Source organism: Microbacterium oxydans (assembly GCF_000956405.1).
Classification (GTDB): domain Bacteria; phylum Actinomycetota; class Actinomycetes; order Actinomycetales; family Microbacteriaceae; genus Microbacterium; species Microbacterium oxydans_C.
In genome coordinates this window covers 1-55717 of sequence record NZ_JYIV01000019.1, presented here as the reverse complement: position 1 = coordinate 55717, position 55717 = coordinate 1, and the positions used below count along the sequence as shown (strand labels likewise).

The window sequence follows — 55717 nt, the reverse complement described above, 5'->3', positions numbered from 1 at the left end:
ACTCGCCGGCGTCGAAGTAGCTGATCCAGAAGCGTCCGGGAGCGGTGTCGCCGTAGGGGACCACCATCTCCGGAACGCTCGCCCTGCTCAACACGGATCGTCCCTGGAACGTGACGTCGTGGAGCACGAGGCCTTCGCGCGCGTTGAAGTCGACGCGCATCGACCAGCCCTCCCACTCCACGAGCGACCCGGTGACGGAGAAGCTGGGGCCCTCCGGCTGGGTGATCTCGATCGGCTTCAGGGTGGTGCGCGCCTCGCCCTGCACCTCGGGGTAGTAGTTGCCGTGTCCGGCCGGTACCGGCACGTCGCCGTGATCCTCGACGCGGATCACACTGTTGGAGGTGAGATCGATGTGCACGATGAGGCCCTCGACCGGGTGCGCCCACGGGGAGTCGTGCTCGTCGTACTTGAGGAACGTCAGTGAGCGGATCACCCGGCGACCCACCTCATCCGTGCGGCCGGTGTAGCCGGGAGCGAGGGGGCCGCAGAAGGCGAGCGCCATGTGCTCCTCGAGCCCCCGACGCGTCATCGCAGCCTGCCATTCCGGCGAAGCCTTGGCGATGCTCTCCGCCCGCTCGTACTCCTCGAACAGATACTGCGGCTGCCCGTAGGGCGGGGCGTCGTTCGGCACCCGGTGCGCGCGCAGCACCTCGCGACGGGTGATCGAGACCACGACCTCGGTGGCGATCCCGGTGGCGATGTCGAGCAGCGTCACGTCGACGCGACGGTCGTGGGGGGAGCCCGCAGCCCACGCCGCGAGCTCGTCCTTCGTCGGCTCATCCGGGAGCAGCATCGGCACGCGCGTGGTCGCCGTCATCAGGCCCGCGGCGTCGAGCACCTCTCGGGCGGCAGCGATCTCGGCTCCGGTGAGGGGGTCGTGCGGGTGCGGAGCGGAGAGCTTCCCGATCGACACGGGCTGCGGAGCATGGTGGGACATCATCGACCTCACTATTTTCGAGCGAACGCTCAATAAACGGGTTGGCTCGATGATAGGGCGGACGGCCCATCCTTCGCAACGGGGCATCACGCGCCGGGGCGTGCGGAGAGGAGGCTCAGGCGCGCCAGGGGGCGAGCGCACCCTCGAGCACGGCGAGGTGCGCGGAGGGGGCCTGCGGCTCCGTGACCTCCACGATCTGCTGCCCGTACGTGATGGAGCGCAGCAGTGTCACGATCGTCTCGGTCGGCGTGTCGGGGCGCAGTTCGCCGTCCTCGACCGCTTCGCGCAGCGCGAGTCGTGTGCTGTCCTGCCAGGTCGCGAGTGTCGGCACTGCCGCATCCGGTGCGGGCGCGAGCGTCGCGAGTCGCCCCCAGAAACCGACCACGACGTGCGCCTCGGTGCGGGTGCGCTCATCGACGGGCAGCACCTCGCGCATGAGGGCGAACAGGCGCGAGAGTCCTCGCAGTCCTGTGGTGGCCGCGGCGATGCGTTCTTCGGTGCGGCGGGTCACCTCGGCGGCAGCCGCGCGCACGACCTCGTCGAAGCCGTCGAAGTAGTGCCAGAGCGCGCCCGTCGCGACGCCGAGCTCCTTCGCGACGGCCCGCGACGACACGCTCTCGTGTCCGTCACGAGTGGCGACGGCGAGCAGCGCCTCGGCGATCTGCCTGCGGCGTTCATCGTGGTCGACGATGCGGGGCATGTGTCCATCCTGTCGCATGGCGTCGAGACCCGTGGCATTGAGGCCTAGCGTTATTGAGCGATTGATCAATACACTGCGGCTGTGGACCACCTCCTCCCTGCAGCGCCGTGGCTGATGGCCGCGGCTGCGATCGTCTCGGCCGCCGCGACCGCGGCGCTGTGGCGCGCCGTGCCCTGGCAGGGGAGGCAGGCGTCGCTCATGATGGCGGCAGCCATGCTCGTGCTCGCGGCGACCGACGGTCGAAACCCGCTGGTCGGGCTCATCCTGGGCGCGGTGCTGCTGGTGTCGGCCATGGTCGGCACGATGGGGGTGCGGGGCACGGCAGCAGCGGCGAGCTGCTGTCATCGTGCGCTGGTCTCGCTCGTGATGGCGATGTGCGCGTTCGACGGAGCGGTGGCGGCAGATCCGGTCGGCGCGAGTGTCTCGACATCCGTGTCCTCCGGTCATAGCGGGCACGGACTGTCGGGAGTGCTGTCTGTGCTCGTGCTGGTCGGGGTCGTCGGCGTCGTGCTGTGGACGGTCGTCGCGGAGTGGTTCACCGCTCCCGTGCACCGCGGCCGCACGGCACGCCTCTTCACCGTCGAGTCGTGGGCGATGGCCGCCGGCGTCGCGGTCATGTGCCTCGGGTTCTGATCCGATCTCTCACATCCGCTCTCGTCCGACCGCGGCGGGGCGTACGAAGAGCCACGCGGCGATCGCGGCGACGGCGGACGCCACGGTCATCGTCACCGCCATCGTGATCGCGCTCGTGCCGCCGACTCCCGCAGCGATGGGCGCGAGCACCGGACCGAACAGGAACGTCGACATGCCCAGCAACGCGGAAGCCGTGCCCGCCCGCGCGCTGTGGTGGGCGAGGGCGAGGGTCTGGCCGTTGGGACCGCCCAGCCCCGAGCACAGCATGAAGCCGATCAACGCGGCGACGATACCCGCGACGCCGACGCCGGAGAGCGCGAGAATCAGGAATGACACCGTCGCGACCAGCGTGGCTGAGATGCCGCCGAGGTATACGCGCAGCGGGCCCCATCTGCCGACCACGAGACGGCTGAGCTGGCTGCCGGCGATGCTGGCCAGCGCTCCGGCGGCGAAAGCGAGGCTGAACGATTGCGGGCTCAGGCCGAATTCGTCCTGCAGCACGAACGACGACATTGACAGGTAGGTGAAGAAGGCGACACCGCCTCCTGCTGCGGCGCACAGCACGGCCACGAACAGACGATCGCGGACGACGGCCCCGGCATGGAGTCCGAGCGTGCGCAGACCTCCGCCGTGACGGGCGGCGGCAGGCAGGGTCTCCGGCAGGGCGAGCACGACGACCAGGAGCAGCACGACACCCACCGCGCTGAGCACGCCGAAGATGCCTCGCCAATCGATGATCAGCGCGAGCTGGCCGCCGACCACGGGCGCGACGATCGGCGCGGTGCCCGAGACCAGGAACAGCAGCGACAGCATGCGCGACAGCTCGACGCCCTCGAACTGGTCGCGGGCGATGGCGAGGCAGATCACGATGCCGGCCGACCCCGCGAGACCCTGCAGGAAACGGACCACCAGCAGCACCTCGATCGTCGGGGCGAGAGCACACAGGAAAGAGAGCACAGCGAAGGCCGAGACGCCGACCATGAGCGGGAGCCGCCTGCCGAGACGGTCGCTGAGCGGCCCGGCGACGAGCTGGCCGAGGCCGAGACCGATCATGCAGGCCGACATCGTCGCCTGAGCGAGCGCCTCGGTGGTGTCGAGAGACGCGGCGAGCTGCGGCAGCTGCGGCAGATACAGATCCATCGACAGCGGACCGAACGCCTCCAGCATGCCGAGCACGAGCATGGCCCGCAGCGTGCCCATCCGCGGGCGCGGGGTCGGTCCGGACGTGGGGATGCTCATCCGTCCAGGCGCAGGGTGCGTCGCAGCCAGCTGTCGCGAGCGGCGACGGCCGCCCGTGAGACCTCCGCTTCGGGGGAGAAGCCGGAGAACCCGTGATAGCCGCCGGCCCAGACGTGCAGCTCCGCGCGGCCTCCCGTCGCCCAGATGCGCAGGGCGTAGTCGACCGCCTCGTCTCGGAACGTCTCGGCCGCTCCGACCTCGATGAACGCGGGCGCGAGGCCGGACAGGTCATCGGCGCGCGCGGGCGAGGTGTACGGAGAGACCCGGTCGGTGCCGCGGTCGGATCCGGTGATCGCGCTCCAGGCCGTGTCGTTGTTGTGGCGATCCCAGGCGCCGAACCCGTCGTACTGGCGACTGGAGACGGTGTCGTTGCGGTCGTCGAGCATCGGGCAGCCGAGCAGCTGTCCCGCCAGGCGTGGGCCGCCGCGGTCGCGCGCCATCAGGGCGACGGCGGCGGAGAGCCCGCCGCCCGCGCTCATCCCGGAGGCGACGATGCGGTCAGGGTCGATGCCGAGCTCCTCGGCGTGCGCGGCCATCCACTCCAGGGCTTCGTAGCAGTCCTCCGCCTGTGCGGGACCGCGATGCTCGGGAGCCAGGCGGTATTCGACGGCGACGCCGATCACGCCGTGGCGTTCCGCGAGGTCGATGAGCTCGCCCGTGCCGAAGAACCGGGTGCCGAGGACCATGCCGCCGCCGTGGATCGACAGCACGGCCGGCGCCGGTGCGTTCGCAGGTGCTGAGGGGCGGACGATCGTGATCTCGATGTCGGGGGCGCCGTCGGGGCCGGGGATGATCCGATCCTCCCAGGTGACAGCCCGCCCGTCGGCCTGTGTCGCCATGGGCGGGATGATGGTCGCGAAGTGGTCGCGGTTGGCGTGGATCGTCTCGGCGCGCAGCGGGATCACCTCGACGAGGTCGACGAACGCCGTCAGGCCCGGGACGAGCGCGGGGTCGTACGGCACCGGCACGGGGGCGGTCATCGCGCTGCCTGCCAGATCCGGCGCAGCCAGGAGGCGCGGGCGGCGAGGGCCGCGCGCGAGATCTCGGCATCCGGCATGTACATGTCGAAGCCGTGCGCGCCACCTCCCCATACGTGCAACTCCGCCTGACCGCCGGTGGCCCAGATGCGCAGGGCGTACTCGGTGTCCTCGTCGCGGAAGGCCTCCGCCTCGCCGACCTCGATGAAGGCGGGCGGGAGCGAGGAGACGTCCTTCGCGCGGCTCGGAGCGGCGTATGCCGGGGCTTCCGGGCTGAAGGCGAGGTCGTCGCCGAGCACACACGACCAGGCGAGGAGGTTCATCTCCCGCTGCCAGGTGCCGATGCCGTCGTACTGGCGGCTCGCGACGCTCGTGTTCGTGTTGTCGATCATCGGGCACAGCAGCAGCTGCCCTGCCATGACCGGTCCGCGCCGGTCGCGGGCCATCAGCGCGACGGCCGCAGTGAGGCCGCCCCCTGCGCTGCCGCCTCCGACCACGATGCGATCGGGGTCGATCCCGAGCTCGGCGGCGTGGGCGTGCACCCAGAGGAAGGCGGCGTAGCAGTCCTCGACACCGGCGGGGAAAGGGTCCTCCGGCGCGAGGCGGTATTCGACGTTCACCGCGACGACGCGGTGCTCGGCGACGATGTCGACCACGCGGCCGGTCTCCCAGGAGCGGTGTCCGACGATCATGCCCCCACCGTGGATGTTGACGAAGCCGGAGAGCACCTCGTGCGCGGTGTCAGTCGGACGGAACACCGTGATCTCGAGGTCAGGGGCGCCGGCGGGGCCGGGGATGATCCGGTCCTCCCACTCGATCGCACGTCCGGCGATCACGGTGTCGTTGTCGGGGAACATGCGGTCGGTGCCCTCCCGCGGGAGGGTGTCGCGGGTCAGCGCCGGCTGCGGGTTCCTGTCGAGCTCATCGAGCACGGCCTGCACCTCGGGGTCGAAGGGCACGGGGGTGAGGGTGGGGCGTCCGGCAGCGGTGGCGGTGGGGGTCGTCATGGGTCTCCTTACGAGGCTTCGGGCGGGCACGGTCGCGGGCGGGGGTCAGGGGCCCTCGGGGTCGACGACGTCGCGGTCGGCCCAGAACGGTTCGACGAGTTCGCGGAGCGTCGTGGCGCCGACGCGCTCGACCAGTGCGGCGGCGTCGAGGTTCGCCCGCAGCTGCGCGACGCTCGATGCGCCGAAGAGCGTGGTCGTGAGGGCGGGATGCGTGAGGGTGAACGCCAGGCCGAGCTGTGCGGGCGAGGCGTCGAGGGATTCCGCGAGCGCCGTGAACGCGGGCACGTCGGCGATGATCCGCGCGCGGATGTCTCCGGGATCACGGCCGATCTGCCGGTCGCCGTTCACCTTCCCGGCGAGTACGCCACCTTCCAGGCAGTCCGACGCCTGCAGGGTGAGGCCCTGCTCCCACAGGCGCGCGAACGGAGCGCCGTCGGGGATCGAGCGTCGCGACACGCTGTACTTCAGCTGTGCGATCTGCGGTCCGGCGACCCCCTCTCGTGCGGCGAGGTCGATCAGGGTCTGGATGCTCGAGGTGGACCAGTTGTTCACGCCCCACGCGCGGATGAGTCCGGCGTCTGCGAGCCGGGCGAGATCGATCACGAGGTCGCGCAGGTCGAGGTCGTCGCGCCGCAGGTCGCCCAGGATCACGAGGTCCGCGTGCTCGACGCCCACCCGCATCAGGGCGTTCTCGAGCTGCGGGCGGAAGCCGTCCGCGTCGAAGGCCTCGAGCCACAGCTTCGACGACAGCAGCCAGTCCTCACGGGCGAGACCGGCGGCGCGGACCATGGCGGAGAAGATGACATCCGTGAACACGGGCGGGGCGCCGGGCGCGGAGTACACGCCGACGTCGAAGAGGTTGACACCGCGCTCCACGGCTTCCCGCAGCATGGCGACCGCATCGGCGAAATCCATGCGGTCGTAGGTGTGCCAGGAGCCGAGGGAGAACAGCGAGGCGTCGATGCCGCTGCGACCGATCTCGCGGCGGGGGACGGTGCGGAGGGGAGTGGTCATCTGAGGCTCACATTCTCGGGTCGATGACGGCCTTGACCTCATCGAGGTGGTGCATGCGGGCGATCTTGTCCGAGGCGTCGGCGAGACCGACGGGGGCGCTGAACAGGGCGTCCCACGGGTAGCGGTCGGCGAAGGCGGCGAAGAAGTCGATGGCCCTGACGTAGTCCGAGATGTCGCCGTTCAGCGAGCCGACCACTGTGAGCTCCTTGCCCATGATCGTGCTGAGGGCGAAGCCGTCGCCCGCCGGTCCGGTGGAGCCGACGATCGCGATCGTGCCGCGCTGCGCGGCCATGCCGACGGCGTCGGGGCCGACGCTCGGCGCCCCGGCGAAGTCGAAGACGTGGTCGGCGCCGAGGCCGCCGGTGAGCTGAAGGACCTGATCCACGACGGGTCCGTCGCGGAAGTCGACGACGGCATCGGCGCCGAAGCGCGCGGCGAGCTCGAGGCGGGCGGCGGGAGCGCCGACCGTGATGACGCGACCCGCACCGGCGATCTTCGCGACGGCGGTGGCGAAGATGCCGAGGGCTCCGGACCCCTGGACCACGACGGTCGCGCCTGGGCGGATGCGGCCCGCTCGCTCGAAGGCGCGCAGCACGGTCTTCGCCGCGCACCCCGCCATCGATGCCCACGTGTCCTTGACGGTCGACGGCAGCAGCAGCTTGGCTGCACCGGGCGTGACGTAGGCGTACTCGGCGAGCCCTGCAGTGGCGAAGGGGTGCACGTCGGCGCGCTGCAGGAATCCGTAGCCGCGACGGGAGCAGGCGACGGGCTCGCGCAGGACGACGCAGCCGTGGCATTCCCCGCAGGTCGACTCCGACCAGCCGATGCGATCGCCGGGGGAGAGCGGACGACCCAGCGCATCGCGGGTGTCCTGGCCGACGGCGACGATCTCGCCGACCATCTCGTGCCCGAGGACCATGGGCAGCATGCCGGGGAACGTCATCCTCCCCTCCCAGATCTCGATATCGGTGCCGCAGAGCGTGGTGCAGGCGATGCGCACGAGCGCGGCGCCCGGTTCGATCTCGCTCGGGAGCGGGAGCTCCTGCAGCGTGAGGGGTTCGCTGTGGGCGGTGAGCACGGCGGCGCGGGTGAGGGTGGGGATCGTCATGGGGGTCCTCTCAGACCAGGAGCTGGCCGCCGTCGACCGCGACGGAGACTCCGGTGATGTGGCTGGCGGCGTCGCTCGCGAGGAACAGCACGAGCGGCGTGATCTGGTCGACCTCGGCGATGCTCCCGAGCGGGATGCGTGACTCCCAGGCGGCTCGGGCGTCGGGGTCGGAGGCGAAGCCGGCCGTCAGCGGGGTGAGGACCGGGCCCGGTGCGACGGCGTTCACGCGCACTCCCGAGGCGGAGAGCTCGAGCGCCGCGGTGCGGGTGAAGGCATCGACCGCAGCCTTGGTCGCCTCGTAGTGTCCGAGGCCCGCAGTGGGCTGGCGGGCGCCGATCGAGGAGATGTTGACGATCGACCCGTGTCCCGCCTCGGCGAGCAGCGCGCCGAAGACCTGGAGCATGAGGAACGTGCCGCGCACGTTGACGCGGAGGACGGCATCCACCACATCCACCGGCACCTCCTGCAGCGTGCCGCCACTCGCGACGATGCCGGCGTTGTTGACCAGCACGTCGATGCCGCCGGACTCTCTGACCCGCTCGGCCGCCGCTCGCACCGACGCTTCGTCGCCGATGTCGAGGGGGAGCGGGGTGGCGCCGATCTCGGCGGCGACGGCAGCGGCCGCATCGGCGTCCACGTCGCCGATGAGCACCTCGTCGCCGGCCGTGCGGAAGGCGGTGGCGATGCCGCGGCCAAGCCCGGATGCCCCTCCGGTGACCAGGATGCGGCGGGGGGAAGTGGTCATGTTCGTCCTCACTGACGGGTGTTCTGACGGGGTGAGTCCGTTATATTCTACAAACATAGAAAAACACAACCCCGTGCCCCGAGACGGCGAAGGAGCCTTCATGCCCGATCCGACATATCCCCGCAAGTCCCTGTCCTCGGGCGGTACGACGGTGCCGCCGCTCGCCCTGGGGTCGTGGAACACCTGGGATCGCATGGAGCGGGATGAAGCGGTCGCCCTCATCCGGCGCGCGGTCGAGCTCGATGCGGGATTCTTCGACGTCGCGTATTACAACATGGGTCCGCACGCCGAGAACTCCCGCACCGACATCGTGTTCGGCGAGGCCCTGCGGGCGAGTGGCGTCGACCGGGCGGACATCGTGCTGTGCGGGAAGCTCTGGCTGTGGGACTGGCCGAACCAGGGGTTCCGTGTACAGCTCGTGGAGTCACTGCAGCGGGCCGGCCTCGACCGGTTCGACACCCTCGTGGTGGGCGACTACCTCGATGCTCCCGACTTGCCGCGGCTCGTGGCCGACGTGAACGCGCTGATCGACGAAGGGCTCGTCGGTTCCTGGGGCATCAACAACTGGCGCATCGAGCACACGCGGCAGGCGCTCGCGGAATCCGAGGCTCAGGGAGTGGCCGGCCCTGTTTTCGCGCAGCTGAAGTACGGCATCGCTCGTCGCTCGATGGCGGAGGGCGAGGCGTACGGGCCGCTGTTCGCCGACGGCACGCTCACCCTCCAAGCGTCTGACGTGTTCGAGGGAGGGATCCTCGCCACCGGACGGATGCCGGAGCGGAAGATCGGTGCCGACGTCGGTGGGATCCGGGAGCAGATCGCGGCTGTCTTCCCCGAGGTCGCGCGGGTCGCCGAGGGGTTCGGCGTGACGCCGGCAGCACTCGGCATCGCCTTCTGCCTGTCCAACCCCGCAACGGCGAACGTGCTGTTCGGCGCCTCACGCGTCGCACAGCTCGAGCTCAACCACGCTGCCCTCGCCCTGGCGCGTGACCACGGTGACGAGGTGCGCACCGCCCTCGCCGACTGCTGGGTCGACCGTGAGGTGCGGGCGGACGGAGCCTGGTGAGTGGTGGGGGAGTGCGGGTCGTGCTTACGACTCGCGCTCGCGGGCGAGTGAAACGGCACGATCGAAGGTCGACACGATGACCTGTCGCCGCTCGATGCGATAGTCGTCGTCGGGTTCGAGTTCGTCGATGTACTCGTCCCACACGCGGACGTATCGATCCCGCCACTCTTCGAGCGTGCTGCGGGAGGGGAAGGTCGCCCCCACGCGACCTGCGGACGCGATGTCGGTGAGGATCTCGAGCCACGCGGGGGCCATGGATCCTCCCCACTCGTCCGGCTGCAGCTCGGTGTCGTCGTCCTCGTCCGCGAACACCTCCGCGATCTTCGCGATCAGGTCGTCGGTGATCGCGCTCAGTCCGTCCGCGACGGTGTCGTCGTCGAAGTTCCCCGGTCCCCAGGTGCCCACGTCGTCCTCTTCTCGTCGTCCGGTTCCTTGTCGTCCGGTTCTCTGTCGTCCGGTTCTCTGTCATCCGGTGCGGTTGCTCCAGAGAACCATGCGAGCATGATGCGCATGGCGGGGTATGAGGACAGAGCGTCTGTCGAGCTGCACCTGACGGCTGCCGAAGCGCTGGTGCTCTTCGAATGGCTGGCTTCTGTCAACGAGAGTGGTGCGCTCGTGGTCGATGAGGCGGAGCGGCGTGTGCTCTGGGATCTGGAGTCGCAGCTCGAGACGAAGCTCGTCGAGCCGTTCCTGCCCGGGTATCGTGCGCTCGTCGATGAGGCTAAGCGCGTGGTGCGGGGTGCGAACTGACGGTCGGGCTGCCTCGTGGTGTTGCGGGCGGTGGTCAGGCGGCAGAATGCCGGAATGGAATCGAACATATCTTCGAAACTCGGGTGCTTGTTCGGTGAAATCGAGGCATGTCCCAGTTAGCCGAGTTGCACGAGGCGATGTCCCGCCTCGATGCGGCATGGGCCGGCGCAGAGAGTTCGGGAGATCTCTCGCGTGAACAGTTGATCGCGGTGAGCGCGTCGATCGGCGTGCTGCAACGCCGGCTGGACGCGGTGCACATCGAGGTCGCCGCATGCATCTCGCGGGAGTCGCGTCCGGAGCTGGGGGCGGAGAGCCTTGCGAAGCAGCAGGGCTTCCGTAATCCGGCGACCTTGATCGCGGCTCACGTCGGGGTGTCGCGCGGTGAGGCGCATCGGCTGGTGAAGGTCGGAGAGGCGGTCGCACCACGCGCCGATCTCCTCGGTGTGCCGCTGCCGGCGAGGTATCCGCTGGTTCGAGAGGCGATCGACGCGGGCGCACTCAGCGCTCAGGCGGCAGCGGTGATCATCGCGCTGCTCGACCGGAGCCGCGTGGCCGTCGGTGTCGAGCGAGTCGCAGAAGCGGAGCGTGTGCTGGTCGAGAAGTCGGCAGGGCTCGCGCTCGACGACGTGCGGAAGCTGGTCGTGCGGGCGGAAGCCTGGTTGGACCCGGCTGGGGTGGAGTCGCGTCTGGAGGAGCAGCGTTCCCGGCGATCCCTGACCATCCACGAGCGCGGCGGGATGGTGCATCTGAATGCCGTCCTCGACGCGGAGACCGCCGCGCCCGTCGTGACCGCCATCCGCGGCTACGTGAGCGCCGCATTCGCCGCCCGGAAGGACGCGACGGCCCCCGATGCACCCGATGTCGACCGTCGCACCGTGCCGATGATCCAGGCCGATGCGCTCGCGGTGTTCGCCGGGCATGTGCTCGACTGCGAGGCTCGCGTGCCGTTGGCGGGCGCGACCGTCATCGTGCGGGTGGATCTCGACGCGCTGGAAGCGGGTGCGGGAGCGACTGAGATCGACGGAATCGAGCAGCCCGTCAGCATCGGAGGTGCGCGGCGGATGGCTGCGGGTGGGGGAGTGATCCCGTGCGTACTCGGTACCGCGAGCGAGGTGCTCGACTGGGGGCGGGAGAAGCGCCTCTTCACGCGGTGGCAACGACTGGCCCTCGTGGAGAGGGACGGTGGCTGTGCCATGTGCGGACTCCCACCGGAGATGACGAAGGCGCACCACATCCGCTGGTGGAGACGTGACCGCGGGCCGACCGACCTCTCGAACGGCGTGCTGCTGTGCGAGACCTGTCATCACCGCATCCACGACAACGGGTGGGATATCCGCATCGGTGGCGGTGGCGGTGGCGGTGGCGGTGGCGGTGGCGGAAGTGCTGGCGGTGGTCGCGAGAGGGTGTGGTTCCTGCCGCCCGCCTCGGTCGATCCGGCGCGCACTCCGCGGCTGGGTGGGCGAGCACGCTTCGATGTCGCTGCCTGAGGATGGCGCTGCCTGAGGATGGCGCTGCCTGAGAGGGGTGTCGGCTGAGCGGGGTATCGATCTGCCGCTATGCCTGCGCGCTCGGACAAGCCCGGTGCGCCCGCGGACATGGAGCGGCGCATCCGCAGCAACAATCGCCCTTGCGCTCTTTTTCCACACCTGTAGACTAACCACCGCGGCACATCGAGGTGACGCCGGATCCGGCCTCCGGCCAGCGGCACTCCGAGCCTTCTTCACCACCCTTGCACCCGAGAGAAGGAACCATGAAACGAATGCCCCTCGCGCTCGCCGCAGCCGTGGCCGCGACCCTCGCGCTCACCAGCTGCAGCGGCGGCGCAACGCCCTCCCCGTCCGACGGCAGCGCTGCCGAAGGCCCCGACGCTCTGAACATCGGCAACTTCCTCGACGTCACATCCTGGGACCCGTCGCTCGCCGACATCGGCTTCGACGGTCCGTACCTCTCCGCGGTCTATGACGCCCTGATCGCCCTCGACGCCGACGGCCAGCCCGTCCCGTCGCTGGCGACCGAGTGGACGGTCGCCGACGACGACCTGAGCATCGACCTCGACATCCGCACCGACGCCGTGTTCAGCGACGGCACCCCGGTGGACGTCGACGCGGTCATCGCCAGCCTCGAGTACCTCAAGGCGGGAGCACGCTCCGGGGAGGCCTACCTCAACGTGTCCTCCTTCGAGAAGGTGGACGACGACACCGTGCGTATCGTGCTCACGCAGCGCGATGACACGATCCTCTACTTCATGGGCCTCGGCCGCAGCTACATCGTCTCTCCGGCGTCGATCGAGGCGGGGACCCTGGGCAGCGATCCGATCGGTTCCGGCCCGTACGTCCTGGACAGCGCGACGAGCGTCGCCGGGGCGGAGTACCACTTCACCAAGACCCCCGACTACTGGGACGCCGAGACCTATCCGTTCTCCGAGCTCGCGATCTACCCGATCACCGATGCCACCGCTCGGCACAACGCGATGCTCAGTGGCCAGATCAACGTGCAGTACGGCGACGTCGCCAACCTCGAACAGGCGAAGCAGCAGGGCTGGAACACTGCCGAGCGCGTCTCCGGCTGGGCCGGACTCGTCATCACCGACCACACCGGCGCGAAGAGCGAGCCCCTCGGCAAGCTCGAGGTGCGCCAGGCCCTGAACTACGCGTTCGACGGCGCCGCGATCCTCGCAGCAGTCGGCAGCGGTGCCGGCGTCGCCACGAACCAGGTGTTCCCCGACGGCGGCACGGTCAACGACCCCGCCCTCAACGAGACCTACGCCTACAACATCGACAAGGCCAAGAAGCTGCTCGCCGACGCCGGCTACCCCGACGGCTTCGCGATCTCGATGCCCATGTCGCCGATCTTCGAGATGTGGAAGCCCTCCGCGGAGCAGGCACTCAACGAACTGGGCGTCACGGTCACCTGGGACAACATGCAGATGCCCGACTACCAGCTGAACGCGCCCAACTACCCGATGTTCATCTCGTTCCTGGCGATGGACGGCAACGATGTCGCGACGGTGGCCCGCCAGGTCACCAGCGTGCAGTGGTTCAACCCCGAACCCGACTATGCCCAGAACGAGGTCATCGCACCGCTCGTCGACAAGGTGCAGACCGAACGCGGCGACGCGCAGACCGATGCCATCAAGGAGCTCAACGAAGCCCTCGTCGATCAGGCGTGGTGGTCGGTCTGGTATCAGGCCAACAACATCTACTACACGGCACCCGGCATCCAGCTGCAGCCCGTCGTCGGGATGATGTTCCCCACCCTGCGCTACATCACCCGGGGCTGATGCCCTCCGGGGGCGGCCACGCCACGGCCGCCCCCGGACCCTTCCCCCTCCGACCCTCCAGAGGTTCTCATGCTTGTGTTCACGGCGAAGCGGGTGCTGTCCGGCATCCTCCTGCTCGTCGCGGTCTCGATCGGCACGTTCTTCCTGGCGCACCTCGCCATCAGCGACCCGACCGCATCCCTGCTCGGCACCACGGCGAGCCCCGCGCAGCAGGCGGCGTTGGCCGAGAAGATCGGCCTCGACCGTCCGCTCCTCGTGCAGTTCTGGGACTGGCTCTCACACGCCGTGCTGCTCGACTTCGGTGTCTCCTGGCGCAACTTCCAGCCGGTGAGCGCGCAGCTCGCGATCAAGGTCCCGGTGACGCTGAGCGTGGTGACCTTCGCGACGCTCATCACCGCGATCGTCGGCACCGCCTTCGGCATGATCACCGGACTCCGACCCGGCACGTGGTTCGACCGCATCATCAAGGGCATCTCCGTCGTGCTGTTCGCCCTCCCCGGATTCTGGGTCAGCCTCGTGCTGGTGATGTGGCTCGCCGTGCAGCTGAAGTGGTTCCCGGCCGTGGGCTACGTGCCCCCGACGCAATCCGTCGACGGCTGGCTGCGCTCCATCACCCTTCCGGCGATCTCTCTCGCGCTGGGCGGCATCGTCGCCGTGTCGGAGCAGCTGCGCAATGCCGTCATCGCGCAGAGCCGACAGGACTGGGTGCGCACGCTTCGCAGCCGAGGGCTCTCCGCCGCCCGCGTCAACCTGCACATCCTGCGCAACGCCTCTCCGGCGGCCCTCACCGTGATCGCGCTCATGTTCGTGGGACTGCTCTCCGGTGCGATCGTGGTCGAGCAGATCTTCAGCCTCCCGGGTCTCGGCCAGCTCACGAACCAGTCATCGCAGAACGGCGACATCCCCATGCTGCTCGGCATCACGGTCGTCTCCGTCGTCTTCGTCGTCCTCATCAACCTCCTGCTCGACCTCGTGCTCGGCTGGATCAATCCGAAGGTGCGCGTCGCATGACCACGACAGACATCAGGGTCGCATTCGACCGTGCAGCGCAGAAGCGGAGGTCGAGCCTGTTCCGGCGGTTCCTCCGTCACCCCGGCGGGTACATCCCGCTCGCGATCTTCGTGCTCATCGTGCTGGTGGGTGTCCTCGCCCCGCTGCTCGCACCCATGGACCCCAACTTCGTCGATCTGTCCGCCGCGAAGGCCGCACCGGGACCGGAGCATCTGCTCGGTGGCGACTCGACGGGTCGGGACATCCTCAGCCGCCTCATCTACGGCACCCGCACGACGCTGTGGGGTGCACTCATCACGATCGTCACCGCCCTCCTGATCGGTGTGCCCTCCGGTGTCGCGGCCGGCTATTTCGGGGGAGCGTTCGACCGGGTCTCCACCTGGATCAGCGATGCCCTGCAGTCGATCCCCGGCATGATCATCCTGCTCGTCGTGGCCGCAGGATCCCGTAACAACTTCGAGCTCCTGATGGCCACCGTCGGCGTCTTCATGGTGCCCGGATACTTCCGCATCGCCCGCTCGCAGACACTCGCCGTGCGCGGAGAGCAGTACATCGACGCCGCGAAGGTTTCCGGGCTGTCCGACGCGCGGATCATCTTCCGTCACGTGGTCAAGGCCGTCTACCCGTCCGTGATCATCCAGACGGCACTCACCGCCGGCATCGCGATGGGCATGCAGGCCGGCCTCCAGTTCCTCGGCATCGGCGACTCCAACGTCCCGAGCTGGGGAGCCATGATGCTGGAGGGCTTCCGCCTCATGCTCACCTATCCGCTCATGCTGCTGTGGCCGTCGGCAGCTCTCGGGCTCACGATCGCGGTGCTCGCGATCATGGGGTCGACGCTCGCCGAGCTGGTGCAGGTGCGCACGCCGCGGGTGCCCCGTCGTCGGAAGCACGACGCCGTCCCCGGTGACGTCCCGGCCATGACCGCGCCGACGGGCACCACGCATCACACCGCGGAGGCCTCGGCTCTGCGCGTGGAGAACCTCAGGGTCGTGCACGCCACCCCGAACGGCGAGACCGAGGTGGTGCACGGGGTGACCCTCGACGTCGCCCCCGGCGAGGTCGTCGGCATCGTCGGCGAGTCGGGATCCGGCAAGTCGCAGACGGTCTTCTCGGTGCTCGACCTGCTTCCGGCCACCGGCCGGGCGACCGCCGACGCGATCTGGGTCGGCGGTGTCGACGTCACGCGGGCGACACCCGCGCAGCGTCATGCCCTGCTGGGGCGCTCCATCGGCTACGTGCCGCAGGAGCCGATGAGCAACCTCGACCCCTCGTATACGATCGGCCATCAGCTGGTCGAGCCGCTGCGCCGCACGCACGGGCTCAGCAAGGCCGCGGCGAAGGAGCGGGCGAGGGCGATGCTCGTGCGAGTGGGCCTCACCGACCCCGGCCGGGTGATGCGCAGCTACCCGCATCAGGTGTCCGGAGGCATGGCGCAGCGGGTGCTGATCGCGGGGGCGATCGCCGGCAAGCCGTCGCTCCTCGTCGCCGACGAACCGACGACCGCGCTCGACGTCACGGTGCAGGCCGAGGTCCTGGAGCTGCTGCGCGAGCTGCAGGCGGAGTACGGGATGGCGTTGCTCATCGTCACGCACAACTTCGGCGTCGTGGCGGACATCTGCGATCGGGTGATCGTGATGCGCGGCGGCGACATCGTGGAGTCCGGCCCGGTCGACGACCTCTTCGCCGCCCCCACCGTCGACTACACGCGAGAACTGATCGCCGCGTCGCTCGACGACGCCGAGGGTCGAGCCGAGCTCGACCGCCGTACGACGGGAGTCCCCGCATGAACGCGCTGCTCGAGGTGAACGACCTGGTCGTGGAGTACGGCCGCGGACGGCAGGCCTACCGGGCACTGCACGGCGTCTCCCTCGACATCGCACCGGGGGAGTGCCTCGGTCTGGTCGGAGAGTCCGGGTCGGGGAAGTCGACGCTCGGCAAGGCCATCCTCGGGCTGGCTCCCGTGACGGCCGGCAGCATCCGGTTCGACGGGCGGGAGATCAGCCGCCTCGGCACCCGTGATCGCCGAGCGCTCGCCGACGACGTGCAGGTCGTCTTCCAGGATCCCTACGGTTCGCTGAATCCTGCCATGACGATCGGCGACATCCTCACCGAGCCGTTGCTCACCACCGGAATCGGTGTCAGGGCCGCAGAGGCGAAGGTGCGGGAGATGCTCGATCGTGTGCGGCTGCCGTCGACGTCGGTGGATCGGTATCCGAGCGAGTTCTCCGGCGGACAGAGGCAACGGGTCGCGATCGCCCGCGCTCTGGTGCGGGGTCCTCGCCTGATCGTGTGCGACGAGCCGGTGAGTGCGCTCGACCTCACCACGCAGGCGACGATCCTCGACCTGTTCATCGAGCTGCAGCGCGACACCGGTGTGGCCTACCTCTTCGTCTCCCACGACCTGGGCGTCGTGCGGCGGGTCTGCCATCGGGTCGCGGTGATGTACCGCGGCGAGCTGGTCGAGGTCGGCGAGGGCGAGCAGGTGACCCGCGCGCCCGAGCATCCCTACTCCGAGCGGCTCCGGCTGGCCTCGCCGGTCGCCGATCCGCGCGCCCAGCGTGAGCGCCGTGCGCAGTGGCTCGCTCTGCGGGAGGTGCGCGATGCGGCGGTACGGTAGCTCCAGGCCGGAACACTCCACGCAGCAGAATCGGCCGGAAGGACGACATGCCGAAGATCATCGACCACGACCAGCGTCGACGGGACATCGTCGAGGTGGCGAAGAGCATCATCCTGAAGGGCGGATTCGAGGCGGCGACCATGCGCAGCATCGCTGCCGAGGCCGGATTCGCGAACGGGGCCCTGAAGCACTACTTCCCCGGGAAGGAGAGCATCGTCGCCGCCACCTTCGAGACCGTGCTGCTCGAGCACGACACCTGGCTCCAGGAGTCGATCTCGGACGGTGCGACGCCCGAGCGGATGCTCCAGCAGGTGCTCGAAGGCACGCTGCCGAGCAGCGTCGGGGAGATCGCGAGCGGACGTGTGCTCCTCGCCCTCTGGGAGTACGCGATGTCGAACGATCAGCTCACGGTGCTCTATCGCACGCATCTCGCGCGGTGGCACGCGATGCTCGTCGAGCGGATGGCGGCGGCGCGCGATGCCGGATCCATCCGGGATCAGGACTATGCGGCCCTCGCGAACGAGTTCATCTCGGTCGCCGTCGGAGCGACGGTGATCAACCTCATGTATCCCGAAGGCGAGCGCATCGCCGACTACGAGGACTACATCCGGAAGTTCCTGGCGCGACTCCGCTGACCGCGAGGCGCCGCATTCGAGAGGAAGGCGCCTCATGACCGCACCACTGTCCGTCTCGCACCATCCGGGAGCGGGGCGCCCGGTCGTGTTCCTGCACGGCCTGGCCTCGCGGGGGCGTCTGGACTGGCCCGAAAGCGAGTGGGAGGCCGTCCTCGGCGGTCGACCGCGTGTGGTGATCGACCTTCCGGCTCACGGCGACAGCATCGCGCTCGGGACCGCGACGACCTCGGCCGTGATCGACGCCATCGCCGCGTCGATCCGTGCAGCCGTCGGTGAGCAGGAGGTCGACCTCGTCGGCTACTCGCTGGGTGCACGGCTCGCGTGGGATGTCGCGTGCCGTCCCGACCTCGCCGTGCGGCGGCTCGTGCTCGGCGGGCTCAGCGCGGGGGAGCCCTTCTCCTTCGTCGACCTCCCGGCCGCGCGAGCCTCCCTCGCAGACGGCAGCGCGCCGGACGATCCGCTCACGGGCACGATCCTCGGCATGGTGTCGATGCCGGGCAACCGTCCTGCCGACCTGCTCGATCTGATCGAGGGCCTGGCAGCGGAGCCGTTCGTCGCCGATCGCAGCGGGCCGAGCGTTCCGGTCCTCCTGATCGGTGGAGTCGACGACGGGATGGCCGCGGGGATCGACGACCTCGCGGCGCTGCTAGCCGACGCGCGGACCCGGCGTGTTCCCGGCGACCATCTCGCGGCCCTGCACGCACCGGAGTTCCGGACTGCGGTGTGGGAGTTCCTCGCGGACTGAGACCACCCCACGACACCCGGCTTCAACCATGCTCTTTATTTCCAACACTCGTAGATAATCCGAAAGGCTCGCTCATGACCGACACCCCCACCGCCGACGCGGCGCGGATCCTCGACATCGCCACCGGCTACATGGCCTCCAAGCAGCTCTTCCAGGCCAGCAGGATCGGCCTGTTCGCCGCGATCGCCGACGGGGCGGACACGGCTGCCGCGATCGCCGAGCGGTGCGCGGTCAGCGAGCGCATCGCGACGCTGCTCGCTGACGCGATGACCGCCAAGGGCCTGCTCACCCGGACCGGCGGACGCTACGCGCTCGCCGAGGATGCCGCCGCGTACCTGGTCGGCGACGAGGCGGCGATCGACCTCGCCCCGTTCCTCACGTTCCTCGACGAGATCAGCTATCCGCACTGGCTGCAGTTCGCACACACGGTGGACACGACCGAACCGGGAGACCTGCAGATGGACGACGCCCGTTGGGCGACCTTCATGGCCGGTGTCATGACGTACAACCGTCTGCACGCGCAGGAGTTCGGCCGCCACGTCGACCTCGACGGCGCGACCAGGGCGCTCGACTTCGGTGGACTGTCCGCCGAGTTCGCGCTGTCCGTCATGGCCGACAACCCCGAGCTGCACACGACGTTCCTCTACGCTCCCGGCTTCGAAGACGGCATCGCCGACGCGGTCGCGGCTGCGGGCGTGCAGGAGCGTGCCACGGTCGAGGTCGGCGACACGGCGACCACCGCTCCCGAGGGGGAGTATGACGCGGTCTTCGCGAACCACGTGATCCACCGCTTCTCCGCCGAGGAGAACGCGCAGATCTTCCGCAACCTGCGGGCGGCCGCCGTCGACGGCGCGACCCTGACCGTGCTCGATTTCTTCCTGGACGAGGATGCGGAGCAGCGCGGGCTCGACGCCCTGCACGCGGGCGAGTACCTCGTGATCGACGGCACCGTCGTCTATCCCGAGGCCGAGGTGCGCGGGTGGCTCGCCGACGCCGGCTGGTCGGTGCGCGACAAGGTCGCCCTGCCCGGCAGCCCGCGGGTGCTCGTGGCGACCGCGGTGTGAGACTCGTCCCGGCGCCGGGAGACCGGTGCCGGGACATACGACTGGTCCGAGGGGGATCAGAGGCGGGCGGCATGCGTGAACATGCCGCCCGCCGTTTCCGTACGTCGCTTTCCGGGATCAGTCGCAGGAGAAGACCGTGCGCCCGTCCACGATCGTGCGGGCGATGCCGACCGTCGCGAGGTCGCGTCCGGGGGCCAGCGGGTCCTCATCCAGGACGGTGACGTCGGCGACCATGCCGACGTCCAGCGAACCCTTCCATGTCGAGGCGCCATCCTGTCGCGCGGGGTCGACAGTGACGGAGCGCAGCAGTCGGTTCCTGGTGCCCGCGTCGTCCGCGACATCGGCGGCGGTGAGCAGCGCGAGGGACGCGTCGAGACTCAACCGCCAGTCCGGGCTCGCGATGGGGGAGTCGCTCGTGATCGTGGTCAGCGCATCCGAGGCCAGCATCTCGGCGAGCGGCCAGGCGGAGGCGAGTCTGGCCTCTCCCACCTGCATCGCCGCCCAGGAGTGCGTGTGCGCCGCGATCAGCGGCTGCACCGCGAACCCCGCGCCGATGCGCCCCATCCTGGCGATCTGCTCGGTCGTGGCGAGATCGCCGTGGACGACGTAGTGCGGACCCGACGGCGTGGGGTGCTGTCCGTGCACGCCCTCCAGCACGGACAGGAACTCCGCGATCGAACGGTCACCCGTCGCGTGCACCGCGATCTGCAGCCCGCGGGCAGAGGCCAGTTCGAGCATGCGTCGGAAGGCGGTGCGGGCGTCGGGCTCGCCGCGGGTGAGCAGGCTGCCCGTGGTGCCGTCGGCGTAGGGTTCCTCGACCCAGGCGGTGGCCATCGGCGGGATGCCGTCGGCGAAGATCTTCACGCCGGGGATCGCGAGCCATCGGGGGTCGGAGGACGGTGCGGGGATGTGCACCCCGCGCTCGAAGTCGTCGAGCGTGCTCTCGCCGTCGAGCGTGCCGAACAGCCTCAGCAGGGTCACGCGGGAAGTCTGTGCGCGCTCGCGATGCAACTCGAGGTAGGTGTCGAGCATGTCGGAGCCGAAGCATCCGGTCTCGCCGTCGTCCTCGCCGGGGCCGATCCCCGGCTCGGTGTAGCTCGTGATGCCGAGCTCGGCGAGCAGTGCCCACGCGCGTCGCAGCGCCGACCGGCGTTCCCCCGACGTCGACACGAGCCGCCCGGACGGCTGCTCCTCCGGGGATGTGTCGGAGAAGAAGAGATGCGGCCACCGTGCCCCCAGCCATGCGGCGTGCAGATGGGCGTCGTTGATGCCGGGGATCGCAGTGCGCCCGTCCAGCTCGATCACCGCGCGGGAATCCAGTGCCTCCGCCTCCGCACCGCGAGCGACGACCACCCCGTCACGGATGGCGAGCGACTCCGTGACCGTGTCGAAGGGATCGAGGGTGTGGATGCGGCCACCGCGGATGATCAGGTCGGCATCGTCGCCGTGGAGTGACTGTGTCATTATTCCACCAGTGTAGACGTAAAACAGGTGTGCGAGAGAAGCGCAGGGCGCGCTGTGGTCAGTGCCCGCCGCCGAACTCGATCATCCCCACGCCGACCGCGATCAGCGCGACTCCGACGGCCATCATGGCGGAGAAGTGGTCCTTGAAGATCACCCGCCCGAGCACCGCGGTGAGCGCGACACCGACGGCGGCCCAGATCCCGTAGGCGACGCCCACCGGCATCCCCATCGCGAGGATCGTGCCCAGCAGGGTGAAGGCGGCGAGGTAGCCGACGACGATCACGGGGATCCAGCGGCGACGGCGCAGCCCCTCGGATGCGCGCAGGCTCAGCGTGGCCGTGACCTCGCTCGCGATCGCGAGGGCCAGGAACACCCAGGTCATGGCGTCGCCTCCGTCGTCTCGCGCGTATGGGATCCGAGTTCGACCAGCAGCACGCCGACCACGATCACTCCGACGCCGATGATCTGCACCGGCCCCAGCAGCTCGCCGAACAGCACCGTGCCGAGCGCGGCGGTGAGAACGACGCCGATCGCCGACCAGATGCCGTACGCGACGCCGACGGCCATCCCGCGGTCGAGCACGACCGACAGCAGCCAGAGCGACCCCGTGTAGCCGAGCACCACGACGATGAGCCAGAGCGGATGCGCGAACCCTTCGGCGGCTCGGAGCGAGAGGGTCGCACTCACCTCGAGGGCGATCGCGAGCAGCAGGGGCGGCCATGCCGATCGGCGGGGGCTGGGGATCATGGCGAGCCTTTCGTGGAGCGTCCGAGGGGGAGAACGCGACAGGCCACCGGGGGATTCCCCGGGGGAGCGGGGACTGCTCGCCCCCGGTTCGCCGGCGTCGGATTCGGTGCGTGTTCCCGCGACTTGTACGCTGGATGCATCCCCCGATCCACCCGGCAACTCGCGCGCCGGTGACCTCGGCGCGCGCTCACACATGCAAGGACGCAGATGAACGATTCCGCGGCACACCGCGACGACTGGACAGAGAGCGAAGAGCTGGCGGAGCGGATGATCCCGCTTATCGGGGCGCTCCGACGGGAGCACGACGTCGTCACGTCGCTCCACGGGCACCGCCTGCTCGGCCTGTCGGCCACGGGGCTGGTCGAGGTGCACGAGCGCGTCGCCCAGCTCGGTCACGAGCGCCTGCCGATCGAGGACAGCCTCGCCGTGCTGGAGGCGATCCACGCCCTCTCCCCCGGAGCCTCCTCTCTCGACGTCGCGCGCCTGGTCGCCGGCCACGCGGAGAGCGGCGAATCGTTGGAGGCCTATCTCGCGGATGCGCTCGCTCCCGCGATGGGAGCTGTCGCCGCCGAGGCCACCGACGTCGTGCTGTACGGTTTCGGGCGGATCGGCCGCCTCCTCGCCCGCATCCTCATCGCCCACACCGGCGGCGGGAGCGGGCTGCGTCTGCGCGCCATCGTCGTCCGTCGCGGTGCCGAGAACGACCTGGTCAAGCGTGCCTCGCTGCTGCTGCGCGACTCCGTGCACGGCCGCTTCGCCGGATCTGTCACGGTCGACGAGGAGGCTGAGCAGATCATCGCGAACGGCACCCGCATCCAGGTCATCTACTCCGACGACCCGGCGACCATCGACTACACCGCCCACGGCATCCGCGACGCGATCGTCGTGGACAACACCGGACGCTGGCGCGACGAGGAGGGCCTGTCGCAGCACCTGCAGTCGAAGGGCGTCGCCCGCGTGCTGCTCACCGCCCCCGGCAAGAGCCCGCTCAAGAACATCGTCCACGGCATCAACGACGACACCATCGCCGACTCCGACCGCATCCTCTCGGCCGCGTCGTGCACGACCAACGCGATCACTCCCGTGCTCGCGGCGATCGACGAGGCCTACGGTGTCGTCAAGGGGCACGTCGAGACCGTGCATTCGTTCACGAACGACCAGAACCTGATCGACAACTTCCACAAGGGTGACCGACGTGGACGTTCGGCCGTGCTCAACATGGTCATCACCGAGACGGGAGCCGCCAAAGCCGTGGCGAAGGCGCTCCCGCAGCTCGAGGGCAAGCTCACGGGCAGCTCGATCCGCGTCCCCACGCCCGACGTGTCGCTCGCGGTGCTGCACCTGACGATCGAGCGTCCAGCGACCAAGGACGAGGTCAACGACTACCTGCGCCGCGTCTCGCTGCACTCCAAGCTCCGTCAGCAGATCGACTACGTGGAGAGCCCGGACGTCGTCTCCACCGACTTCGTCGGCTCGCACCGTGCGGGCATCGTCGACGGTCTCGCCACGATCGCCGACGAGGACACCCTCATCCTGTACGTCTGGTACGACAACGAGTTCGGATACTCCTGCCAGGTCATCCGTGTGCTCGAGGTCATGGCGGGCTCGCACCCGATCGTGCTGCCGGAGCGACGCGAGGTGACTCTGCAGGGCTGAGTCCCGTGCGCCGCGTCGGGTCTCGTCGTATCGTCCGGGGTACCCGTCATGATGAGGGCATGAAGAACGAGGCTCAGCGCACCGATCGCCTCCGCTCAGAGCGCCTTCGCTCGCACCGCCTGACGGCTCCGGCGCGCACGGTGACCGATGCGGCGCACCACATGCTCGCCGTGCAGAGTCAGGACTTCACGGCCGGTCGGTGGGCGCTCGCCGTGCGCACCCGCGGCGAGCCGACACTGCGCGACGTCGACCGGGCCTTCGATCGCGGCGACATCGTCCGTGCGTGGACCATGCGCGGCACCCTGCACACCGTCCCGGCGCGTGACATCGGCTGGATGCTGCAGGTCACCGCCGGGCGGCAGCGACAGCAGGCGGCCTCCCGGCACCGCGGCCTCGGCATCGACGACGACATGATCGCCGCGGCCGTGCGCGCCCTGACCCCGCGCCTGCGCGACGGCGGGAGCACGCGCGCCGAGGTGTTCGAGGCGCTGGAGGGGATCGGCATCGATCCTGCCGGTCAGCGCGGCATCCACCTGCTGTTCACCCTCACGATCGACGGGCTGATCTGCCAGGGACCAATTGTGGCCCGCGCCGGTGTCGCCCGCGAACAGCGCTTCGTCCTCGTGGAAGAGCACATCCGCGAGCACGCGACGCCCGACGATCCGCTCGCCGAGCTGTTCGTCCGCTACGTCGACGGCCACGGTCCTGCCGGGGTCGCCGACTTCGCGTGGTGGTCGGGACTCACTCTCGGCCAGTCGCGCGAGGCGGCAGAGCGGGCGGCCGCCAGGGTCGCCGACGTCGACGAGGGGCTCTTCGTCGCGCGCCGGCCTCCGCGTCGGGCGAGCGGCGCCCCGTCTGTCCATGCCCTCGGCGCGTTCGACGAGTACTACATCTCCTACGCCGACCGCACGGCTGTGTGCGACCCGGCGTACCTGGCGGCGATCGGGCCCGGCAAGAACGGCATGGTGCGTCCGACCATCCTCGAGCAGGGTCGTGTCATCGGCACCTGGTCGCACGCGAGCGCGACGAGGGATGCACCGCCCGAGCTCTTCGAGGAGCCAGAGGATCCCGAGGCCGTGGCCACAGCCCTCGCCCGGTTCGCGCGGTTCGCCGACGACTGAGACGCCCGCCAGAGCCGACCCGCCCGCTACTCGCTGGCGTGGCGCGCGAGGAAGCTGTAGACCTCGTTGTCGTCGACGCCCGGGAACGCGCCGCGGGGGAGGGGCGAGAACATGTGCGTGTGCACGCGTGCGCTCGGCCAGGCCCGTCCGCTCCATCGATCGCTCAGCTCGGCCGAGGGGCGACGGCAGCATGACTCGTCGGGGCACGTCGACACCGCGCGGTCGTTCGTCTCGCGTCCACGCCACCACCGCGCGTCGTCGAAGGGCACCCCGACCGTCACCGAGAACTCGCCGTCGGTCGACGACCCGGTCTGCGTCGAGCACCAGAAGGTGCCGGACGGGGTGTCGGTGTACTGGTGGTGCTCCACCGTGCGGTTCTGCTGCGTGAACGCGGCGCGGGCCTGGAACTTGCGGCACACCCGCTGTCCCTCCACCGCACCGGTCACGTCCATCGGCAGCGGCAGGTCGTCGTTCTCGTACACGCGGGTGATCGCCCCGGTGGAGTCGACGCGCAGGAAGTGCAGCGACATGCCGAGGTGCTGCGTCAGCAGGTTCGTCATGCGCATGCCCGCCGCCTCGTGCGTGACGCCGAACCCGTCGCGGAAGTCCTCGACCGCGAGGTTGCGGTCTTTCTTCGCCTGCTGCAGGAACGCCACGGAGGCGGTCTCCGGCATCAGGCAGCACGCGGCGAAGTAGTTGATCTCCAGACGCTGCTGCAGGAAGTCGGCGTAGTCGGTGGGCGGGGTGTGTCCGAGAAGCCGGTGCGCCATCGCCTGCAGCGCCATCGAGCGCAGGCCGTGACCGCCGGGGATCGAGGCCGGCGGCAGGTAGATCCGTCCGTTCTCGAGGTCGGTGACCGACCGGGTCGAGTGGGGGAGATCGTTGACGTAGATCAGCTCGAACCCGAGTTTCTCGGCCATGATGCTCACGGTGCGGTGGGTGAGCGCACCCTGCACGTGTCCCGCAGCCTTGAGGTGCTTCTCGGCGAGCTTCTCGATCTCGGGGAGGTAGTTGTTCTGGGCGCGCATCCGCAGCCGCAGCTCGGTGTTGGCGCGGCGTGCTTCCTCCGGGGTCGCGATCGCCTCGCGCTCCCGCCGCTCCAGCTCCCGGTGCAGGCCGAGGACGGATTCGATGGTCTCGTCGCTCATCCCCTTGGTCACGCGTACGGGTGCGACTCCGAGCTGCCGGAACACCGGGCTCTCCTGCGCGCGCTCCAGGGCGATCTCGAGCGCGGCACGCCGGTTCGGCGGCTCACCGGAGATGAGATCGGTCACCTCGGTCTTGGTCGCCTGCGCGATCGCCTGCAGCAGGGAGAGCTTCGGTTCGCGCTTGCCGTTCTCGATCAGGCTCAGCTGCGAGCCGGCGACGCCGACCAGTGCGCCGAGCTCGTCGAGCGTGTAGCCGTTCTCGAGTCGGTGGTGACGGATGCGGTGGCCGAGGGTCGTGAGGTGGATGCCGGAGGACGCCATTCCTTGAGTCTAGCGAAAGAATTCCATTTCTTATCGCTCCAGATGGCCGAAAGTCGCCCTCCTGCTGAATAAAGATTGGTGCAACGCCCCACACTTCTAAGGAGCAGTCATGGCTATGGCCGAAGTCTTCACCCCTCGCACGTCTCCCGTCACCCCGACGCGCACGTTCGGGGCGGCTCCGACGTATGACACTCCTGCGATGGCCGAACTGGCTGCCTGGGTCGAAGAGATCCGTGCGCTCACCCAGCCCGACTCCGTGCACTGGGTCGACGGCTCGCGCGCCGAGAACGACTGGCTGCTGCGCGGACTGGTCGACGAGGGCAAGCTGATCAAGCTCAACCCCGAGTGGCGTCCCGGCTCGTACCTCGCCCGCTCGCACCCCAGCGACGTCGCTCGCACTGAGGGGCGGACGTTCATCGCCTCCGAGCGCGAGGAGGACGCGGGCCCCACGAACAACTGGGCGGCCCCGGCGGAGATGCACGCCAAGATGGACGAGATCTTCGAGGGCTCGATGCGCGGCCGCACGATGTACGTCGTGCCGTTCTCGATGGGTCGCGTCGGTGGCCCGCTGTCGCACATCGGCGTGCAGATCACCGACAGCGCCTACGCGGTCGCGTCGATCGGCATCATGACCCGCGTGGGCGACGAGGTCACCCGCCAGATCGCCGAGGGCGCGCCCTGGGTCAAGACCGTGCACTCCGTCGGCGCTCCGCTGGAGGCGGGGGAGCCGGACGTCGAGTGGCCCTGCAACGACGACAAGTACATCGTGCACTTCCCGGAGACGCTCGAGGTCTACTCGTACGGCTCGGGCTACGGCGGCAATGCGATCCTGGCGAAGAAGTGCTTCGCGCTGCGCATCGCGTCGGTGATCGCCCGGGACGAGGGCTGGCTCGCCGAGCACATGCTCCTCATCCGCGTGATCGACCCGCAGGGCAAGGCGTACCACGTGGCCGCCGCGTTCCCGTCGGCCTGCGGCAAGACGAACCTCGCCATGCTGCGTCCGACCATCCCCGGCTGGCGTGTGGAGACACTCGGCGACGACATCGCCTGGATCCGTCCGGGTGAGGATGGCCGGATGTGGGCCATCAACCCCGAGGCGGGCTTCTTCGGCGTCGCACCGGGCACGGGCGAGTCCACCAACGTCACCGCGGTCGAGACGCTGTGGGGCAACACCATCTTCACCAACGTCGCGCTCCGTCCGGACGGCGACGTGTGGTGGGAGGGTCTGACCGACGAGGCACCGGCCAACCTGATCGACTGGGAGGGCAACGACTGGACCCCCGAGTCGGGGCGCCCTGCCGCGCACCCCAACTCCCGCTTCACGGTGTCGGCGGCCCAGTGCCCGCAGATCTCCGAGGACTGGGAGGAGGCCGTGCCGCTGGATGTCATCCTGTTCGGCGGACGCCGCGCGAGCAACGTGCCGCTCGTCGTCGAAGCCACCGACTGGACGCACGGCGTGTTCCTCGGTTCGAACATCTCCTCCGAGCGCACCGCTGCCGCTGAAGGCACCGTCGGGGAGCTCCGCCGCGACCCCTTCGCCATGCTGCCGTTCTGCGGCTACAACATGGCGGACTACTTCGGCCACTGGCTCAAGGTGGGCCGCGGTCTGCGCTTCGACCGCGCGCCGCGCATCTTCCAGGTGAACTGGTTCCGCCGCGGCGACGACGGCCGGTTCCTGTGGCCGGGCTTCGGCGACAACTCGCGTGTCGTCGACTGGATCATCCGCCGCATCGCGGGCGACGTGCCGGCGGTCGACAGCCCGATCGGACGCCTGCCGCGTGTGGAGGACCTCAACCTCGACGGGCTCGACATCCCCGCCGCCGACCTCGACGAGCTGTTCTCGGTCGACCCGCAGGCCTGGAAGACCGAGGCCGACCTGACCGAGGAGTTCTACGACACCTTCGGCGACAAGGTTCCGGCGGCGCTGCGCGCCGAGCTGGCCTCGCTGCGCTACCGCCTCGACAAGGCGTAGTCCCCAGACCGGTGCCGGTTCGGGGGAGCCGGCACCCTCAGGGCCTCGTGCCCTGCAAACCCGCGAAGGCGGGACATCAGAGACGAACCCATGGCTGAGTGGTCTCCGACGTCCCGCCTTCGTGTTGTCGTGTCGTGTCGCTGGTCGAGACCCACGCTCGTCGTCGAGACCCACACTCCCGCGCGTGGGGGAGGATGGGTCTCGACGAGGAGGATGGGTCTCGACGAGGGAGATGGGTCTCGACGCTGTGGGGACGGGGCTGGGGACGAGGGGACAGCGTCAGGTCAGCAGCTGATGCCGGGCGAGGTCGCGGTACAGCGGTGTCGATTCCACGAGCTCGGCGTGCGTGCCCTGGCCCACCACGACGCCGTCCTGCAGCACCACGATCAGGTCGCTGTCGACGACCGTCGACAGGCGGTGGGCGATGACCACGAGCGTGCGGTCGGTGGAGACGGCGTCGATGGCCTCGCGCATGCGCTGCTCGTTCACGCCGTCGAGGGATGACGTCGATTCGTCGAGCAACAGGATCGGGGCGTCGGTCAGCAGGGCGCGGGCGATCGCGAGCCGCTGACGCTCACCGCCGGACAGCATCACGCCGTCCTCGCCGACGGGTGCCTCGATTCCGAGGGGGCTGCGTTCGAGCACGTCACCGAGGTTCACGGCGCGCAGCACGCGCTCGCAGTCGGCATCCGTCGCCTCGGGGGATGCCAGTCGCAGGTTCTCGGCGAGGGTGCCGGCCAGCGTCGGCGCATCCTGCTCGACGTAGCCGAAGTGCGCGCGCAGCTCGTCGCGTGGATACGTGCGCGCGTCGTGGCCGTGCAGGCGGATCGAGCCGCCCGTCGGGTCGTAGAAGCGCTCGATGAGCGACAGGATCGTGCTCTTGCCGGCGCCGCTGGGACCGACGAGGGCCACACGGGAGCCCTGGGGCACGGCGAAGGACACACCGCGAAGCACCTCGTGGTCCTGTGCGGCGGCCGTGGCATCCTCTGCGGATTCCAGGTGTGCATCGGCGAGCAGGGTCCGGGCCTCCTTGGCTGCGGCCTCACGGGCAGCGACGACGTTCGCCGGGTAGTGGAAGCGCACGTCGCGGAACTCGATGGCCGGTGCGTCGGGAGCCGGCGTCTCGCGAGGCAGCGATGCGGCGATCTTCTCGTCGTCCTGCGACTCGGTCGGCAGATCGAGCACTTCCTGGATGCGACCGAGTGCGCCGAGTGCCTGGTTCACCGAGGTGATGGCGCCGAACGTGGTGGCCAGTGGCATCACGAGCAGGAACAGGAACATGATGAACGAGATCAAGGAGGCGATCGTGATCGCCCCGGCCGCCACACGGAAGCCGCCGACGCCGAGGACCACCAGCAGCGAGAGCTGCAGGGCGATGCCGGAGACGGGCACGACCATCGAGGAGATCTTGGCGATGCGCACACCGATCCCGTAGGCGTCGGACGCCAGGGCGGTGACGGCACCGGTCTCGCGTTCGGTCGCCCCGGAGGCGCGGATGGTGCGGATCGAGCCGACGGCTCGCTCCACGCCGGAGGCGAGCTCACCCACTTTCTCCTGCTGGGCGGTCGATGCGGTGCGGATACGTCCGCTCAGGAGCACGACGACGGCGACTGAGATGCCGATCACCACGACGATGAGCAGCAGCAGGATCGGGTCGATCACGAGCATCGCGATCAGCGCTCCGGCGAAGAGCACCGCGCTGCCGACGGCATCGGCGAGGCCCTGGGTGAGCACGGCGTAGAGCAGTGTCGTGTCCGTGCCGACGCGGGAGACGAGGTCACCGGTGCGGCGGGCGTCGAACTCGGAGGTCGGCAGGTGCAGGATGCGGGCGATCAGCTTGCGACGGCTCGAATACACCACGGCGGTGCCGGTGCGCTGGAGCAGGTAGTGCTGGAAGCCGGAGATGATCGACGACACGATCACGAAGCCGACCAGGAGCCAGACGAGGATCCCGATCCCCGTATCGGACTGCACGGCTTCGATGACCTGACCCACGAGGAGCGGCTGCACGAGCGACGTCGCCGCGCCGATGACGCTGAGCACGGCGACCACGATGAGGGTGCGCTTGTGCTCGAAGAGGAAGGGGAGGAGCTGGCGGAACGTCGCGCGGGGGCCTTCGGGCTGTGCGCCACGTCCGCGACGGCGTGCTGTCGCCGAACCGGACATGCGGGACCTCTATCTGGAGATGGTACTTCGACCGTACTTCGTTCGCGGTCGGATCCTATGGAGTGGCTGGAAGTGCTTCAGGAGCGGCCGAAACGGCGGTGGGCCGCCTGTTTGCTCACACCGAGAGCGCTGGCGATGGCCTGCCACGAGTAGCCGAGGTTGCGTGCGCGACGCACGTTCGCCTCCTCTGCGCGGGCGACCTCCTTCCGCACCTCGGCGAGGCGGTGCAGGGCGGCCAGGGGCTCGCTCCCGTCGTCCTGGGCGATTGCCGTCGGCAGTGTCATCATGAACCTCCTGCGTCAATAGTCGTTGACGCGGGCCGGGAAGTCAATACATGTTGACGCGGCAGTCGGGGGGGGGGGCGAGGCTATCCACAGATCGCTCTTTACCGCATGTGCTGAACATGCGACGCTTCAGCGAATTGGAGATCACCCGCCATCCTCTGCGTCGTCTGACCCCGAGGGTCTGGATGCTGCGCGACGAGATCTCCGCCTACGACGCCGGGTGCGTCGCACTGATCCCAGCCCTCGGGCGGACTACAGCTCGACGGCTGCGGCCACGCCGAGGTCGTCGTCGTAGTCGTGGTCCTTCGTCTCCGGCGAGAGGATCAGCGCGATGAAGGTCAGCACACCCATCGCCGACAGGTACAGACCGACCAGCCAGGGCGCGCCGCCGGCCACCTCCCACAGCTTCAGAGCGATGAGCGGGGCCACCGCCGCGCCGAGGATCGAGGAGACGTTGTACGCGATGGCCGACCCCGTGTACCGGACGTTCGTCGGGAACAGCTCGGGCAGCAGGGCTCCCATGGGCCCGAACGTGGCGCCCATCAGCATGAAGCCGAACACCAGGAACGCCTGCGTGAGCGCACCCGTGAACTTGGGGTCGATCGCCGGGAGCAGGAACGCGTTGAAGGTGAGGCCGAACACGATGATGGTTCCCGTGACCCACAGCAGCAGCTTGCGCCGTCCCACCGCGTCGGCGATGGGCCCCGAGAGCAGGGTGAAGACACCGAAGAACACGACGCCGATGATCTGCATCAGCACGAAGTCGGTGTAGCCGAAGCCGAGTCCCGGATAGAACTGCGCTGCGAACTTCGTCGGGTCGAACGAGGCGCCTGTCGCCTCGGCCGCCGCCTTCGCCGCAGCTGAAGCCGTCTCGAGCGACGCGGGCTTGGTGCCGTAGGCGAGGGTGAAGTTGGTCATCAGGTAGAACAGCACGTACGTCGCCAGCATGATGAACGTGCCGAGGATGAGCTGCTTCCAGTGGTGGCGGAACACGGTGGCGAGCGGCAGTTTGCGGATCGTGCCCTTCGTCTCGGCCTTCTTGAAGGTGTCGGACTCGACGAGCTTGAGCCGCACCCACAGGCCGATGATGACCATCACGGCCGAGAACAGGAAGGGGATGCGCCAGCCCCAGGAGAGGAACGCCTCGGACTTCAGAGCGGGGTTGTCGGCATGCGGCAGCAGCCAGTTGATCGCGAGGAAGAGGAAGTTGGCGATGATGAACCCGAGCGGCGCGCCCAGCTGCGGGAAGGTGCCGTACCAGGCGCGCTTGCCCTTGGGTGCGTTCTCGGTGGCGACCAGCGCCGCCCCCGACCACTCGCCGCCGAGTGCGAAGCCCTGCGCGAGGCGGAGGATCAGCAGCAGCAGGGCCGCCCACCAGCCGATGTCCTGATAGGTGGGCAGCAGGCCGATCACGAAGGTCGCGATGCCCATCGTCAGCAGCGATGCCACGAGCGTCGCCTTGCGCCCGAACCTGTCGCCGAAGTGCCCGAAGACCACGGCGCCGATCGGTCGGGCGACCATCGCGGCGCCGAACACGGCGAATGAGGAGAGGAGCGATGTGGTGTCGTCGCCGGTGGGGAAGAACAGCACCGGGAACACGAGCACGGCTGCCGTCGCGTACGCGTAGAAGTCGTAGAACTCGATCGTGGTGCCGACCAGGCTCGCCGTGATGACGCGCGAGCGAGGATTCGCCGGCGCAGTGGCACTACTCATGTGTGTTCCTCCGATCGCGTCCCGGTATACCAAGGGACCCGGGCGAGTTTACGCCTTTCCTGAGTATTCGCTGTGCGCCCGTTTCGCGTGTCATCCCGGTGGGCGATGGCGGTGCGTAGTCTCGATCAGGAACCAGGGGGAGGACGACGACATGGCGACGACGATGCTGCTGCTTGCCGATACGCATGTCCCGAAGCGGGCGAGGCGCCTGCCGGACGCTGTCCTGCAGGCGATCGATGACGCCGACCTCGTCGTGCACGCGGGGGACTGGGTCGATGTGGCGACGCTGGATCTGCTCGAGTCGAGGGCGAGAGCACTGCACGGCGTGTTCGGCAACAACGACGGTGATGAGCTGCGCGCGCGGCTCCCCGAGGTCGCCCGCTTCACCGTCGAAGCCGTCGAGATCGCGGTCGTGCACGAGACAGGACCATCGCGGCAGCGCGAGGTGCGCATGGACGAAGCCTTTCCCGGGACCGACCTGCTGGTCTTCGGACACTCCCACATCCCGTGGGACACCGTCTCGCCGGCGGGCATGCGACTGCTGAACCCCGGGTCGCCGACCGACCGTCGCCGTCAGCCCGCCTGCACGATGATGTGGGTCGAGGTCGATGGTGCCACGGTTGATGCGACGCTGGTGGCGCTGTCGTGAGCGAGATTCCCGTTTCCCGTGCGCCGATGCGGTCACGCGACGACCAGGTGCCGGTCGGAGCGGCGGTGGAGCGTGCGCTCCTCCTCGGTGTCTGCGGGGTAGGTGGACGGCTCGACGCCGCCCCGGCAGGCTTGAGCGACGCCCTCGCCGCGGTCGATCTCCGACATGGCGAACGCATGGCTCGACGGATCGAGCGCTTCGCTGCGGCTCCGGACGGAGCACCGGTGTGGACACGCGACGTCGACGGCCTCTTCTGGCTCGGCGCACTCGACGGGTCGTGGCGCTTCGACTCCTCGCCGGCCGCCCACGAGGTCGACCTCATGCACATCAGGTCGTGCCGGTGGGTGGCGACGCCGGTGTCGGCTGCGCTCGTGCCGCCCGGGGTCGAGGCGGCGTTCGCCCGCGGTGGCCGCAACTGGCAGCGGATCCGCGACGTGGATGCGGCAGCAGCCAGCGTCGAACTGCGGCGACGGCTTGCGAACGACTGACCGTTCCCCGGGGATGCGGGCGGATCGGTTCCGGGCGTCAGCTCGCGCCCAGGCGGAGGGACAGTTCGCGGGCGGCGCGGGAGACGAGCGCTCCGAGGGCGTCGAGGCGAGGGCCGATGCGTGCCTTCGGTGCGCTCACGTTGACTGCGGCGACGATGCGACCGGTGAAATCGACGATGGGCGCTGACGCCGCGACGACTCCGAACTCGAGTTCCTCGTCCGAGAGCGCATAGCCCTGATCGCGGATGCGCGCGAGCTCGGACTGCAGGGTGCCGAGGTCTGTCACGGGGGAGTTGCCGGGTGGCGGAGCGTCGAGCACGGGGAATCCGAAGGGGTCCGCCTGATCGAAGTGCCCGACGAGCGGCTGATCCTGTCCGTGATCGTCGTACCAGCGGGAGAGCGACTCCTCGTCCCAGTCGCTCAGCAGCGCGCGACCGGAGGGTGTCCGCCATGCAGCCGTCGTGGTGCCGGCCCACCCCGTCGTGCGCACGTCGTGCGGGCTGAGCTCGCTCAGCAGCGTCAGCACGTTGCCTCCGCGCAGCACGCAGAGGTGGCTGGTCTCCCTCGTCGACTGCACGAGGCGGCGGAGGATGCTGCGCGAGGCGTGCACGAGCGTGGAGGTGGCGGTGTGCGCCGCGAGAGCGTACAGCCGCGGGCCGAGCAGATAGCGCAGCGTCACCTCGTCCCGTTCGACGAGGCCCGTCTCGGCCAGCGTGGCGAGCGTCCGTGACACCACGGCCTTGTCGCGACCCGTCGCCTGAGCGACCTGGGAGACGCCGAGACCACCCGCTCTCAGTGCGTCCTCACCGCCGAGAAGTTCGAGGATCTCGATGTCGCGTCCGAGGCCGGAGGAGTTGCGCCGTGGGGCGGAGGGAGTCGTGGTCACACCGGAAGTCTAACCACGGCTGTTGCCATATACGCAACACTCTTTGGCGAAATGGTTACACCAGTTACGGTGAATGACATACCCGGTACCGGCCTCAAAGACGAGACAGGAGCCCCCTTGTCCGGATTCAACTGGGAAGACCTCATGGCCTTCCTCGCGCGTCGCGCCGACGACATCCTCGAGCTCACTCGCGATCACCTCGTCGTCGTCCTCATCTCCGTCGTCCTCGCGGCGATCATCGGCGTGGGGCTCGGCATCCTGGTGCGCAACCATCGCATCGCCCGCACCAGCGTCCTCACCGCCGCGGCCGTCGCGATCACGATCCCGTCCCTCGCGCTCCTGGCGCTGCTGAGCCCGGTGCTCGGACTCGGATGGCTTCCGACCGTCGTCGCGCTGGTGTTCTATTCCCTGCTCCCGGTCGTCCGTAACACGGTGGTCGGGCTCCGGGAGGTCCCCCTCCCGGTGCTCGAGTCAGCTCGCGGCATGGGTCTCGGCCCGACCCGCATCCTGCTCACGGTCCAGCTCCCGATCGCCTGGCCGGTCATCATGACCGGCATCCGCGTCGCCGCTCAGCTCACGGTCGGCATCGCGGCGATCGCCGCGTACGTCGCCGGCCCCGGACTCGGCGAGTACATCTTCAAGGGGCTGAGCTCGCTCGGCTCGAAGAACGCCCTGAACTACGCGCTCACGGGCACCGTCGCCGTGATCCTCCTCGCCCTCGTCCTCGACGGCATCCTCGTGCTCATCGCCCGTCTCACCACCTCAAGGGGTCTCCGTGCCTGACATCACCACGAACACCGGCGTTCTCACCTCTCTCGCAGCCCAGCAGGGCGGGGTCGACATCGTGCTCGACCACATCACGAAGCAGTACCAGGGGCAGTCGGCACCGGCCGTCGAGGACTTCTCGATGCGCATCGACCCCGGTGAGCTGATCATGTTCGTCGGCCCCAGCGGCTGCGGCAAGACCACGACCATGAAGATGATCAACCGCATCATCGAACCGACGTCGGGATCCATCCGCATCAACGGCGACGACGTGCTCTCGCTCGACGGCAACGAGCTGCGCCGCCACATCGGCTACGTGATCCAGCAGATCGGTCTATTCCCGCACTTCACGATCGCGGAGAACATCGCGATCGTCCCGAAGCTGCTCGGCTGGTCGAAGTCCCGGATCGCCGAGCGTGTCGACGAGCTGTTGCGCACCGTGCAGCTGGACCCCGGCACGTTCGCACAGCGCTATCCGCGGCAGCTGTCGGGTGGACAGCAGCAGCGCGTCGGAGTGGCCAGAGCGCTCGCCGCCGATCCGCCCGTCATGCTCATGGACGAGCCGTTCGGCGCCACCGACCCGATCACCCGCGAGAAGCTGCAGGCCGAGTTCCTCCGTCTCCAGGCCGACATCGGCAAGACCATCATCTTCGTCACGCACGACTTCGAAGAGGCGATCCGGATGGGGGACCGCATCGCCGTGCTGAGCGACCGGAGCCAGATCGAGCAGTTCGACACCCCCGCGCGCATCCTCGCGGAACCGGCCAACGACTATGTGCGCTCGTTCATCGGAGAGGGGGCGGCGCTCAAGCGCCTCGCCCTCATCCCGGTCGCCGATGCCCGCATCGGGGCGGCCGACACCGCGGCACCCGCGGCGACCGTCGACGAGCACGCCTCCCTGCGCGAGGCACTCGACACCCTGGTCGTCACGGGAGCCGCACGGGTCAACGTGACGCGTGCCGGCCAGGTCGTCGGCTCGATCGACCAGGCAGCCATCTCCGCCGCGCTCGGGGTCGAAGGTCCCGTGCGCCGCGCCGAGGAGGGCTGATCATGACCGGCCCGCAGGTGGTCCCCTCGGCGACCACGGTGCTCCAGACGCAGGGTGTCCGGCGCCGGGGGATGCCCGTGCTGCTGCGACGGACGATGCCGCTGATCGTGGTCGCCGTCGTGCTGCTGCTCACCTACGCGTGGGTCTCCAGCCTGGAACTCGACTCGATCGAGCAGCGCACGCTCAACGCCGGCTACATCACGTCGCGGATCGGCGAGCACCTGGTGCTCTCGATCATCGCCTCGATCCTCGTCGCCGTGCTCGCCATCCCGGCGGGAATCGCGGTGAGCCGTTCGCGGTCGAAGGTCTTCCGCGGCATCGTGATCGGCATCGCGAACATCGGCCAGGCCACACCGGCGATCGGCGTCGTGATCCTGCTGGCGATCGTCTGGCAGACCGGATTCACCACCGCCCTCCTCGCCCTCGTGATCTACTCCTTCCTCCCGGTGCTGCAGAACACGATCGCCGGACTCGCGCAGGTGGACCCCAACATCCGCGAATCGGCGAGGGGAATGGGCATGACCTCCGCGCAGGTCCTCCGTCGGGTCGAGCTCCCGCTCGCCTCACCCGTGATCCTCGCCGGCCTTCGCACCGCTCTCGTGTTCGCCGTCGGAGTCGCCACCGTGGCGACGTTCATCAACGCCGGAGGCCTCGGCGACATGATCATCAACGGTCTGAAGCTCCAGCGCTATCCCGTGCTCGTCGTCGGTGCGGTCCTCGTCGCCGCGATCGCCGTGCTCATCGACTGGGCAGCCGGTGTCGTGGAGGACATCGTGCGCCCCAAGGGCCTGTGACACCCCTCGTCCTCCTCACGTCCTCATCCCGAAAGGAACCGCAATGAACACCCGTACCATCGCATCCGCCTCGCTCGCCGCGATCGCCGCAGGCACGCTGCTGCTCGCCGGCTGCTCCTCCAGCTCCGCAGGGGGCTCCGGCGCCCAGGGCGACGAGCTCGAAGGTCTCACCGGCGAGATCGGCTCGAAGGACTTCTCGGAGCAGTACATCCTCGCCTACATGACGGCTGAGCTGCTCAACGCCCACGGCGCGGACGTCGAAGCCAACACCAAGCTCGTCGGCTCCGCGAACGTGCGGCAGGCGCTCGAGAACGACCAGTTCCTCGGCTACTGGGAGTACACCGGCACCTCGTGGATCACCTACAACGGCAACACCGCACCCGTGCAGGGCGCCGAGGCGCAGTTCGACGCCGTGAAGAAGGCCGACGCCGAGAACGGCATCGCATGGCTGGATCCGGCTCCGTTCAACAACACCTACGCCTTCGCGATCCGCCAGAGCGAAGCCGAGAAGCTGGGTGTGAAGACGCTCAGCGACGTGGCGAAGCTGCCGAGCGCCGATCAGACCTTCTGCATCGAGAGCGAGTTCTCGACGCGGGACGACGGCTGGCCCGGACTCAAGGCCGCCTACGGCTTCGACGCTCCCGACGCGAACGTCACGATGCTCGACACCGGGGTCATCTACACCGCGACCCAGAAGGGCGACGACTGCAACTTCGGCGAGGTCTTCCAGACCGACGGCCGCATCCCCGCGCTCGACCTGGTGGTCATGGCGGACGACAAGGAGTTCTTCCCCAGCTACCAAGGCGGCTTCACGCTCAAGCAGAGCACGCTGGACGAGTACCCGGCGATCGCCGACGTGCTGGCGAAGCTGAGCCCGCTGCTGACCACCGAGGTCATGCAGGAGCTCAACGCCAAGGCCGATGTCGACGGCGAGGATCCCGAGGACATCGCGATCGACTGGCTCGAAGAGCAGGGACTCATCTGATGACCGCGTCCCTCCAGATCGGCGAGAGCTTCGTCGGAGAAGGCGTGAACGCGGCGCACATCAACACCGTGCTCGGTCATCGCGAGGGCCCGGCGGGGACGGCATGGGCCACCGCCCTCGCCAGCCCCAGCGCGGGGCACGTGCCCTTCGTCGCCGTGCTCCGGCCCTCCCTGCCGGTCAAGCCGATGACCCTGTTCGTCACCAAGGCGGCCCCGGCCGGCGACGAGCACGGCCTCCTCATCTGGGGCCCCGCGCAGGCGGGCGTGGCGGCCGGTGTCGCGGATGCCGTGGCCGAGGGGGCCATCCCCTCCGAGTCCGCGGAGACGCACGCCCTCATCGCCGCAGTGTGGGTGAACCCCGCAGCCGACGACGCCGAGGCCGTCTACCGGAACAACCGCGAGGCCACGCGCACCGCACTGGTGAACGGTGCCGGCGGGCTGCCGCTCCTCGACGAGGTGCTCGCTGCGCGGCACGAGCCACGTAATCCCTTCTTCACTCCCTCCACTCCGATCTCGAAGGACACGCACGACCGATGAGTTCTCCCACCCCCGCCCTCGACCCCGAACGCGTCGAGACCCGGCCCACCGTCGGCTTCATCGGCCTCGGCAACATGGGATCCGGCATGACGCTCAACCTGCAGGCTGCCGGCTTCCCCCTGGTGGTCACCGATCTCCGACGCGAGTCGGCGGAGGCGCTGATCGCCGGCGGCGCGACGTGGGCGGACACGCCCCGCGAGGTCGCCGCATCCAGCGACCTCGTGATCACGATGCTGCCGACGCCGAAACACGTCGAAGCCGTGGCGACCGGCCCGGAAGGTCTCGTCGCCGGACTTCCCGACGGCGGCACCTGGATCGACATGTCCACCTCCGTGCCCGACGTGCTGGACGGCGTCAGGGCCTCGACCGCCGGCCGCGGTCTGCACCTGGTCGATGCGCCCGTGAGCGGGATGTCGGTGGGAGCGGCGAACGGAATGCTGCAGATCTTCGTGGGAGGGGAGGCCGCAGACGTCGAGCGGCTGCGCCCCGTGTTCGAGGCGATGGGCGACCCGGAGCGGATCCTCCATGTGGGCGGTCACGGCGCCGGGTACGCAGTGAAGCTCATGATCAACCAGCTGTGGTTCTCGCACCTGGTCGCGACCGCCGAGGTGCTCTCGGTCGGCGTCGCGGCGGGCGTCGACCTCGGTGTGCTTCGCGACGCGCTCATCGCGAGCCCGGCGAACAGCACCTTCGTCTCCCGCGACGTGTTGTCCATCCTCGACCACGGCGACTACGACGAGGGGTTCGCGATCGCCCTCGCGTGCAAGGACCTGGGTCTGTCCGTCGACCTCGCCCGATCGGTGGGAATGCCGGTGGAGGTGTCCTCGCTCGTCGAGCAGATCTTCCGCCGGGCGCGGGCGCGTTACGGAGACCGCGCCGGCGAGATGTCACCCGTGCGCCTGTACGAAGAGGTCCTCGGCCGCGACCTGCGTCGGGAGGTGGCCGCATGAGCGCCGCTCGCGAGATCGACGTCATCGCCTCCGTGCCGAAGGGCCTGCTGATCGGCGGGCAGTGGCGGGATGCGGCTTCAGGGCATACCTTCGCGGTGCACGACCCGTCGACCGGCGACGTGCTCGCCGAGGTGGCCGACGCGACGCCGGAGGACGGCATGGCGGCGCTGGATGCGGCTGCCGCAGCACAGGCAGCCTGGGCGGCGACCGCTCCGCGTGAACGGGGTGAGATCCTCCGCCGGGCATTCGACGTCGTCACGGCACGCGCGGAGGACTTCGCACTCGTCATGACCCTCGAGATGGGCAAGCCGCTCGCCGAGTCGCGTGCCGAGGTCGCCTACGGAGCCGAGTTCCTGCGCTGGTTCTCGGAGGAGGCGCCGCGCATCTCGGGGCGCTACGCCACCGCACCGGACGGCCGCAATCGACTGCTCGTCGCGAAACGCCCCGTGGGCCCCAGCCTTCTCATCACGCCCTGGAACTTCCCCCTCGCGATGGCGACACGCAAGATCGCTCCGGCGCTCGCCGCCGGGTGCACCTCGGTGCTCAAGCCTGCAGCGCTCACGCCCCTCACGGCCCTGCTGTTCGCCGAAGTCCTGCGCGAGGCCGGCGTGCCGGACGGGGTCGTGAACGTCATCCCGACCAGTCGCGCGGGTGCGGTCACCGGGCCCCTCATCGCCGATCCCCGCCTGCGCAAGCTCTCCTTCACCGGATCGACCGAGGTGGGACGACGGCTGATCGCCGACGCCGCCCACCAGGTGCTGCGCGTGTCGATGGAGCTCGGCGGCAACGCACCGTTCCTCGTCTTCGAGGACGCCGACATCGATGCGGCCGTCGAAGGAGCCCTCCTCGCGAAACTGCGCAACGGCGGGGAGGCATGCGTGGCGGCGAACCGATTCCTCGTCCACGAGAGCGTGGCCGACGTCTTCACCTCCCGCCTCATCGACCGCATGGCGGGCTCCGTGAATGCGCGCGGCACCGACCCGGAATCGACGCTCGGCCCGCTCGTCGATCAGGCGACCAGGGACAAGGTCGTCGAGCTCGTGTCCGGCGCTGTCGAGGACGGCGCGCGCATCGCGCTCGGCGGAAGCGTTCCGCAGGGTCGCGGGTACTTCTACCCTGCGACCGTGCTCGTCGACGTGCCACGGGATGCCCGCATCCTCCAGGAGGAGATCTTCGGCCCGGTCGCGCCGATCACGACCTTCCGTGACGAGGACGAGGCGGTGCGGCTCGCCAACGCCTCCGAGTACGGCCTCGTGTGCTTCGCGTACACGCAGGACCTCAATCGCGGTCTCCGTCTGGCCGAGCGGCTCGAGACCGGGATGTTCGGCCTCAACACCGGCCTCGTGTCGAACCCGGCTGCCCCGTTCGGGGGCGTCAAGCAGTCCGGCATCGGTCGTGAGGGCGGCTTCGAGGGGATCGACGAATACCTCGAGACGACCTACATCGGCATCGCCGACCCGTTCGCCGGCACTCTTTCCTGAAGGATCATCGTGCACATCACCGACTTCTCCCTCGATCACTTCTCGCTCCAGGGCAGACGAGCGATCGTCACGGGCGGGAACACCGGCCTCGGCCAGGCGTTCACGCTCGCCCTCGCCAAGGCGGGAGCCGACGTGTTCGTCCCCACGCTCTTCGATGACGGTGGCGAGACCGCTGCGCTCCTCACCGAGGCCGGGGTCGGCTACCGGGAGCTACGCATCGACATCACCGCCGACGGGGCACCTGCCAGGGTGATCGACGCATGCGTCGAGGCGTTCGGGGGACTGGACATCCTGGTCAACTCCGCCGGGATCAGCCGCATCGCGGACGTGACCGAGTTCGGCCGCGGGCAGTGGGACCCCATGGTCGCGGTCAACCTCACCGCCGCGTTCGAGATGTCGCACGAAGCCGCCAAGCGGATGATCCCGCAGGGCTCGGGGAAGATCATCAACATCGCCTCGCTGTTCTCGTTCCTCGGCGGACTCGGATCTCCTGCCTACGCGGCGACCAAGCACGGCATCGCCGGTCTCACCAGGGCGTACGCCGATGAGCTCGGCAGCCACGGCATCCAGGTCAACGCGATCGCCCCGGGATACTTCGCGACTCCCCTCACCTCCGATACCAGGGCCGACGACGAGGCGAACCGCCGCATCGTCGACCACACCCCGGCGGGGAGGTGGGGGGACGTCGCCGACCTCATGGGCGCGACCGTCTTCCTCTCCAGTCCCGCCTCCGACTTCGTCAACGGACACGTGCTGTCGGTCGACGGCGGCTACCTGGTGCGCTGACAGCGGCGCGCCTCCACACCCAACGAACAGGACACCCTCCCCATGGTCACTTCACGATCCGCTCTCTCACGCGAGGAGATCGTCACCCGCATGCAGGAGCTCCTCGGCGCCGACCAGGTCGAGACCGAGGCGCAGGCGCTGCGCGAGGCGAGCGTCGACCGCTTCAAGAAGTACACCTCGGTGCACGGCATCTTCGACGGTCCGATCCCGGCCGCGATCGTCTATGCCCGCTCGACGGCGGACGTCTCGGCGATCCTCGCGTTCGCCGCAGAGAATCTCGTCAACGTCGTCCCGCGCACCGGACGCACGGCGACCGAGGGCGGCCTCGAGACGATCGTCGAGGACTCCCTCGTGCTCGACGGCTCCCGCATGGACGCGATCCTCGAGATCGACCCGGTCGACATGATGGTCACTGCGCAGTGCGGCGTTCCGCTGCAGGTGCTCGAGGACACGCTGCGGGCGCAGGGCCTGACGACAGGGCACTCGCCGCAGTCCAAGCCTCTCGCACAGATGGGGGGACTCGTCGCGACCAGGTCCATCGGCCAGTTCTCCACCCTGTACGGCGGGATCGAGGACATGGTCGTCGGTCTCGAGGCGGTGCTCCCGGACGGCGACGTCGTGCGGGTCAAGAACGTTCCGCGTCGTGCGGCCGGCCCCGACATCCGCCACATCGTGATCGGCAACGAGGGCGCGCTCGCGGTCATCACCGAGGTCACCGTCAAGGTGTTCACGTACCAGCCCGAGAACAATCGCTTCCTCGGGTATCTGGTCGATTCGCTCCCCGCCGGTGTGGCCGGTCTCCGCGAGATCGTCGTCGCCGGCTACCGGCCCTCCGTCGCGCGCGCGTACTCCGAGGAGGATGCGGCGCAGCACTTCTCGCACTTCGCGGGGGGCAGAGCGGTCGTGGTCGTCGTCGCCGAGGGACCGAAGGGCGTGGCCGACGCCACGGCCGCGGGGGTCGAGGAGATCTTCGCCGGGATCCCGCACGAGAAGGTCGACCCGGCGCTGATCGAGGAATGGTTCGACAACCTCAACTGGGGTCAGGACAAGATCGACGCCGAGAAGCGCGAGATGCTCGAGAACGCGCGCCTCGGCTACACCACGGAGGTGTCGATCGACTGGTCGGGCGTGGAGGAGCTGTTCGAGTCCGTGATGCGCCGTGCCAGGACCGAGTTCCCGCGCGCGGGCGACCTGACGCTGCTCGGCGCGCACTCCTCGCACAGCTACCAGACCGGCACCAACCTCTACTTCGTGTACGACTACGACATCCGGTGCGAGCCGCGCCAGGAGATCACCGAGTACCACGAGCCCCTCAACGCCATCGTGGTCGAGGAGGCGCTGCGTCTGGGCGGCTCGATGGTCCACCACCACGGCATCGGCAAGTACCGCACGCCGTGGACCCACGAGGAGCACGGCAGCGCGTACCGGCTGCTGCGGATGCTCAAGGACGGGCTCGACCCCAGGGGGATCATGAATCGGGGAACCATCTACCCGCTGGAGCACGGCGAGCTGACGGCGTGAGCACGACGGCGCCGGGCTACGTCGTCGCGATCGACAACGGCTCCCAGAGCACGAAGGTGCTCATCGTCGACGGGACGGGCGTCGTGCACGCCAGCGCGCGAGCAGCCCTGCGCCCGTATTCCTCGCCGGCGCCCGGTCGATGGGAGCACCCTGACGACGATCTGTGGGACTCGATCGTCGCCGCCGTCCGCATGGCGATGGCGGAGTTCCCCGGAGACCCCGAGGAGATCCGCGGTGTGGGCCTGTGCACCATCCGCTTCTGCCGGGCGGTGCTGCGCGCCGACGGCACCTTGGCGCAGCCCGTCATGAGCTGGATGGACGAGCGGCTGTCGCGAGCCTACGAGAGGGAGGTCGAAGACGCGGTGTACGTCACCACGTCGTCCGGATACCTCGGGCACCGGCTCACGGGGGAGAGGCGCGACGCCGCAGGGAACGTACAGGGGGTCTGGCCGATCGATACGGCTCGCTGGGGGTGGAGCGACGATGCGGACGAATATGCCCGCACCGGCATGCATCCCTCGATGCTGTTCGAGCTCGTGGCGCCGGGCGAGCCCCTCGGCCTGTTGACCGGGCGGGCCGCCGAGCTCACGGGTCTGCCCGCCGGGATTCCGGTGATCGCGACCGCGAACGACAAAGCCGTGGAGGCACTGGGCGCCGGACTCCGCGATGAGGGCGATGCCCTGCTGTCCCTCGGGACCTACGTGGCGACCATGACGCCGGGGGATCGGCCGCTGCCGGAGCACCCGGACGTCTGGACGAACTTCGCCGCGGAGCCGGGTGCGTTCCTCTACGAGAGCGGAGGTGTGCGCCGTGGGATGTGGACGGTGAGCTGGTTCCGTGACCTGCTGTCGAGCGCCGACATCACCGTCTCCGAAGAGGAGTTGAACCGGGGCGCTCAGGACGTGCCCGTCGGCGCCGGCGGCCTGGTCGCTGCTCTGGACTGGCTCGCGCCCGCCGATGAACCGTGGCGACGCGGCGCCCTCGTCGGGTTCGACGGCACGCAGGGGCGCTTCCACATCCACCGGGCGATCCTCGAGGCCCTCGCGATCGAGACGGAGGCGGCGGACTCCCGTGCCAGACGGGTACTCGGTCGCCCCCGCAGGGGTCTGCTCGTCACCGGCGGCGGAAGCGGATCGACGCTCATGCTGCGCATCCTCGCCGCCGTGTACGGAGTCCCGGTGCGGGTGCCCCTGGTGCATGACGCCGCCGGGATGGGGGCGGCGATCTGCGCGGCCGTCGGCACCGGGATGCACCCCTCATGGGACGCTGCCGTGGCCTCGATGGTCGCGGTGGGGGTGGAAGTGGACGTGGACCCCGAAGCGAGAGCAGCCTACGCCGAGGTGCAGCGGACCTATGCGCGAGTGCTGCCGCGCGTGCGAAAGCTGTTCGAGAGGGAGGAGGCGCCGGTCAGCGCCAGATGACGGCGAGTCCCGCGTTCAGGAGCGCCAGGATGCCGATCAGCCAGAACACGGCCGGCGGCACGGCGTCTCCGCGCTTCTGCCGGGCCGAGCCGATGCCGAGGAGCGCCCCGATGATGACGAGCACGACCAGCTTGACGCCGATCTTGACGTAGTTGAGGTCGTACTCGATGCCCCACGGTGCGGCGAGAGCGAGTCCGGCGACACCGGCGATCGCGAGACCGTAGTCCATGAGCTTCGTGATCTGGCGCTTGCCGCCGAAAGCCTGAGCGGCCCAGGCCCCGAACAGCACGGCGAAGCCGATCAGGTGGATGAACACGACGATATGGCGCAGGGTCTCCATGCCCTCACCGTACGAGGGCGGGCCCCCTCTGCGCTAGCAAGGGCAGGCTGACCTCAGCCGCGGAGCTCCCTGGTGACGAGCGCGGTGCGCAGTGCCGCATCCGCAGCCTCGGCGCCCTTGTCCTCCTTGGACCCTTCCAGCCCGGCACGGTCCAATCCCTGCTGCTCGTCGTCGAGGGTGAGCACGCCGAAGCCGACGGGCTTGCCGGCATCCAGCGCCACTCGCGTGAGACCGTCGGTGGTCGCCGCCGACACGTACTCGAAGTGCGGGGTTCCTCCACGGATGATCACGCCCAGCGCGACGACCGCGTCGGCTCCACCGGCGAACGCAGCCTGCGCGGCGAGCGCGAGCTCGAACGAGCCGGGCACGCGCACGAGGCGGTGCGTGGCGTTCGCGGCGTCGAGCACGCGCTCGGCCCCGGCGATCAGGCCGTTCGAGATCGTCTCGTGCCAGGTGCCGGCGACGATGACGACGTTCAGACCCCGCCCGTCGATGTTGCCGGTCTCGGGTGCTCCTGCGCCGCTCATTCGTCGTCCTTTCCGTGGGCGAGGGCCTCTGCGAGGTCTGCTTCGCCGATGATGTGACCCATCCGGTCACGCTTGGTCTCCAGGTACTGGTGGTTGTTCGGGCCGACACCGACGATCAGCGGCACCTGCTCGATCACGTCGAGGCCGAGGTCGCGCAGCTGCGCGACCTTGTCGGTGTTGTTCGTCAGCAGGCGCACCTTCGACACGCCGAGGTCCGAGAGGATGCCGGCTGCCGCGGCGTAGTCGCGGGCATCGGCCGGCAGCCCCAGCGCGAGGTTGGCGTCGACCGTGTCGAGACCCTCCTCCTGCAGGCTGTAGGCGCGCAGCTTGTTGATCAGGCCGATCCCGCGCCCCTCGTGGCCGCGCATGTAGATGACGATCCCGCCCTCTTTCTCGATCGCGTCGAGGGCGGAGTCGAGCTGCGGACCGCACTCGCACTTCTGCGACCCGAACGCCTCTCCGGTCAGGCACTCCGAGTGCACGCGCACGAGCGCGGTGTCGCCGGGTTCACCCGAGACGACCGCGATGTGGTCGGTCCCGGTGATGCGGTCCTTGTACGCGAGGAAGCGGAACGTGCCGTGCGTGGTCGGGACTGTGGCATCGGCGCGCAGGCTCACGCGGCGTCCACGGTGCGCGCTCGGGGTCGCCCCTTCGGGGTCGATCTCGTTCAGGTGCGCGATGAGCTGCTCGATCGTGATCACGGGCACGCCGTCTCTCGCGCCGAGCTCGATGAGTCCGGGAAGGCGCATCATGCTGCCGTCCTCCGCGACGACCTCGGCGATCGCTCCGACGGGACGGAGCCCCGCCAGCTTCATGAGCTCGACGGCTGCCTCGGTGTGGCCGCTGCGCTCGCGCACGCCGCCGTCCACCGCACGAAGCGGCAGCACGTGACCGGGTCGGATGATGCTGGCCGAGGTCGACTCCGGGTTCGACAGCACGTTCAGGGTGTGGGCGCGATCGTGCGCGCTGATGCCGGTGGTGACGCCGTCCGCTGCATCGACGCTCACGGTGTAGGCGGTCGAGCGGGCGTCTTCGCTGGCGGCGACCATCGGCGGGAGGTTGAGGTGGTCGGCGAGGTCGGCGGGCATCGGGGCGCAGATGAAACCGGACGACCAGCGCACGGTCCAGGCCACCCACTCCGGCGTCGCGAGCTCCGCAGAGAGGATGACATCGCCTTCGTTCTCGCGGTTCTCGTCGTCGGCGACGAGGACAGGACGCCCGGCGCGCAGGGCGTCCAGGGCTTCGTCGATCGTGGCAAGGCTCATCGCGAGCCTCCTTCCGGTGCGGCCCGGAACGCGAGGAGGCGTTCCACGTGGCGGGCGAGGATGTCGGTCTCCAGGTTCACGCGGTCTCCGACGGCGCGGACGCCGAGGGTCGTCGCGGCGAGCGTCTCGGGGATCAGCGAGACCTCGAACCACGGGGAGGGGACTGCAGGGGCGCTCACGGCGCTCACCGTCAGCGAGGTGCCGTCGACCGAGATGGATCCCTTGTCGACGACCAGAGGGGCGAGATCGGCGGGCAGGCTGATCCGGAGCACGCTCCACTGCGCGCCGGGTCGCACCTCGAGCACTTCGCCGACCCCGTCGACGTGGCCCTGCACGATGTGGCCGCCGAGTCGGGCGCCCACCGGCATGGCCTTCTCGATGTTCACGCGGGTGCCGACCGTCGCCGACCCGATCGCAGCCACATCGAGAGTCTGCTTCATCACGTCGGTGTCGAAGGTGTCTGCGGTCGAGCCGACCACGGTCAGGCACACGCCGGAGACGGCGATCGACTCGCCGTGCACGGCGTCCGCAGCAGCGCGGGGCGCGCGCACGGTGAGACGCCAGCCGTCGCCCGCGGGGGTGATCGCGGTGATCTCACCCATCTCCTCGATAATTCCGGTGAACATCAGGCGGCTCCTTCGCTCTGGGGGTTCGTGGGATGCGCAGGGTCCCCCGTGTCCGCGGGGTGTGCGATCGCGAGCAGATCCTCGCCGAGAGGCACCCACTCGTCGACGACCAGGCGGCGCGCCTCGTCGATGGATCCGACCCCGATCTCGGTCAGGGCGAGTCGGCGTCCGCCCAGCAGCACGGGCGCGATGTACGCGAGTACCCGGTCGGCGAGCCCCGCCGCGATGAACGCGCTGGCGAGCGTCGGTCCGCCTTCCACGAACATGCTCTGCACGCCGCGGGCGTGGAGGTCGGCCGCGACGGCGTGCAGGTCGCGGGTGTCGAAGAACAGGGGCGTCTGCGGGTGGCGATGCACGGCGGCCGCGGCGGGTGTGGGCCGCGTTCCGATGATCACGGGGATCGGCTGATGCGGGAGCAGGGCGTCACCCTCGCGGGCCGTGAGTGCGGGATCGTCGGAGAGCACCGTCCCCGTGCCGACGGCGATCGCATCGGCCTCTGCCCGGCGACGGTGCACGTCGGCGCGAGCTGCCGGTCCGGTGATCCACCGACTCGATCCGTCGTCGGCGGCGGCGCGACCGTCGATGCTCTGCGCCCACTTGACCGTGATGTGCGGACGGCCGAGCCGCTGGGCGGTCAGCCATCCGGCGATGAGGGCGTGCGCGGCATCCGCCTGCTCGCCGGACTCGACCTCGACGCCGGCAGCGCGCAGGCGTTCTGCGCCACCGCCGGACACGGCGCCGGGATCGTCGAGCGCGTAGACCACCCGGGAGACGCCCGCCTCGATCAGCGCGACCGCGCAGGGACCGGTGCGGCCGGTGTGGTTGCAGGGTTCGAGGGTGACCACGGCCGTCGCTCCTTCGGCCTCGCCAGGAGCGAGCTTCGAAAGCGCGTCGACCTCGGCGTGCGGAGTGCCGGCGCCGTGGTGCCAGCCCTCGGCGAGGACGGTGCCGTCGGGGGAGAGGATGACCGCGCCGACCTGCGGGTTCACTCCACGGGGCCCGCGGGCGGCGAGGTGGAGCGCGCGATCCATCGCGTGGCGCTCTGCCGCGTTCACTGCCATCCGTCGTCCTCCTCTGAGGCTCCGGGTTCGGGCAGGGATGGCGGAACGGACGCACGCATGCGCCTCGTGCTGCCTCCCTTCCGGACTAGCGAGGTCTCCCTCGCATCACCGTCGGTCCCGGAATTCCACCGGATCGGCACCTCGATCTCTCGAGACGCTCGCGGACTGTCACCGCCGGTTCGGATTCCCACCGACCCCGGAGCACGTTGTTGATCTGAGTGTAGTCAACGCGTCCGCGCAGATTTCATTCCGAGACATGCAACGGCGCACGTCTCGCGCTCCACGTCACTTGAGAAGTCGGGAGAGGCGCCGGTCGGCGAGCACCTTGCCGCCCGTCTGGCAGGTGGGGCAGTACTCGAGCGAACGGTCGGCGAAGAACACGCTGCGGACCGTGTCGCCGCACACCGGGCAGGCCTCTCCTCGGCGTGCGTGCACCTGCATCCCGCGGCGCTTCGCATCCTTCAGGTCCGCCGGGGGCTTGCCGGAGGCCTCCGCCACCGCTTCGGTCAGCGTCTCGCGCATGGCGTCGAAGAGGCGATCGATCTCGGCGTCGTCGAGCGTGCCGGCGATCGCGTACGGCGACATGCGGGCGGCGTGCAGGATCTCGTCCGAGTACGCGTTGCCGATGCCCGCGATCACCGCCTGGTCACGCAACAGCCCCTTGATCTGCATGCGGCGGCCGTCGAGCAGGGCGGCGAACGTCTCACGCGTGAACGTCTCGTCGAGCGGATCGGGGCCGAGCCTGGCGATGCCCGGCACCTCCTGCGGATCGCGGACGACATACACCGCGAGCGACTTCTTCGTGCCCGCCTCGGTGAGATCGAACCCGCTGGCGTCGTCGAGCGCGATGCGCAGGGCGATGGGGGATTTGCCCGGTTTGATGAGCGTCGCGGGGAGCGCCTCGTACCAGCGCAGCCAGCCGGCCTTCGCGAGGTGGAACACCAGGTGCAGGTCGTCGCCGCAGGAGAGCACGATGAACTTGCCGAGACGGGTGGACGCCGTGATCGTCTGCCCCTGAAGCGCGTGGATCGGCGGGTCGTACGTCTTCAGCGCGGCGATCGCCGAGACGGTCGCGCGCGTGATCGTGTGCCCTACGGCGCGCTCGGCGAGGAAGGTGGACAGGCCCTGGACTTCCGGCATCTCCGGCATGCGTTCATCCTGTCACCGGCCGCCGACACTGTCACGCTCGGCTGCCGAGGTCATCGCTCGCGCGGTCACGAACCTCAGAGGATGGGCCAGTCCACGGGGGTGCGGTCGTCGCTCGGCAGCAGCCCGGCCATCCAGCCGTCGTCCCGGCCGCGCGGGCTCGTGAGCGCCTGCCGTTGCAGGCCCTCGTACCGGAAGCCGAGTGCGCGCGCGGCGCGGGCGGAGGGGACGTTGCCCGCGACGGCCTGCCAGCGGATGCGCACCAGTCGGAGCCCGACGAACCCCCAGTCGACCACGGCCCTGCCTGCTTCCGCGAGATACCCCTTGCCCCTGGCGGCCTCCGTCACCCAGTAGCCGAGCTCGGCGGTCGCACCCGTGAAGTGCTCGGTCCTGTTGTGCAGCCCGATCATGCCGACGAGCTCGCCATCCGCGTACATGCCCCAGACGGCCTCCGACTCCGTGTCCCACTGCTCCGCGACGAGGCGCACGAACTCCGCGGCGTCCTCGCGCGAATAGGGGCTCGGGACGGTCGTCCAGCGCGGGATCTCCGGGTCCTGACAGGCGTCTGTGATCGCATCGATGTCGGCCTCCGTCGGGGCGCGCAGGACGAGACGTTCGGTGGTGAGGTCGACGGATCGCATCCCGACAGCCTACGAAGACCTGTGCCCCTGCGAACGCGGAGCGGCCGGAGTGTCCGTGGGCGCGACTAGTCTTGTCCGGTGACTGTTCCGGGGATTCTGCGCGCCTTGGAAGAGGCGTCTCTGTACCGCGATGCCCTCACCTGGGCGCGCACCGACGCCGATATCGGCCTGGTCGACGGGCTCGATGCGCCTGCGCTCGCCGGGTTGATCGAGAAGCGCGCCGCGGCAGGGCACCCGGCCGCCCTCCTCGCCGTCGTCCCCACGGGGCGCAGGGCCGAGAGCCTCGCGCTCGCGATGCACGCGTACCTTCCCGACGCCGATGTGCTGACCTTCCCGGCCTGGGAGACGCTGCCGCACGAGCGGCTCAGCCCGAGCCCCGACACGGTCGGCCTCCGGCTGCAGACCCTGCGCCGGATCGCCGAGTGGTCGGGCGATCACCCGCTCGTCGTGGTGGCGTCCGTGCGCGCCGCGCTCCAGCCGATCGCGGGCAATCTGGGCGAGATCGCCCCGCTCGAACTCGCGGTCGGCAGTCGAGGGAACGAGCTCGACCATGTGGTGGAGCAGCTGGTCGAGCGCGCCTACTCGCGCGTCGACATGGTGTCCCGTCGCGGTGAGTTCGCGGTGCGTGGCGGCATCCTCGACGTCTTCCCTCCGACCTCGGAACATCCGTATCGCGTCGAGTTCTTCGGCGACGAGATCGATCAGATCCGCGCGTTCTCGGTCGCCGATCAGCGCTCGCTGCCCGGCGATGTCACCGGCGTCGATCTGCCTCCCACCCGCGAGCTGCTGCTCACCGCAGAGGTCCGCGATCGTGCCCGCGCCCTGGTCGGAGGCTTCCCCGCGATCTCGGGAATGCTCGAGAAGATGGCCGAGGGGATCCCGGTCGAGGGCATGGAGTCGCTGCTTCCCGCCGTCGCGGGGCCGCTGAAGTCGTTGGCCGAGTACCTTCCGGTCGGCAGCGCCACGGCGATCATCGACCCGGAGCGTTCGAGCGCACGCGCCATCACGCTCGGCGACACGAACCGCGAGTTCCTCGACGCCGCGTGGAGCGCTGCGACCTCGGGGGCATCGGCTCCCATCGACCTCGGCGCCGGCGACTTCCTCACGATCGCGGAACTGCGCGACGTCGTGCGCGGTCGGGACGGCGTGTGGTGGCGGCTCAGCCCGTTCGGAGCCGGGCTCGGCGAGGGCGATGTCGACGCCACGAACCTCGGCGCCGCGGTCATCCCTTCGTTCCACGGCAACGTCGACGGAGCGATCTCGTTCGTCGAGGCGAAGCTGACGGACGGGTGGCGCGTCGTCGTGATCGCGGCGGGTGGCGGTCTGGTCGACCGCGCACGCGACGTGCTCGCCGACCGCGGCCTGGCCGCCCGAGTCGTCGAGACCCTCATCGAGGCACCGGAGGGCGGCGTCGCGACGCTGGTCACCGGGTCCGTGGAAGCCGGCTTCCAGGTGGCGGAGGCGAAGCTCGCGGTCCTCACCGACAACGAGTTCTACGGCCGCACGATCGGCGGCGACCAGCGCGTGGTCAAGAAGCTCGCGTCCCGTCGCAAGAACGTGGTCGACCCGCTGCAGCTCAAGCCGGGTGACTTCGTGGTGCACTCCACTCACGGCATCGGCCGCTTCGTCGAGATGACCCAGCGCGAGGTGTCGACCGGCGGACGCAACGCCACGAAGTCCACCCGCGACTACCTCGTGCTCGAGTACGCGCCCTCCAAGCGCGGGTACCCCGGCGACAAGCTGTTCGTTCCGACCGATCAGCTCGACCTGCTCTCGAAGTACGTCGGCGGCGAGGCGCCCACACTCTCCAAGATGGGCGGCAGCGACTGGTCGCAGGCCAAGGGCAAGGCACGCAAGGCCGTCCGCGACATCGCGGTCGAGCTCGTGAAGCTGTACTCCGCCCGCATGAGCGCGAAGGGCCACGCGTTCGGCCCCGACACCCCCTGGCAGCGCGAGCTGGAAGAGGCCTTCCCGTTCGCCGAGACCCAGGACCAGCTGCAGACCATCGACGAGATCAAGGCCGACATGGAGCGGCCCATCCCGATGGACCGTCTGCTCTCGGGCGATGTGGGCTTCGGCAAGACCGAGGTCGCCGTCCGTGCCGCGTTCAAGGCGATCCAGGACGGCAAGCAGGTGGCCATGCTCGTGCCGACGACGCTGCTCGTGAAGCAGCACCTCGAGACGTTCACCGAGCGCTTCGCCGGCTTCCCGGTCAAGGTGCGGCCGCTGTCGCGCTTCCAGACCGACAAGGAGGCGCGACTCACCCTGCAGGGCCTGCTGGAGGGGTCGGTCGACATGGTGATCGGCACCCACCGCATCCTCACGGATCAGGTCATCTTCAAGGACCTCGGTCTGATGATCATCGACGAGGAGCAGCGCTTCGGCGTCGAGCACAAGGACGCGCTCAAGAAGATGAAGACGAATGTCGACATCCTCGCGATGAGCGCCACCCCGATTCCCCGCACGCTGGAGATGGCGGTCACCGGCATCCGCGAGATGTCGACCCTGGCGACGCCTCCGGAGGACCGGCATCCGATCCTCTCGTTCGTCGGTCCGCGCAGCGACAAGCAGATGGCTGCAGCGATCCGTCGCGAGATCCTGCGCGAAGGCCAGGTGTTCTTCGTGCACAACCGGGTGCAGTCGATCCAGCGTGTCGCGAGCGAGCTCGCCGAGCTGGTGCCGGAGGCCCGGATCGCGGTCGCACACGGTCAGATGGCCGAGCACCAGCTCGAGCAGGTGGTCGACGACTTCTGGGAGCGCAAGTTCGACGTGCTCGTGTCCACGACCATCATCGAGACCGGTCTCGACATCGCGAACGCGAACACGATCATCATCGACCGTGCCGACAAGTACGGACTCAGCCAGCTGCACCAGCTGCGAGGCCGCGTCGGACGAGGTCGCGAGCGCGCCTACGCCTACTTCCTGTACGACGAGATGAAGCCGCTGAGCGAGACCGCGGCCGATCGTCTGCAGACCATCGCGGTCAACAACGAGCTCGGCTCGGGAATGCAGGTCGCGCTCAAGGACCTGGAGCTGCGCGGTGCGGGCAACATGCTCGGTGCCGAGCAGGCCGGTCACATCGCCGGCGTCGGCTTCGACCTGTATCTGCGCATGATCGGCGAGGCCGTGGCGACCTTCCGCGGCGACGAGGTCGAGACCGGTCAGGAGCTGCGGCTGGAGCTGCCGCTCGACGCGCGCATCCCCGAGTACTACATCGACAGCGAGCGGCTGCGCCTCGAGGCGTATCAGAAGCTCTCCGCCGCGTCCGCCGCGACCGCGAAGGACGACGCCATCGACCTCGTCGTGGAGGAGCTCGTCGACCGCTACGGCACTCCGCCGGAAGAGGTCGAGGGGCTGCTCGCCGTCTCCCGCCTGCGCCGTCGTGCGGCACGGGCCGGGTTGACCGACGTCGTCGTGATGGGGTCGAACCTGCGGATCGCGCCCGCGCGGCTCGAGGACTCGATCAAGGTGCGGCTGCAGCGTCTGTACCCGAAGGCGAAGCTCGTCTCCGGGGGAGAGGCGCTGGTCGTGCCGATGCCCACGGTGCCGGCTGCGGTCGGCGTGGGTCTCGAACCCCTGCCGGATGCGCAGCTGCTCGAATGGGTCGGTCAGCTCTTCACCGCGATCTTCCCAGAACCGGTCAAGGTCGAGTAGCGCGCGGCCGCGGGCGGCAGTACTAGTCTGGCCGCATGTTGTACGAGCACCTCGGGGCTCGCCCCCGCATCCATGACACCGCCGTCATCGCCCCCACCGCCGTCGTCTCCGGAGACGTGGAGATCGGGCCCGGCTGCCAGGTGCTGCACGGCGCCGTCATCACCGCGGAGGGAGGCGCGATCACCCTCGGCGAGCACGTCATCGTGATGGAGAACGCGCTCATCCGGGCGACCGCGGCGAACGCGGTGCACATCGGATCGCACACCCTGGTGGGCACGCTGTCGAGCATCGCCGGAGCGACCGTGGGGGAGGAGACATTCCTCGCCTCGGGGTCGCGGGTGTTCAACGGCTCCCTGATCGGACCGCGCTGCGAGGTGCGCGTCAACGCGATCGTGCTCCGCCGCGCGGTGCTGCCGGAGGGTACGGTCGTGCCGATCGGGTGGGTGGCGGTCGGAGACCCGGTGCAGCTGTTCTCCCCCGACCGGGAGGCGGAGATCGCGGCGGCGCAGCCCGACCTCGACTTCCCCGGGCACGTCTTCGGCGTCGACCGGGACACCCCCGACCTGATGGTGCAGCTGACGGAGCGCTACGGCAGCTCGCTCGCACGGCATGCGCATGATGTGAGCCTCGACGACGCGCACCGCGGGCAGCACCGCGCATGACGGGCGACGTGGGCCTGGTGCGCCCCGCCGTCAGCACGGCCGATGCCGCACGTATCGCCCTCGACTGCTGGGGGATCGTGGTGACGGCAGAGGAGCTGGGCAGCAACCAGGATCGGAACTTCCTGCTCACGGCCACGGACGGGGCGAAGAGCGTGCTGCGGGTCGACAACCCGGTGTTCGGCGATGACGAGCGCGAGGCGCAGCACGTCGCACTCGATGCCTATCGTGACGCAGGCGTCGAGGTCCCCGCGGTCCTCCCCGGCCTCGACGGCGCGCTCACCCAGCGCTGGAACGGGTTCGCCGCGCGGCGCAGCGAGTTCGCGCCGGGTGAGCCGATGGTGGATGCCGGATATCTGGCCCCGGTGGTTCTCGCGGAGTTCGGTGTGCTCGCCGCCGCGTCTGCGCGAGCACTGGAACAGCTCAGGCACCCCGGTCTGGATCGTCGGCAGATGTGGGACATGCGCGTCGCGTATGAGCAGATCGATGCGCTCGCGCCGTCGATCGCCGATGCCGCGCTCCGGGGACGGGTGCTGCGCGCCGCGACAAGAGCCCACGCCGCACTCGAACCCCTCGCCGACCGGCTTCCCGTGCAGGCGATCCACGGCGACCTCACGGACGACAACGTGATGGGGGCGCGCGGCGAGGATTCACGGCTGCACCCGCGCACGGTGCTCGACCTCGGTGACCTGGGGCTCGGCTGGCGCGTCGCCGAACTGGCGGTGTGCGCGGCATCGATGTTGCATCACGAGCCGGAGCGGCCGCTGCGGGTGATCGAGACGGTCGCCGCCTTCCACCGTGATGCGCCGCTGAGCGCCGCGGAGGCGAGGGCGGTCTGGCCGCTCGTGGTGCTGCGCGCTGCTCTGCTGGTCGCGAGCGGGTGGCATCAGCTCGAGATCGACGGGGACAACGACTATGCGCGCGAGAGGGTCGCGGGTGAGCAGGCGATCTTCGACGCCGCGACCCTGCTGCCGCTCGTCGAGATGACCGAGCACGTGCTCGCCGCGGTCGGCGTCGATGAGGGCGCCGGCTTCGATGCGGCGGAGGTGGTGACCGATCCGGACGCCGCTCCGTTGGCCGCGCTCCTGCCGGATCTCACCGGCCGCGTCGCCGTGATCGATCCCGGCGTCGAGTCGGCGGACCTCGACAGCGGACGCTGGCTCGAGCAGACGTCGGAGCAGGATCTGGTCGCCGAGGCGATCGAACTCGGAGTCGCCGTGGCGGTCGTGCCGTACGGGGTGTACCGGCTCACGCGGGCGCGCATCGACGACGCGGAGCCGGGGGAGACGTGGGCGACGGCGTGTGAACTGCATCTTCCTCCTGGCCCCCGCGTGCGGGTGGCAGCACCGGCGGGCGGGCGGGTGACGC

General features: G+C 69.5%; 53 protein-coding genes (1 of these 53 cut by a window edge). 29 read left to right on the top strand and 24 right to left on the bottom strand.

The genetic code is table 11. From position 1 onward, the window contains the following. A protein-coding gene (locus RN51_RS04600; RefSeq protein ID WP_045262875.1) for a primary-amine oxidase crosses the window boundary here: on the bottom strand, positions 1–940 show its 5' end (the start). The gene continues 1046 nt to the left of window position 1, outside the view; only the first 940 of its 1986 coding nucleotides appear in the window; it begins with the start codon at positions 938–940; the stop codon falls past the left edge of the window. A 112-nt stretch (positions 941–1052) separates the two neighbouring features. Then, positions 1053–1637 (bottom strand): TetR/AcrR family transcriptional regulator, encoded by a 585-nt coding sequence (locus RN51_RS04595; RefSeq protein WP_045262874.1) that lies wholly within the window; start codon positions 1635–1637, stop codon positions 1053–1055. 81 nt (positions 1638–1718) lie between these two features. On the opposite strand from RN51_RS04595, the gene RN51_RS04590 reads away from it, so the two are divergent. Then, positions 1719–2270, top strand: a complete 552-nt coding sequence (locus RN51_RS04590) for a hypothetical protein (RefSeq protein ID WP_045262873.1) — start codon at positions 1719–1721, stop codon at positions 2268–2270. A 9-nt stretch (positions 2271–2279) separates the two neighbouring features. Here the strand turns inward: RN51_RS04590 and RN51_RS04585 are convergent, their stop codons facing one another. Genes RN51_RS04585 through RN51_RS04560 form a run of 6 tightly spaced genes read right to left on the bottom strand, consistent with a single transcriptional unit; the run spans position 2280 to position 8360 of the window. Next, entirely contained in the window at positions 2280–3509 is a 1230-nt protein-coding gene (locus tag RN51_RS04585; RefSeq protein WP_231579213.1) for a multidrug effflux MFS transporter, read from the bottom strand. Then, entirely contained in the window at positions 3506–4489 is a 984-nt protein-coding gene (locus tag RN51_RS04580) for an alpha/beta hydrolase (protein WP_045262871.1), read from the bottom strand. The genes RN51_RS04585 and RN51_RS04580 overlap by 4 nt, the downstream gene beginning before the upstream one ends. Continuing rightward, positions 4486–5493, bottom strand: coding sequence for an alpha/beta hydrolase (locus RN51_RS04575; RefSeq protein ID WP_045262870.1), 1008 nt, complete (start codon positions 5491–5493; stop codon positions 4486–4488). The genes RN51_RS04580 and RN51_RS04575 overlap by 4 nt, the downstream gene beginning before the upstream one ends. A 45-nt stretch (positions 5494–5538) precedes the next feature. Then, positions 5539–6507 (bottom strand): aldo/keto reductase, encoded by a 969-nt coding sequence (locus RN51_RS04570; protein WP_045262869.1) that lies wholly within the window; start codon positions 6505–6507, stop codon positions 5539–5541. A gap of 7 nt (positions 6508–6514) precedes the next feature. Beyond that, positions 6515–7615 (bottom strand): zinc-binding dehydrogenase, encoded by a 1101-nt coding sequence (locus tag RN51_RS04565; protein ID WP_045262868.1) that lies wholly within the window; start codon positions 7613–7615, stop codon positions 6515–6517. A gap of 10 nt (positions 7616–7625) precedes the next feature. Further along, positions 7626–8360 carry an SDR family NAD(P)-dependent oxidoreductase gene (locus tag RN51_RS04560; protein WP_045262867.1) on the bottom strand — a complete coding sequence of 245 codons (735 nt, stop codon included), beginning with the start codon at positions 8358–8360 and terminating at the stop codon, positions 7626–7628. A 100-nt stretch (positions 8361–8460) separates the two neighbouring features. Between RN51_RS04560 and RN51_RS04555 the strand changes: the two genes are divergently transcribed. After that, positions 8461–9423 carry an aldo/keto reductase gene (locus tag RN51_RS04555; RefSeq protein WP_045262866.1) on the top strand — a complete coding sequence of 321 codons (963 nt, stop codon included), beginning with the start codon at positions 8461–8463 and terminating at the stop codon, positions 9421–9423. Positions 9424–9447: 24 nt separating this feature from the next. Here RN51_RS04555 and RN51_RS04550 read toward each other — a convergent pair whose 3' ends face one another. Then, the gene (locus RN51_RS04550) at positions 9448–9828 is read right to left on the bottom strand and encodes a hypothetical protein (RefSeq protein ID WP_045262865.1); all 381 of its coding nucleotides are present in this window, start codon (positions 9826–9828) and stop codon (positions 9448–9450) included. Between the two features lie 96 nt (positions 9829–9924). Here RN51_RS04550 and RN51_RS04545 point away from each other — a divergent pair, with 96 nt between their 5' ends. From RN51_RS04545 to RN51_RS04505, 9 genes are all read left to right on the top strand, one after another. After that, positions 9925–10173: a hypothetical protein gene (locus tag RN51_RS04545; protein WP_197073182.1), complete on the top strand. Its 249-nt coding sequence runs from the start codon at positions 9925–9927 to the stop codon at positions 10171–10173. A gap of 107 nt (positions 10174–10280) precedes the next feature. Next, entirely contained in the window at positions 10281–11660 is a 1380-nt protein-coding gene (locus RN51_RS04540) for an HNH endonuclease signature motif containing protein (protein WP_045262863.1), read from the top strand. Between the two features lie 263 nt (positions 11661–11923). Further along, positions 11924–13453 (top strand): ABC transporter substrate-binding protein, encoded by a 1530-nt coding sequence (locus RN51_RS04535; RefSeq protein ID WP_231579212.1) that lies wholly within the window; start codon positions 11924–11926, stop codon positions 13451–13453. Positions 13454–13522: 69 nt separating this feature from the next. Further along, the gene (locus RN51_RS04530; protein ID WP_045262861.1) at positions 13523–14464 is read left to right on the top strand and encodes an ABC transporter permease; all 942 of its coding nucleotides are present in this window, start codon (positions 13523–13525) and stop codon (positions 14462–14464) included. Next, complete coding sequence (locus RN51_RS04525; RefSeq protein WP_045262860.1) at positions 14461–16254, top strand: dipeptide/oligopeptide/nickel ABC transporter permease/ATP-binding protein; 1794 nt, start codon at positions 14461–14463, stop codon at positions 16252–16254. The genes RN51_RS04530 and RN51_RS04525 overlap by 4 nt, the downstream gene beginning before the upstream one ends. After that, positions 16251–17084 (top strand): ATP-binding cassette domain-containing protein, encoded by an 834-nt coding sequence (locus RN51_RS04520; RefSeq protein WP_045262859.1) that lies wholly within the window; start codon positions 16251–16253, stop codon positions 17082–17084. Before RN51_RS04525 ends, RN51_RS04520 begins: the two co-directional genes overlap by 4 nt. A gap of 47 nt (positions 17085–17131) precedes the next feature. Beyond that, positions 17132–17719 carry a TetR/AcrR family transcriptional regulator gene (locus tag RN51_RS04515; protein WP_045262858.1) on the top strand — a complete coding sequence of 196 codons (588 nt, stop codon included), beginning with the start codon at positions 17132–17134 and terminating at the stop codon, positions 17717–17719. Between the two features lie 34 nt (positions 17720–17753). Then, a complete protein-coding gene (locus tag RN51_RS04510) occupies positions 17754–18464 on the top strand; it encodes an alpha/beta fold hydrolase (RefSeq protein ID WP_045262857.1) in 711 nt (236 codons plus the stop codon). 74 nt (positions 18465–18538) lie between these two features. Next, entirely contained in the window at positions 18539–19528 is a 990-nt protein-coding gene (locus RN51_RS04505) for a methyltransferase family protein (RefSeq protein WP_045262856.1), read from the top strand. A 117-nt stretch (positions 19529–19645) separates the two neighbouring features. Here RN51_RS04505 and RN51_RS04500 read toward each other — a convergent pair whose 3' ends face one another. Genes RN51_RS04500 through RN51_RS04490 form a run of 3 tightly spaced genes read right to left on the bottom strand, consistent with a single transcriptional unit; the run spans position 19646 to position 21739 of the window. Further along, the gene (locus tag RN51_RS04500) at positions 19646–20992 is read right to left on the bottom strand and encodes an amidohydrolase family protein (protein WP_052674582.1); all 1347 of its coding nucleotides are present in this window, start codon (positions 20990–20992) and stop codon (positions 19646–19648) included. A 58-nt stretch (positions 20993–21050) separates the two neighbouring features. Next, positions 21051–21374, bottom strand: coding sequence for a DMT family transporter (locus RN51_RS04495; protein WP_045262855.1), 324 nt, complete (start codon positions 21372–21374; stop codon positions 21051–21053). Next, a complete protein-coding gene (locus tag RN51_RS04490) occupies positions 21371–21739 on the bottom strand; it encodes a DMT family transporter (protein ID WP_045262854.1) in 369 nt (122 codons plus the stop codon). The genes RN51_RS04495 and RN51_RS04490 overlap by 4 nt, the downstream gene beginning before the upstream one ends. A gap of 207 nt (positions 21740–21946) precedes the next feature. Between RN51_RS04490 and RN51_RS04485 the strand changes: the two genes are divergently transcribed. Next, entirely contained in the window at positions 21947–23395 is a 1449-nt protein-coding gene (locus RN51_RS04485) for a glyceraldehyde-3-phosphate dehydrogenase (protein ID WP_045262853.1), read from the top strand. 59 nt (positions 23396–23454) lie between these two features. After that, positions 23455–24516 carry a winged helix DNA-binding domain-containing protein gene (locus RN51_RS04480; RefSeq protein ID WP_045262852.1) on the top strand — a complete coding sequence of 354 codons (1062 nt, stop codon included), beginning with the start codon at positions 23455–23457 and terminating at the stop codon, positions 24514–24516. A gap of 26 nt (positions 24517–24542) precedes the next feature. On the opposite strand, the gene RN51_RS04475 is transcribed toward RN51_RS04480, so the two are convergent. Beyond that, positions 24543–25985: a helix-turn-helix transcriptional regulator gene (locus RN51_RS04475; RefSeq protein ID WP_045262851.1), complete on the bottom strand. Its 1443-nt coding sequence runs from the start codon at positions 25983–25985 to the stop codon at positions 24543–24545. Positions 25986–26094: 109 nt separating this feature from the next. Between RN51_RS04475 and RN51_RS04470 the strand changes: the two genes are divergently transcribed. Continuing rightward, a complete protein-coding gene (locus RN51_RS04470) occupies positions 26095–27957 on the top strand; it encodes a phosphoenolpyruvate carboxykinase (GTP) (protein ID WP_045262850.1) in 1863 nt (620 codons plus the stop codon). Between the two features lie 279 nt (positions 27958–28236). Here the strand turns inward: RN51_RS04470 and RN51_RS04465 are convergent, their stop codons facing one another. From RN51_RS04465 to RN51_RS04455, 3 genes are all read right to left on the bottom strand, one after another. Next, complete coding sequence (locus RN51_RS04465; RefSeq protein WP_045262849.1) at positions 28237–30123, bottom strand: ABC transporter ATP-binding protein; 1887 nt, start codon at positions 30121–30123, stop codon at positions 28237–28239. A gap of 77 nt (positions 30124–30200) precedes the next feature. After that, positions 30201–30410, bottom strand: coding sequence for an AsnC family protein (locus tag RN51_RS04460; RefSeq protein ID WP_331454181.1), 210 nt, complete (start codon positions 30408–30410; stop codon positions 30201–30203). A gap of 249 nt (positions 30411–30659) precedes the next feature. Then, complete coding sequence (locus tag RN51_RS04455; protein ID WP_045262848.1) at positions 30660–32120, bottom strand: MFS transporter; 1461 nt, start codon at positions 32118–32120, stop codon at positions 30660–30662. Positions 32121–32271: 151 nt separating this feature from the next. On the opposite strand from RN51_RS04455, the gene RN51_RS04450 reads away from it, so the two are divergent. Both RN51_RS04450 and RN51_RS04445 read left to right on the top strand, forming a co-directional pair. Further along, positions 32272–32769 carry a metallophosphoesterase family protein gene (locus tag RN51_RS04450; RefSeq protein WP_045262847.1) on the top strand — a complete coding sequence of 166 codons (498 nt, stop codon included), beginning with the start codon at positions 32272–32274 and terminating at the stop codon, positions 32767–32769. A gap of 26 nt (positions 32770–32795) precedes the next feature. Further along, complete coding sequence (locus RN51_RS04445) at positions 32796–33257, top strand: hypothetical protein (RefSeq protein ID WP_052674581.1); 462 nt, start codon at positions 32796–32798, stop codon at positions 33255–33257. Between the two features lie 37 nt (positions 33258–33294). On the opposite strand, the gene RN51_RS04440 is transcribed toward RN51_RS04445, so the two are convergent. Next, entirely contained in the window at positions 33295–34143 is an 849-nt protein-coding gene (locus tag RN51_RS04440) for an IclR family transcriptional regulator (protein ID WP_045262845.1), read from the bottom strand. 117 nt (positions 34144–34260) lie between these two features. Between RN51_RS04440 and RN51_RS04435 the strand changes: the two genes are divergently transcribed. Genes RN51_RS04435 through RN51_RS04390 form a run of 10 tightly spaced genes read left to right on the top strand, consistent with a single transcriptional unit; the run spans position 34261 to position 44430 of the window. Then, positions 34261–34926 (top strand): ABC transporter permease, encoded by a 666-nt coding sequence (locus RN51_RS04435; RefSeq protein WP_197073181.1) that lies wholly within the window; start codon positions 34261–34263, stop codon positions 34924–34926. Then, the gene (locus tag RN51_RS04430) at positions 34919–35956 is read left to right on the top strand and encodes an ABC transporter ATP-binding protein (RefSeq protein ID WP_197073180.1); all 1038 of its coding nucleotides are present in this window, start codon (positions 34919–34921) and stop codon (positions 35954–35956) included. Before RN51_RS04435 ends, RN51_RS04430 begins: the two co-directional genes overlap by 8 nt. A 2-nt stretch (positions 35957–35958) precedes the next feature. Next, positions 35959–36750, top strand: coding sequence for an ABC transporter permease (locus RN51_RS04425; protein ID WP_045262844.1), 792 nt, complete (start codon positions 35959–35961; stop codon positions 36748–36750). Positions 36751–36793: 43 nt separating this feature from the next. After that, entirely contained in the window at positions 36794–37735 is a 942-nt protein-coding gene (locus RN51_RS04420) for a glycine betaine ABC transporter substrate-binding protein (RefSeq protein WP_052674580.1), read from the top strand. After that, positions 37735–38271 (top strand): formaldehyde-activating enzyme, encoded by a 537-nt coding sequence (gene fae, locus RN51_RS04415; protein ID WP_045262843.1) that lies wholly within the window; start codon positions 37735–37737, stop codon positions 38269–38271. The genes RN51_RS04420 and fae overlap by 1 nt, the downstream gene beginning before the upstream one ends. Further along, complete coding sequence (locus RN51_RS04410; RefSeq protein WP_045262842.1) at positions 38268–39221, top strand: NAD(P)-dependent oxidoreductase; 954 nt, start codon at positions 38268–38270, stop codon at positions 39219–39221. The genes fae and RN51_RS04410 overlap by 4 nt, the downstream gene beginning before the upstream one ends. After that, complete coding sequence (locus tag RN51_RS04405) at positions 39218–40702, top strand: NAD-dependent succinate-semialdehyde dehydrogenase (protein WP_045262841.1); 1485 nt, start codon at positions 39218–39220, stop codon at positions 40700–40702. The genes RN51_RS04410 and RN51_RS04405 overlap by 4 nt, the downstream gene beginning before the upstream one ends. A 9-nt stretch (positions 40703–40711) precedes the next feature. Next, entirely contained in the window at positions 40712–41488 is a 777-nt protein-coding gene (locus RN51_RS04400; protein ID WP_045262840.1) for an SDR family oxidoreductase, read from the top strand. Positions 41489–41530: 42 nt separating this feature from the next. Beyond that, positions 41531–43009, top strand: a complete 1479-nt coding sequence (locus tag RN51_RS04395) for an FAD-binding oxidoreductase (RefSeq protein WP_045262839.1) — start codon at positions 41531–41533, stop codon at positions 43007–43009. Further along, entirely contained in the window at positions 43006–44430 is a 1425-nt protein-coding gene (locus tag RN51_RS04390) for an FGGY-family carbohydrate kinase (RefSeq protein ID WP_045262838.1), read from the top strand. Before RN51_RS04395 ends, RN51_RS04390 begins: the two co-directional genes overlap by 4 nt. On the opposite strand, the gene RN51_RS04385 is transcribed toward RN51_RS04390, so the two are convergent. From RN51_RS04385 to RN51_RS04355, 7 genes are all read right to left on the bottom strand, one after another. Continuing rightward, positions 44417–44770, bottom strand: a complete 354-nt coding sequence (locus RN51_RS04385) for a hypothetical protein (protein ID WP_045262837.1) — start codon at positions 44768–44770, stop codon at positions 44417–44419. The two genes, RN51_RS04390 and RN51_RS04385, sit on opposite strands and share 14 nt — an antisense overlap. 53 nt (positions 44771–44823) lie before the next feature. Further along, positions 44824–45297 (bottom strand): 6,7-dimethyl-8-ribityllumazine synthase, encoded by a 474-nt coding sequence (gene ribH / locus RN51_RS04380; RefSeq protein ID WP_045262836.1) that lies wholly within the window; start codon positions 45295–45297, stop codon positions 44824–44826. Continuing rightward, complete coding sequence (locus RN51_RS04375; RefSeq protein ID WP_045262835.1) at positions 45294–46562, bottom strand: bifunctional 3,4-dihydroxy-2-butanone-4-phosphate synthase/GTP cyclohydrolase II; 1269 nt, start codon at positions 46560–46562, stop codon at positions 45294–45296. The genes ribH and RN51_RS04375 overlap by 4 nt, the downstream gene beginning before the upstream one ends. Beyond that, positions 46559–47188, bottom strand: coding sequence for a riboflavin synthase (locus RN51_RS04370; RefSeq protein WP_045262834.1), 630 nt, complete (start codon positions 47186–47188; stop codon positions 46559–46561). The genes RN51_RS04375 and RN51_RS04370 overlap by 4 nt, the downstream gene beginning before the upstream one ends. Continuing rightward, a complete protein-coding gene (ribD, locus tag RN51_RS04365) occupies positions 47188–48249 on the bottom strand; it encodes a bifunctional diaminohydroxyphosphoribosylaminopyrimidine deaminase/5-amino-6-(5-phosphoribosylamino)uracil reductase RibD (protein ID WP_045262833.1) in 1062 nt (353 codons plus the stop codon). The genes RN51_RS04370 and ribD overlap by 1 nt, the downstream gene beginning before the upstream one ends. Positions 48250–48534: 285 nt before the next feature. Beyond that, positions 48535–49398 carry an Fpg/Nei family DNA glycosylase gene (locus RN51_RS04360; RefSeq protein WP_045262832.1) on the bottom strand — a complete coding sequence of 288 codons (864 nt, stop codon included), beginning with the start codon at positions 49396–49398 and terminating at the stop codon, positions 48535–48537. A 74-nt stretch (positions 49399–49472) separates the two neighbouring features. Beyond that, complete coding sequence (locus RN51_RS04355) at positions 49473–50036, bottom strand: GNAT family N-acetyltransferase (protein ID WP_045262831.1); 564 nt, start codon at positions 50034–50036, stop codon at positions 49473–49475. A 78-nt stretch (positions 50037–50114) separates the two neighbouring features. On the opposite strand from RN51_RS04355, the gene mfd reads away from it, so the two are divergent. The 3 genes from mfd to RN51_RS04340 all read left to right on the top strand — a co-directional run. Continuing rightward, the gene (gene mfd / locus RN51_RS04350) at positions 50115–53690 is read left to right on the top strand and encodes a transcription-repair coupling factor (RefSeq protein WP_045262830.1); all 3576 of its coding nucleotides are present in this window, start codon (positions 50115–50117) and stop codon (positions 53688–53690) included. Between the two features lie 35 nt (positions 53691–53725). Continuing rightward, positions 53726–54352: a gamma carbonic anhydrase family protein gene (locus RN51_RS04345; RefSeq protein WP_045262829.1), complete on the top strand. Its 627-nt coding sequence runs from the start codon at positions 53726–53728 to the stop codon at positions 54350–54352. Next, positions 54349–55717, top strand: a 1369-nt coding sequence (locus tag RN51_RS04340; RefSeq protein WP_231579211.1) for a phosphotransferase, incomplete at its 3' end; no start/stop codon positions are given. The genes RN51_RS04345 and RN51_RS04340, both read left to right, overlap by 4 nt.

What these genes read in the sequence shown, in the direction of transcription:
- RN51_RS04595 (WP_045262874.1), bottom strand. Translation starts at nt 1,637, where the DNA reads ATGCCCCGCATCGTCGACCACGATGAACGCCGCAGGCAGATCGCCGAG.
- RN51_RS04585 (WP_231579213.1), bottom strand. Translation starts at nt 3,509, where the DNA reads ATGAGCATCCCCACGTCCGGACCGACCCCGCGCCCGCGGATGGGCACG.
- RN51_RS04580 (WP_045262871.1), bottom strand. Translation starts at nt 4,489, where the DNA reads ATGACCGCCCCCGTGCCGGTGCCGTACGACCCCGCGCTCGTCCCGGGC.
- RN51_RS04575 (WP_045262870.1), bottom strand. Translation starts at nt 5,493, where the DNA reads ATGACGACCCCCACCGCCACCGCTGCCGGACGCCCCACCCTCACCCCC.
- RN51_RS04570 (WP_045262869.1), bottom strand. Translation starts at nt 6,507, where the DNA reads ATGACCACTCCCCTCCGCACCGTCCCCCGCCGCGAGATCGGTCGCAGC.
- RN51_RS04565 (WP_045262868.1), bottom strand. Translation starts at nt 7,615, where the DNA reads ATGACGATCCCCACCCTCACCCGCGCCGCCGTGCTCACCGCCCACAGC.
- RN51_RS04560 (WP_045262867.1), bottom strand. Translation starts at nt 8,360, where the DNA reads ATGACCACTTCCCCCCGCCGCATCCTGGTCACCGGAGGGGCATCCGGG.
- RN51_RS04555 (WP_045262866.1), top strand. Translation starts at nt 8,461, where the DNA reads ATGCCCGATCCGACATATCCCCGCAAGTCCCTGTCCTCGGGCGGTACG.
- RN51_RS04545 (WP_197073182.1), top strand. Translation starts at nt 9,925, where the DNA reads ATGATGCGCATGGCGGGGTATGAGGACAGAGCGTCTGTCGAGCTGCAC.
- RN51_RS04540 (WP_045262863.1), top strand. Translation starts at nt 10,281, where the DNA reads ATGTCCCAGTTAGCCGAGTTGCACGAGGCGATGTCCCGCCTCGATGCG.
- RN51_RS04535 (WP_231579212.1), top strand. Translation starts at nt 11,924, where the DNA reads ATGAAACGAATGCCCCTCGCGCTCGCCGCAGCCGTGGCCGCGACCCTC.
- RN51_RS04530 (WP_045262861.1), top strand. Translation starts at nt 13,523, where the DNA reads ATGCTTGTGTTCACGGCGAAGCGGGTGCTGTCCGGCATCCTCCTGCTC.
- RN51_RS04525 (WP_045262860.1), top strand. Translation starts at nt 14,461, where the DNA reads ATGACCACGACAGACATCAGGGTCGCATTCGACCGTGCAGCGCAGAAG.
- RN51_RS04520 (WP_045262859.1), top strand. Translation starts at nt 16,251, where the DNA reads ATGAACGCGCTGCTCGAGGTGAACGACCTGGTCGTGGAGTACGGCCGC.
- RN51_RS04515 (WP_045262858.1), top strand. Translation starts at nt 17,132, where the DNA reads ATGCCGAAGATCATCGACCACGACCAGCGTCGACGGGACATCGTCGAG.
- RN51_RS04510 (WP_045262857.1), top strand. Translation starts at nt 17,754, where the DNA reads ATGACCGCACCACTGTCCGTCTCGCACCATCCGGGAGCGGGGCGCCCG.
- RN51_RS04505 (WP_045262856.1), top strand. Translation starts at nt 18,539, where the DNA reads ATGACCGACACCCCCACCGCCGACGCGGCGCGGATCCTCGACATCGCC.
- RN51_RS04500 (WP_052674582.1), bottom strand. Translation starts at nt 20,992, where the DNA reads ATGACACAGTCACTCCACGGCGACGATGCCGACCTGATCATCCGCGGT.
- RN51_RS04495 (WP_045262855.1), bottom strand. Translation starts at nt 21,374, where the DNA reads ATGACCTGGGTGTTCCTGGCCCTCGCGATCGCGAGCGAGGTCACGGCC.
- RN51_RS04490 (WP_045262854.1), bottom strand. Translation starts at nt 21,739, where the DNA reads ATGATCCCCAGCCCCCGCCGATCGGCATGGCCGCCCCTGCTGCTCGCG.
- RN51_RS04485 (WP_045262853.1), top strand. Translation starts at nt 21,947, where the DNA reads ATGAACGATTCCGCGGCACACCGCGACGACTGGACAGAGAGCGAAGAG.
- RN51_RS04480 (WP_045262852.1), top strand. Translation starts at nt 23,455, where the DNA reads ATGAAGAACGAGGCTCAGCGCACCGATCGCCTCCGCTCAGAGCGCCTT.
- RN51_RS04475 (WP_045262851.1), bottom strand. Translation starts at nt 25,985, where the DNA reads ATGGCGTCCTCCGGCATCCACCTCACGACCCTCGGCCACCGCATCCGT.
- RN51_RS04470 (WP_045262850.1), top strand. Translation starts at nt 26,095, where the DNA reads ATGGCTATGGCCGAAGTCTTCACCCCTCGCACGTCTCCCGTCACCCCG.
- RN51_RS04465 (WP_045262849.1), bottom strand. Translation starts at nt 30,123, where the DNA reads ATGTCCGGTTCGGCGACAGCACGCCGTCGCGGACGTGGCGCACAGCCC.
- RN51_RS04460 (WP_331454181.1), bottom strand. Translation starts at nt 30,410, where the DNA reads ATGATGACACTGCCGACGGCAATCGCCCAGGACGACGGGAGCGAGCCC.
- RN51_RS04455 (WP_045262848.1), bottom strand. Translation starts at nt 32,120, where the DNA reads ATGAGTAGTGCCACTGCGCCGGCGAATCCTCGCTCGCGCGTCATCACG.
- RN51_RS04450 (WP_045262847.1), top strand. Translation starts at nt 32,272, where the DNA reads ATGGCGACGACGATGCTGCTGCTTGCCGATACGCATGTCCCGAAGCGG.
- RN51_RS04445 (WP_052674581.1), top strand. Translation starts at nt 32,796, where the DNA reads ATGCGGTCACGCGACGACCAGGTGCCGGTCGGAGCGGCGGTGGAGCGT.
- RN51_RS04425 (WP_045262844.1), top strand. Translation starts at nt 35,959, where the DNA reads ATGACCGGCCCGCAGGTGGTCCCCTCGGCGACCACGGTGCTCCAGACG.
- RN51_RS04420 (WP_052674580.1), top strand. Translation starts at nt 36,794, where the DNA reads ATGAACACCCGTACCATCGCATCCGCCTCGCTCGCCGCGATCGCCGCA.
- fae (WP_045262843.1), top strand. Translation starts at nt 37,735, where the DNA reads ATGACCGCGTCCCTCCAGATCGGCGAGAGCTTCGTCGGAGAAGGCGTG.
- RN51_RS04410 (WP_045262842.1), top strand. Translation starts at nt 38,268, where the DNA reads ATGAGTTCTCCCACCCCCGCCCTCGACCCCGAACGCGTCGAGACCCGG.
- RN51_RS04405 (WP_045262841.1), top strand. Translation starts at nt 39,218, where the DNA reads ATGAGCGCCGCTCGCGAGATCGACGTCATCGCCTCCGTGCCGAAGGGC.
- RN51_RS04395 (WP_045262839.1), top strand. Translation starts at nt 41,531, where the DNA reads ATGGTCACTTCACGATCCGCTCTCTCACGCGAGGAGATCGTCACCCGC.
- RN51_RS04385 (WP_045262837.1), bottom strand. Translation starts at nt 44,770, where the DNA reads ATGGAGACCCTGCGCCATATCGTCGTGTTCATCCACCTGATCGGCTTC.
- ribH (WP_045262836.1), bottom strand. Translation starts at nt 45,297, where the DNA reads ATGAGCGGCGCAGGAGCACCCGAGACCGGCAACATCGACGGGCGGGGT.
- RN51_RS04375 (WP_045262835.1), bottom strand. Translation starts at nt 46,562, where the DNA reads ATGAGCCTTGCCACGATCGACGAAGCCCTGGACGCCCTGCGCGCCGGG.
- RN51_RS04370 (WP_045262834.1), bottom strand. Translation starts at nt 47,188, where the DNA reads ATGTTCACCGGAATTATCGAGGAGATGGGTGAGATCACCGCGATCACC.
- ribD (WP_045262833.1), bottom strand. Translation starts at nt 48,249, where the DNA reads ATGGCAGTGAACGCGGCAGAGCGCCACGCGATGGATCGCGCGCTCCAC.
- RN51_RS04360 (WP_045262832.1), bottom strand. Translation starts at nt 49,398, where the DNA reads ATGCCGGAGATGCCGGAAGTCCAGGGCCTGTCCACCTTCCTCGCCGAG.
- RN51_RS04355 (WP_045262831.1), bottom strand. Translation starts at nt 50,036, where the DNA reads ATGCGATCCGTCGACCTCACCACCGAACGTCTCGTCCTGCGCGCCCCG.
- RN51_RS04345 (WP_045262829.1), top strand. Translation starts at nt 53,726, where the DNA reads ATGTTGTACGAGCACCTCGGGGCTCGCCCCCGCATCCATGACACCGCC.